The organism is Photobacterium kagoshimensis (genome assembly GCF_050337045.1).
Lineage (GTDB): Bacteria > Pseudomonadota > Gammaproteobacteria > Enterobacterales > Vibrionaceae > Photobacterium > Photobacterium kagoshimensis.
In genome coordinates this window covers 57672-115342 of the sequence record NZ_JAKJSO010000020.1, presented here as the reverse complement: position 1 = coordinate 115342, position 57671 = coordinate 57672, and the positions used below count along the sequence as shown (strand labels likewise).

Here is a 57671-nt window from a genome sequence, read left to right as displayed (position 1 = left end):
CAAGTTGCGCTGCGACTTGGCGTATTTCGTTAAGTAATGATTCAAAATCTGACAAGGTCAGACATGGGTTCAAAATCGTCAATTTTAGTGACACTTTGCCATCGACGATGGTTTCCCCTAATACCGCTTTCCCTTGCACAAGTGCATCAATGCGTAGTTGTTTATTAAGCTGATCCAGCTCGACAGTGTCTTGTCCAACATAGCGGAATAACACAGTTGATAGCGCAGGATCGGCAAATAATTCAAAATCCGCCGACTGGTTGATCATGTCAGCAACTTGTTGCGTCTGCCCAAGCAGATGATCATACATAGCACCCAGAGCTTGCGTACCCACACACTGCATGGTCATTAAGACTTTTAGCGCATCAAATCGCTTGGTTGTCGCAATCGATTTATCTACTAAGTTTGGCAGTAAATCATCTTCACGGTTCAGGTAATCGGCATGGTGAAGTAGGTACTTAAAGTTTTCTTTATCTTTAAGTAATACTGCGCCGCAACTGATTGGTTGATAGAAAAGCTTATGGAAATCGACACTCACCGAGTCCGCTTTTTCTATCCCATGTAGGCGAGATTTGTGACGGCTTAGGATCAGCGCACCACCGTAAGCACCATCAACATGGAACCAAAGGTTATGTTGCTGGGCAATATCTGCCATACCCGCTAAATCATCAATCGCACCGTGATCGGTTGTGCCAGCCGTACCGACTAATGCAAACGGTAGTAAGCCATCATTTCGTAATGCTTCAACGGTTTTCACCAGCGAAGCAATTTTAATGGTACCGTCTGGATTGGTATCTACACACTCAACAGCATGTTCACCCAGCCCCATCAGTGATGCTGATTTTTGTACCGTAAAATGTGATTTCTTCGAGCAAAGAATTCGTAGTTTACTCGCGTAATCAGGTAAGCCTTGCTTCTGGATATTGTGACCAGAAATGGTATCAGCCGCCCAGTCTCGAGCCAGTAATAAGCCCATCAAGTTACTTTGCGTGCCGCCCGATGTGAAAATACCGTCAGCTTGCTCGCCCAACTGGTATACGCCACATAGCCAATCCACCACTTTTTGTTCAACAAATGTGGCTGAGCTTGCTTGATCCCATGAGTCCATAGATTGGTTTAAGGCAGCAATAAAAGCTTCGGCGGCAACAGCAGGCAGTAATGGTGGTGTATGCAAATGCGCAATACAGTGAGGATGCTGAACAATGATCGAATTTTTGGCAATCAGCTCGCCTGTTTGCTCAAGCACGAGATCAAGCGGTAACTGCTGACTATCCAAATCAATATTATTAATCATCGATTTAAGCACTTGAGGTTCAAGCCCTGAATACGGTGACTCACACTCTTCAAAGACTTTTTTCAGTACTTGCGTGGTTTGATTTAGTGCCGCTTCAAACAAGTCTGCGCCACCATTACCCGTGTGAATAAAGTGGTCTCGCCAGTGTGTTTGCTCGTTAGCCACAGCCGATTCATTCACAATTGCAGGTCCAGCTGTGGCAATAATAGCTTTACTTAAAGCATCAAGCGCAAAGTCAATTTGCTCAAAAGTAATGATGATTGGTGGGAGGAATCGTAAAACAGCGCCTTGACGCCCGCCTTTTTCAATGATCAAGCCACGCTCTAATGCTGCACGTTGAATTTGTGCTGCTAGTTCAGGATCCGCTTCTGGCTCACCAAACTTGTTTTTACTGCCATCGACTTTCACGATTTCAGCGCCGAGCATTAAACCTTTACCACGTACTTCAGCAATACAATTCGTATACTGAGCAATGCGCTCTAGTCCTTCACGGAAGTACTGCCCAGCGGTTTTAGCATGCTCTACGAGGTTATCTCGGCGGATAATTTCCAGTGCCTTTGCACCTGTTGCCATTGCGAGCTGATTGCCACGAAAAGTGCCTGTGTGTTCACCTGGGCGCCAAGTATCGATAGATTTATTAAAAATCAGAATCGACATTGGTAGACCACCACCGACGGCTTTCGATAAGCAAAGAATATCAGGGTTAATACCAGACTCTTCAAAGGCAAAATTATGGCCTGTTTTACCAATCCCACATTGAATTTCATCGAAGATCAATAAAATACCGTGCTCTTGGGTAATACGGCGTAACTCGCGTAGCCAGAATGCAGGCGCAGGTATAACCCCACCTTCCCCTTGAACAGGTTCTACGATAATCGCTGCTGGTTTTTGGACACCACTCTCATCATCGCTAAGCATGCGTTCAATGTAACGAATACTTTGTTTCGCGCTTTCGTCGCCTTGTAAGCCGAATGGGCAACGTAAGCTATAAGGGAAAGGTAAAAAGTGCACATCAGACATCAAGCCTTGTCGACGCTCTTTGGTGCCAAGGTTACCCATCATCGCCATAGTACCGTTGGTCATACCATGATAAGCACCATGGAATGCCGCCATGGTATTACGACCTGTAGTTTGTTTTGCTAACTTAATGGCAGCTTCAACAGCATCGGCACCTGAAGGGCCACAAAATTGAATACGTGCATCTTCAGCAAAGGATTCAGGTAGGAAATCCATCACTTCTTTGATGAATTTATCTTTGGCTGGTGTCGTCATATCAAGTGTTTGATAAGGCAACCCCGCATTAAGTTGATCGATAATCGCTTGGTTTATTTCAGGGTGATTATAACCAAGAACCAGTGTGCCAGCACCAGCAAGGCAATCAACAAATAGCTGACCACGAGTATCTTCAACCAATACGCCTGCCGCTTTCGCGATGGCTAAAGGTAAACGACGAGGGTAAGAGCGAACTTCTGATTCGTAATGCTCTTGGCTTAATAACAGTTCATCTGGGGTTAAGTCGTATAAATCGTGCACAACTGGCACATTAGACGCATGTTTAAGATTATCTAAATCAAACACGTTATTCATGATTATTCCATATCAAAAATTTACTGTGTTTGTCCGTAGGCTCATTAAGTGCGTGATAGCTGTGATCTATCGATCTCCCCTGAGTATCATTGCTCAGAGCAGTCATTATTACCCTAGGTAATCACAAAACACTTTGTAGTATTACGGATAAACACATCAGTACGCATCAGCAAATATGCTGATGAAGTATCGAGTACGCCAGTGGCTGGCTATAAATTTTCAGATCGGAAGATCAAGGCTCAGTAATGATACTGCAATTAGGTAAGACAAAGCTGAATTGGGGTTTCTGAAAAATAATATGCACTGTTGGGTTCCTTCAATATGCGCCTGATTTATTAGTACAGACTTGCGCTATTAATGCCCTTCTACTGATGAAAAGTTCACATCAGTACCTACGGCACGTTATGACAATATCAGCAGGATTTGTCATAACGCATGTGCCCCAGTAAACATGGCCTACTGAGATTGGCAGGAAAGTAACACAGACAAGTGTACGTTTCCACCCTATATTTCATTTTGAACATAATCTGAAAATGCTGCACATATTATTATTGATTAAAAACCAATCAGATAGATAACAAGTACCTTCCAGATAGCAAAAAGGCGACTGACGTCGCCTTTTGTTTTAAATCTGTTTACATATGGTCTGCATGCAACAAATCGTCTTTTGCTGCTTTTAAGTACTGGTACATCGACCAATAAGTTAAAATCAACGCAATGTAGAGTGAAACATAACCAACCCAAACAGCCCACTCAGTCGGGTGCCAAAGCAAGATAAACAGTGCAAACATCTGGGTTGCTGTTTTCACTTTACCTACCCAAGACACTGCAACATTCGAACGCTTACCTAACTCAGCCATCCATTCACGCAGTGCTGAGATGATAATTTCACGTCCAATCATGGTAACAGCTGGAATGGTGATCCATAGGCTGTGGTAGTCTTCAACAACAAGCACAAGCGCGGTTGCAACCATTAACTTGTCGGCGACAGGATCAATGAATGCACCAAAACGTGTTGTTTGATTAAGTTTACGTGCCAGATAACCATCAAACCAATCAGTCACACCCGCTACCCAAAACACAAATGCCGTCGCAAAAGGCGACCATTCATAAGGTAGATAGAATGCAATAACGAAGACGGGGATAAGGAGCAAACGGATAAAGCTCAAAATATTCGGAATTGTTAAACGCATAACGATTATTCTTATAAGTGATTTTAATAGAGTGCCGCAAAGCTAACTGTGTTGCAATGCGTCAAATATCTTTTCTGCCAAAGATTTACTGATCCCTGGAACCTTGGCGATGTCTTCTTTACTGGCTCGTTTTAATTCTTGAAGTCCACCCATGAATTTAAGTAATGATTGACGACGTTTCGGGCCAATACCTTCCACATCTTCTAATGCACTGCGTTTACGGACTTTGGCGCGTTGTGCCCTATGCCCACTGATAGCATGGTTATGGCTTTCATCACGTATATGCTGAATAAGGTGCAATGCTGGAGAATCACTCGGCATTGAAAATTCTTCACCCGTTACTAGAAGTAGGGTTTCCAGCCCAGGTTTACGTGTTGTGCCCTTTGCCACACCGACGAGTAATGAACGCTTTGGCCAATCTTGCATGAATGTATTCACTACATCATACGCTCTTGAAAGCTGACCTCTACCCCCATCAATAAAAATAATATCTGGGATCTTATCAGGATCCATTTGTTTACCGTATCGACGCTCTAATGCTTGCGCCATGGCTGCATAATCGTCGCCTCCCGTGATCCCCGTAATATTAAAACGGCGATACTCAGGTTTTAACGGGCCATCTTTATTAAACACAACGCACGATGCGACTGTCTTTTCACCCATGGTATGGCTGATATCAAAACATTCCATTCGATTAATGACGTCTAATTTGAGCGCCTCTGACAGGGCACTAAAGCGCTGTTGAATCGTCATTTTATGATTCAATTTACTAATTAATGCCGTATTGGCATTGGTTTGCGCTAATTTAAGGTACTGACCACGACTACCACGAGGGGTGGTTTTCAGTGAAATTTTCCGCCCTGCAACTTGGCTTAACGCTTCTGAGATTACCGCTTGCTCATCCCCTAACGCCTCCCCAACAACAATCACGGCTGGGATCACACGTCCTTCAGCTTGATTCAAATAGAACTGAGTCAAAAAGCTGGATAATACTTCAGGTAAATCAGCATCTGAGGGCACTTTAGGAAAATAACTGCGGCTACCAAGGATTTTACCTTGGCGAATGTAAAGCGCATGAATACATGCCATACCTCGTTCGTGAGCAATACCAATAACATCGATATCATCTTCGTTGTCATGGCTGACGAACTGCTGTTCTTGCACACGACGTAGTGCCTGAATTTGATCACGGTAGGTCGCCGCTTTTTCAAATTCCAATGCCATGCTAGCGTGTTCCATTTTCTCAACTAGCGAACTTATCACCTGTCTGTCTTTGCCTTGCAAAAACAAACGAACATAACCAAGTTGATCGCTGTATTCATCATCACTGACTAAGCCCTTTACGCAAGGTCCTAAACAACGGCCAATCTGATACATCAAGCATGGTCGGCTACGGTTGGCATAAACCGAATCTTCACACTGACGAATAGGAAAGAGCTTTTGCATCAAATGCAAACTTTCACGGACCGCGCCAGAGTTTGGGTAAGGCCCAAAGTATTCGCCTTTGCGCTTTTTAGTACCACGATGAATGCTTAAGCGAGGATGCTTATGGTGACTGAGAAATATATACGGGTAAGATTTATCATCGCGCAGCAGTACATTGTATTTAGGCAAATACAATTTGATGTAGTTGTGCTCAAGGATAAGGGCTTCTGTTTCGGTATGGGTGACCGTTACATCAACTTTATTGATGTTTTTCACCAACGCTCGCGTTTTTTCACCCGCTACATTGGTGCGAAAATAACTCGAAAGGCGTTTTTTGAGGTCTTTTGCTTTACCGACATAAATCACCTCACCAGTGGCATCGTACATCCGGTACACGCCAGGCTGGTGAGTGACTGTCATTAAGAAGCTTTTTGAATCAAAAGCTGTTCCGTCGTGATGCTCTGACACTACAAGGTCTCTGTGTCTAGCATCCCGTGACGAATTGCAAGGTGGGTTAATTCCACATCACCACTAATATCAAGCTTATTAAACAAACGGTAGCGGTAACTATTCACCGTTTTAGGACTTAAGCTCAGCTGCTCTGAAATGTCGGTAACTTTCTGACCTTTAGTGATCATCATCATGATCTGTAACTCACGTTCAGAAAGATCTTTAAACGGGTTTTCAGCATCTGATGCAAATTGACTTAATGCCATTTGCTGCGCAATTTCAGGTGAAATATAGCGCTGTCCACTATTGACCATACGGATAGCGTTGATCATCTCGTCGGGCCCTGCGCCTTTGGTCAGATAACCTGAACCACCGGCTTGCATAACCTTTGTCGGAAATGGGTTTTCCGTATGAATAGTTAAAACGATAATCTTAACATCAGGGTTGAAGCGAAGAATCTTACGGGTAGCTTCAAGACCACCGATACCTGGCATATTCATATCCATAAGAATGATATCCGCATGTTCACTACGGCACCATTTTACGGCTTCCTCACCACTGTCGGCTTCCCCTACCACTTTAATACCACGGACATCTTCAAGAAGACGTCGGATCCCTGTGCGAACCAGTTCGTGATCATCTACAAGGAATACATTAATCAAGCTGTATCTCCAATGATTTGGCTCTGCACCCAGTCAGAATTGACGGGATTGCTTTAATAGTACCTAATTTTACCCTAACTTGATATCCGAGCACATTCGCATTCTGTGCCTCAGCGCAAAAATTCGAATCAAGTTCAGGCTTGACAAATCGAGCCTGAAGGGCATTTATTACATGCTGCAAATTAAATATCACTAAACAGCAGTATTTACTAACTCTTCCCAAAAATAAAGCAGAAAAGACAGACAATTTAACCGCTTACAAAATATACACTCTATTTTATCTTTAGTTGCTAAGTTTGTTAATACCTCAAACTTACTATAAATATGAGAACTTCTCTGCCTCTAACAAACTAAAGTGCTCTTTTGGCTTCAGATTAAAACAAAGCATAAAAACCCTTCTTTTTCATAATGATAGATTTGTTGAGAATTATTATTCTACTTTTCCTCTACCATGCCTAGCAACCTTTACAAGCTTAGCGCATATTGCCTACTTTTCACCTTAGGAACAGTGAGCCGTAACGCATCAAGACACATATAAAAGTGCACAATGTGATTTCAATTATATTCTTGCTACCTATCAATATCGCCTAATATCTAGACGTCTAGAAGTAGAGCGTTCCTTTCATGCTTTTCTTGCTGTATGATTGCCGCCCTCAGTGCCGTAGGTGCATTGATTTTATTACCGCTCTTGGTTAATTACGGATAATTGAAGACTCAGTAATCTCCCTTGGTTACTTGAGTTAATGCTTGAGATAAAACAGTAGAACACTCTTTGTTTTAGCAACCATGACAGCGGATAGAAGAAATAAAGATAAATAAAGGTTCTATCATGACGCTTTCTGCTAAGACAGTGGTGCTTATCGCCATTGGTGCTGCCCTTTATGGCATTGGCGGACTCCCGATGTTTGGTATCCCAGTTTTTGCAAACACCACCTTAAAACCAGCCATGGCTGTGCTTGCTTTATTCGGTGTTCTTTTTGGACCGCTAGTGGGATTTCTTGTTGGATTTATTGGCCACTGGGTAACCGATCTGTTTGCAGGTTGGGGGGTATGGCTTACTTGGGTTCTAGGCTCTGGCATTGTTGGCTTATTGATTGGTCTGTATCCAAAAATCACCAAAGACCGCTTAGAAAAAGGGAAATTCAACAAACTGGATTTCACACTTTTTGTTTTCCTCGCATTCCTAGGTAACGTGGTTGGCTATGGCTGCTCTGCGTACCTTGATTCTGTTCTTTATGCTGAACCTTTCGTTAAAGTCATGGCGCAGCTTTCAATTATTGCCGCAGGTAACACCTTACTGATTGCCATTGTTGGCCACTTTATTCTTACTGCTGTCGCTAAACGTAAGCAGCAAAGCTACAACCTTAAAGAGGCTGATTAAGCATGACCATCCAGTTTTCTGATTTCTCGTTCAAGTACTGGGCGTTAGAACAGCCAACCTTAAAAAATATTAACCTTACGATTAATAAAGGCGAAAAGGTTGTCATTATTGGTCCAAGTGGTAGCGGTAAATCTACGCTAGGGCATTGCTTAAATGGTTTGATCCCTCACTCTATTAAAGGCGATACCACAGGTGGCCTTGCTCTAAACGGGCAAGATGTTTCTACACTTGATCTACACCACTGCACCAATATGGTAGGCACAGTCTTACAAGATACTGATGGTCAATTTGTAGGGTTAAGCATTGGCGAAGACATCGCATTCGCGCTTGAAAACCAGATGGTTGAGCAAGTTGAAATGCGCAGCATTGTTGAAAGTACAGCGAAGATGCTTGATCTCGATACCATGCTTGAGCTGTCACCGTTCGACCTAAGTGGCGGCCAAAAGCAGCGTGTCTCACTGGCTGGCGTTATGGTTGACGATGTCGACATTCTCTTATTCGATGAGCCCCTTGCGAGCCTCGATCCGCAAACGGGTAAACAAGCTATTGAGATCATCGATCAGCTACACCGTGATACGGGGAAAACGGTTGTGATTATCGAGCACCGTTTAGAAGATGTTCTTCACCGTCATGTGGATCGCATTATTTTAATGAACCGTGGTGAAATCGTCGCTGACATGACGCCAGACGCTTTGATTGCTAGCCCGCTATTACAACAACACGGTATTCGTGAACCGCTTTATATCTCGGCATTAAAAGCTGCTGGTTGCGAGATATCAGAAGCGGATAAACCGGCGTATTTCTCTACGCTCGAACTAGATAAATTCGCGCCACGTGTTAATGAATGGTTCGCAAAACAAACTGAAGCCGTTATCCCTGAAAACACCTCTCCGCTGTTAGAAGTAAACAACCTAAGTTACTCCTACGACGGTGAGCGCCAAACACTAGAAGACGTGAGCTTTACCTTAAATAAAGGTGAGTTTGTTTCGATTCTGGGTAAAAACGGCTCGGGTAAATCAACCATCACACGTTTAATTATGGGCGTATTGGAACCTGATTCAGGCGCGATGTCTTTCAACGGTGAAGACTTATCAACCCTGTCTATTTTCGAACGCGCTCAGAAAATTGGCATTGTATTGCAAAACCCGAATCATATGATTTCCCATCACATGATTTTTGATGAAATCGCATCAGGTTTACGCAATCGCGGTATAGCCGAATCTGAAGTAGAACGTCGTGTGCACGATGTGCTTAAACTATGCGGTTTATACCGATTACGTCACTGGCCGATTGAAGCACTGAGCTATGGTCAGAAAAAGCGCGTAACAATCGCAACTATTCTGGTACTTGAACCTGAGTTATTGATTCTTGATGAACCAACAGCAGGTCAGGATTACCATCACTACACCGCGATGATGACCTTTATCCGTGAGTTAAATGAAAAATTGGGCATCACCATTTTGATCATCTCTCACGACATGCACCTTGTTTTAGAATATACCCAACGTGCCATTGTTATTGCTGATAGTAAGTGTCTTGCTGATCAAGCAGTAAACGAAATATTCAGTAAACCGAGTTTACTCGATCAAGCCAACCTTAACGTGACAAGTTTATACACGTTGGGCAAAGCGCTCGATATTACCCGTTTAGATGACTTTATTCGTTGCTTTATCGAGCACGAGGCACAGACAAAATAATGAAAACCAACAAAATTAAATTTGGCATTAGCTACGTTAATACGGGCTCGATGCTACATAGCTTGAACGGCATCACTAAATTCCTACTCTTTATGGGTTGGGTAACTATGGTGCTGATCACCTTTGATATCCGAGTTATTTTCGGATTAATTGCAGTCGGCTTATGGCTATTAAAGCAATCTAAAGTCCCTTTTAAGGTTTATAAGCCCTTACTGATGGGCACTTCTGTCGTCTTAATGATGAATGCCCTTTTCATGTTCCTGATTGCACCTCAGCAAGGATTGGAATACATGGGAACAGAAACTGTGCTGCTCCCTCTTCCAGGCAGTTACAGTATTACGGCAGAAACCTTGTTTTACTTAGCAACAGTAACACTGAAATATTTCAGCATGTTCCCGATTGCTTTGGTGTTTGTGTTCACCACCCACCCAACGGAATTTTCAGCGAGCCTGAACAAGCTTGGTGTACCCTACCGTATTGCTTATGCTGTGAGCTTAACCCTGCGCTATTTACCTGAAGTCACCAAAGACTTCATTAATATTATGCACGCGCAACAAGCGCGCGGTGTTGATATTTCTAAAAATGTGCCGGTATTTAAGCGTATCCGTAATGTCGCTAAAATCTTAGGTCCATTGATCTTCTCAAGCCTAGATCGCGCAGATGTGATTTCCAATGCGATGACACTACGTGGCTTTGGCCGCAATAAGAAACGTTCTTGGTATAGCCTCAAACCGCTGCAAGCTCGAGACTACGCTGTATTAGCGATGGTTGCTGGGGTACTGGCCATTGGCTTAATGAATCGTTATCAATCAGAAAGCCTATTTTGGTATCCGTTCTCGTAATGCCAGCGCAATAACACCATGATGATAAAAAGCCGCTATGCATCTGCTATGCGGCTTTTTGTTTATCTACGAAGCGCAATTGCTACCACATTAATGATTCATATCTTTAGGCACGCTGTTCAACGACTATTGGCTGTGTTTTAGCTGGCCTTATCATCAAGTACACCGCCAGTGCCGCAAGTGCAAAACCCAGTGCACCAAACATATCAAATTGCTCGCCAAACGCTAACCATGCTTGTAGTGCTGTCATTGGCGGCACTAAATAAAACACCGAGGCCACTTTCGACGATTCACCATGTTTCACCATATAAAGCAGTAGTAATATTGCCACCAACGACAACACCAACACTAACCACACCAAGGTCAGAATAAACTGCGAGTTCCACTCTACCACCATGGTTTCCGTGGATGTTGCCACCACCGCAAGCAACAAACCTGTCGCGATATATTGGTAGAAAGTCCCACCAATTAAATCCACGCCCTGACAAAAACGCTTCTGATATAAGGTTCCTAATGTGATCCCCAACAGTGCTAGCATAGTAAAACCAAACGCCATGGCTTTGGCCCCTTCTTGCTGCCATTCCATATTGCCTTGTAGCACCAAACTGATACCAACAAACCCCACCATTAATCCAAACCACTGTGAAGGTCGCAGTTTTTCATTACTCATGATAACCATAATAACAGCCGTTAAGATTGGCTGAATCCCCACCAGCAGCGCGCATAGCCCTGCAGGCATACCGAGCGAGATAGCCTTATAGGTTCCCCCGAGGTAAAAACCGTGGATCAACACGCCAACAGCAAACGAATGCCAACGCATTTTCCCTTTAGGTAAATGGGCTTTTAACGCTAATACGAGCACGCCAAATACCAGCACATTAGCCATCATACGTAACAGTAAGAAGGTTGCAGGCTCAGCGTACGGCAAACCAAAACGTGCACCAATAAACCCAGAACTCCACAACACTACAAATAGGTATGGGGCGATTTGTGTCATTCTCATGTGACCTACCTTTATTGTTCCTTTTGTTATAGATTATTCAGGTACAGAGAATCATAAAAGTGACAGTTTTAGCTTGTTTTTAGGGTACAGTGATGTACTTACAAGGAAAGGTATTAATAATGACAGGCAAGAAGTACCAACAGGTTGTGCAATTTATCCGTGAACAAATCACGAACCAGTGCTATTTACCCGACGAGAAACTGCCTTCCATTCGAGCATTAAGCCAACACCTTCAAGTCAGTAAAAACACAGTCATTCGTGGGTATGAACAACTCGAGGCCGCTGGCGATATCACGCCCCATCCACGTTCTGGCTTTCGAGTCAGCAAGCTCAATACATCCTCTAAAGAGCCTCAACTCCCACCTTCTGAAGTTGACCTTATTGGCTTAAGTAAAGTCATTCTTAGCCAACCACTTAGCCATGATTTAGTCCATGCCGGATCGGCACACCCTAATACTGACTTTCCTGCAATTCGCTCACTATATGCTGAAATTGGTCGCCACAGCCGTTATCAAACAAATATTCCCAGCCATTACCAAATCCCACCGGGTAATGAAACGCTGATTAAGCAACTGGTTCATATTAATCAAGAACTCGGGATTTCTACTTCGCCGAATAAAATCCTGATTACTCACGGCGCTCAGCAAGCGATTAGCTTGAGTTTGCAGGCCGTAACTCAACCAGGTGATGTCGTACTTGTTGATTCACCTTGTTATTTTGGGACTTTGCTGATCATAGAGTCACTCAAACTCAAAGCGATAGAAGTACCAGCCAACCCCACTACAGGTATCGATCTTGCCGCCACTGAACATGCAATCAATCACTGGCCAATAAAAGCCATTGTGATTAACCCTTCCTATAACAATCCAACGGGGTATGTCATGCCTGATGACGCACGTCGTCAGTTTTTAGCCATCACGAAAAACATTCCTATCATCGAAGATGACGTGTTTGGTGGTTTAGCCTATCAAGAGCATCCTGCAACCTTAAAAAGCTTAGATCAGCAAGATAGGGTGATCTACTGCAGCTCATTATCAAAAACACTCGATTCACGGTTACGTATTGGCTGGGTATTAGCAGGCAAATATCAAGATGCCATTGAGCACCGTTTATTGTGTGACAACATGGGCAGTTTAAATTTGATGCAATCAGCTGTGGGTGAGTTTTTAAGTTCAGGAAAATACCGCCAGCATTTAGGTGTGATCCGACGGACTTACCGCCGTAATCAGCGTAACTTCGCAGCCCTCTTTGTCGATGCGTTAAATCAACACCCATCACTGGTTGGTCAGTACCATCTATCCCAGCCAGAAGGTAGCTTCCTATGCTGGCTCACATTACCGAGCAACACTGATACTTTTGCTATTTATCAGCAAGCTTTAACCCAAGGGATCAGTATCTTACCTGGTAGCATGTTTGGTACCCAAGGGCAGTACAACCACTGTATTCGACTAAGCTTTGCAACATTCGAGCAAAACGACCATTGGCAGCAAGGTATTACTCTGCTTGCTGCCATTATCGCAAACAACACTATAAGCCACTGATAATTAATGGTTTAGTTATAATAACTCCGTTGTTTTTTATCAATCACTCCATGGATATTAGCCCTATCCTGCCTCAATTATTACCAGTCAGTAAAAGTAATTTATTATTTAAGTGGATTATCAGCATCTGAGAAATAAATATAATGGCAACCATCAAAACGGAGCACGCAATTGTGCCGACGTAATAAATATAAAGAGAGATGTCATGACCGATAAATTTATCAAATCAAAAGCTGCAATCGCATGGGGCCCAAACCAACCACTATCTGTTGAAGAAGTGGATGTAATGCTACCGCGTGCAGGGGAAGTACTTGTTCGCATTATCGCAACAGGCGTTTGCCACACAGATGCATTCACTATGTCTGGTGATGATCCTGAAGGTATCTTTCCTGCAATCCTAGGCCATGAAGGTGGCGGTATTGTTGAAATGATTGGTGAAGGCGTTACCAGTGTTGAAGTCGGCGATCATGTTATCCCACTTTACACACCAGAATGTGGTGAATGTAAGTTCTGTCTATCTGGCAAGACTAACTTATGTCAGAAAATTCGTGAAACCCAAGGCCAAGGCTTAATGCCAGACGGTACCACGCGTTTCTATAAAGATGGCCAGCCAATTTTCCATTACATGGGCTGTTCTACTTTCTCTGAATACACAGTATTACCAGAGATTTCATTGGCAAAAGTAAACAAAGAAGCACCATTAGAAGAAGTCTGTCTACTTGGCTGTGGCGTAACAACCGGTATGGGTGCGGTACTTAATACTGCAAAAGTACAAGAAGGCGACACAGTTGCTGTATTCGGCCTAGGTGGTATTGGTCTATCTGCCATCATTGGCGCTCAAATGGCGAAAGCGGGTCGTATTATTGCGATCGATATTAATGAAAGTAAGTTCGAGCTTGCTCGTCAACTGGGTGCTACTGATTGCATTAACCCAACGAACTACGATAAGCCAATTCAAGACGTCATCGTTGAACTTACTGACGGCGGTGTTGATTACTCGTTCGAGTGCATTGGTAACGTGAACGTCATGCGCTCTGCACTTGAGTGTTGCCACAAAGGCTGGGGCGAATCAGTTGTGATTGGTGTTGCAGGTGCTGGCCAAGAAATCTCCACTCGTCCATTCCAACTAGTGACGGGTCGTGTATGGCGTGGCTCTGCTTTTGGTGGCGTTAAAGGTCGCTCAGAGCTACCTGAAATTGTTGAACGCTACATGGCGGGTGAATTCAAATTGAATGACTTCATCACGCACACTATGGGACTAGAAGATATCAACGAATCGTTTGAGCTAATGCACAAAGGCGAAAGCATTCGTACCGTTATTCACTTCGATAAATAACAACTAGCCCTACTCTACTATGCAGCCTTTAGCTTAAAGGCTGCTGTCTTTCATGACCCGCATGCTTGTTCATGCTGCTATGGATAGCACTTTCTACCTTTGATTTTGGCACATGGCCACGCTTTGCATTCATTGCGAAGCGTCTTTTTTTTGAGGATCCATTATGTCTCGAATCGTTGTTGTTGGTGGCGGAGCTGCTGGCCTTGAACTATCGACTCTACTGGCTAAATCTGTTCGTAAAGATGATGAAATTTTATTAATCGAACCTGAAATTGATCACTACTGGAAACCACGTTTGCACGAGATTGCAGCAGGGACTTTCGATAGTGATTTAGATTCCGTTTGTTATTTTACGCATGGCGCAACACACGGTTATCAACACTACCAAGCCGCTATGACCAACATTGATCGCCAACAAAAAGTGGTTAATGTACGCAAAGCCGATGGTAGCGAAGACACCGTCAGTTACGACTATCTCGTTATCGCCATTGGTGCGGTAAGTAATGATTTTAATACCCACGGCGCACAAGCTCATTGCATGTTTTTAGACTCTGCCAGCCAAGCCCGTGAAGCATGGAATCAAATTAGCCACGTACTTCGTGCGGGCAATGACAGCACTATCAACATTGTTGGTGCTGGTGCAACCGGTGTTGAGCTTGCTGCTGAATTAGCACGAGTAAGCAAAAAACTTAAAAGATATAACGCCGCTTGTTTAAACATTAATATGATTGAAGCTGCTGATCGCGTGCTACCCAATAGTCCGCAGAAAATGTCTGAAAAAGTGCTAGAAAAGTTAACACGAAGCGACGTTAATGTATTACTCAATACCCGCATTAAGGAAGTGGCTCGCGACGGCATGCAAACAACCGATGGTCAATTCCTAGCAGCCAACACCCAATTTTGGGCTGCTGGTGTAAAAGCCCCTGACTGGTTAAATGGCATCGGTGGTTTAGCGTACAACCGAATGAATCAGATCATAGTGAATCAAGATCTTAGTTCAACCATAGACCCTGCGATTTTTGCAATTGGTGACTGTGCATCTATTCCACAAGCCGATGGTTCAACCGTGCCTCCGAGAGCACAAGCTGCGAACCAAGCCGCGATTCACTTAGCAAAAAGCTTGAGCCGTCACTTAGACGAACAAACACTCACTCCTTTCACCTTCAAAGATGGTGGGATGGTTGTCGCCGTCGGGCATCACTTTGCTGTCGGCTCGTTTGGTATCGCACCGTTTGCTCAGAACGAGCGTTGTGAGGGCAAACTGGTCTTACAAGGCCGCATGATTCGACGTATATATGATACGATTTTCCGCTTACACCAAAGTACGGTTAGTGGCGTATTCACCGTTTCACGCTTAATGATCACCAAACGATTAAAAGCGGTATTTAAACCGACAGGTATTTAACTGCAACCACAGCCCTCGCAACTTCTAGCGAGGGCTAAATAGCCTAGTTGCTATATATTGAGAGCCTACTATGCGTTTCACCTTTTTCAAATCTCTTCCTGTGCAACTTCTACTAGCCGCTATTTCAGCTTGGCTACTCGCACAGCTGATCCCAGCCGATTACATCAATACCGACTCTGCTAGCTTTTCACTTTTAATGTTGGCAAAAACAACATATATCGGCTTACTTAAAATGGTCGTCGGCATTGTTGTTATGCTGTCGTTATTGCAAGGGATCACAAGTATCGGCTCAACCGTGAAATTTAAGCAACTTGGTTGTAAAACGGTCGCCTTTTATTCGTTCACTTCGATCATTGCGATCAGCTTAGGTTTAGGCGCATCATTAACACTCCCAGCTTGGCCACAACTGGTAGATCCTGCAACTATCACACTGAGTGAGAATACCCAATTAATCGATAATAGCTCAGCATCATCAGATGCCATTATGGGTAAATTGATCAGCATGGCACTGCAAAACCCTATTGCTGCATTATCCAATACGAACTTACTGGCGATTGTTGTATTTTCCATCTTACTGGGTATTGCATTACTGGCGAGCTTACCTGCAAAACATGCCGTTTTTGATGTGATTTCAGGGTTAAACAAAGCTGTTAACAAGCTAGTTTCGAGCATTATTCAATTTGCGCCTTACGCTGTCTTTGCCATCGTGTTTGAGTTCTCTGTCACCAGTAATGGCGAGCTATTTGGTCAGCTGGCGAAATTTGCAGGCTTAGTGTTTCTCCTAACCTTTATACACGGTGCCATTGTTTTACCGACCATTGCCAAAGCAACCACTGGCATAGGTTTTAAGTCGCTGTTTAAAGCGCTGTCTGCACCTATGGTGATGGCATTTACCACCTCGTCTAGCTCTGCGACTTTACCATTATCAATACAAACGGCAGAACAAGAACTTGGGGTATCGCAGTCTACAAGCAGTATGGTACTGCCACTTGGTGCCATCATGAACATGGATGGTACTGCGCTATTCGAAGGGGTTGCTGCTATCTTCCTTGCCCAGTTATATGGCATCGATTTAGGCACGAGCGGCTACATCATGATCTTTATTATGGCGATGGTATCTTCTATTGGTGCTCCGGGAATGCCATCAGGATCCATGTCTGGTATGCAGTTAGTCTTGCTCGCAGCAGGGATCCCACTAGAAGCAATTGCCATTTTGCTGATCATTGAGCGACCACTAGATACTTTCCGCACCGCAGTAAATGTGGAAGGCGATATTATTGCCGCTTTGGTTGTTGATAAGTGGCAAGCGAAAGCTTAATAAATTAAATAACGACCCACATTAAAAGTTAGACAGGAAAAAACCGCTGAATCTTCAGCGGTTTTTTTAATGTAGCGGAGCGCTGTGGGTATGGCAGATTTGGTACAAATCCTTTTCACGTTTGCTCAAACGTAAAAAAGGCGCTAATAAATTAGCGCCTTTCTTGAATGTGGCGGAGAGATAGGGATTTACTGCTCGCAAGCTCGCGCCCTTCGGGCTATTGCCTTTTCGCGCCTTCGGCACGGGCAATGTGCTTTCGCTTCGCTCAGGTGAACCCTACTCTAGGGTTCGGCACCCTATCTATTCTTTGCCATGTAACAGATGTAAAAAAGCCTGCAATTAAGCTGGCTTCTTTGAATGTGGCGGAGAGATAGGGATTTGAACCCTAGATACGCTATAAACGTATGCCGGTTTTCAAGACCGGTGCTTTCAACCACTCAGCCATCTCTCCATGCGGCGTATAATAAGGGGGTCACTAACATCTGTAAAGCAGAAATAAGCCCCAAAAGCTCAACCGCGCAATAAGCAAGCAAAGTACGGATAATACGTCGATATTCACAGCGCTCAGCCAAAGAAAACTGCTAACAATAGAACCATCAAAAAGATGGCGCCTGTCACTTTTAGTAGCAATGCTAACTGACGTATCTCATAACGCACAATGCTGATTATTAGGGGGGATTTTAAGCTCTTACGAGATTCATCGGCTTACCAAGCATTTTAGATTTGATGTCAAATGAACTACTCTGTGGTTAAATAAAACAGCTGTCATTTATTAGCACAATTGAAACAAACCAATAAGACAGCGGGTTATTATCCGTTTAAAAGCATAAATACGATTGAAATAAGGTGACTTTGTGATGGAATATCAATTTGCATAATTCCACTTTGATTTCCCTGCTACATTATGGTTTGATGTCGCAACTATCATGTTTACTGATTAAGGAATGAGATATGAACAAGGGTGTATTAACTCTAGCCGTTGCGGCATTGACGACTTTTAATGCGGGTGCTGTAACATTTCATGATGAAGATAAAGCGCTTCTGGAAGCGTTGGCACCGTATGGCATTTCTCAGAAAAACTGGGATGCTCAAGAGTACGCATCAATGAACTACATCGACACTCAAAAATTCAGTGAGCACGCAAAAATTTACCCTGGTAAAAAGGGCCGTAATTTTGAAAAATCGGCTAAGTCTCTGAATATGGATAGTGTTCAGGTTCAAGATATCAATGGTATGTCGCTGACTCTTACTGAGCTACTACGTGATCGTTTACACAACCGCACTATGGTTGTACTGCAAGATGGGAAGCTGGTGCATGAACACTACTGGTCTGGTACTGATAAAAACACCATAAACATGACTCAGTCAGCTGGTAAATCTTTTACAAGCTCTCTGATCGCCATTGCAGAAGCAGAAGGTTATCTTAAACTGACCGATCCAGTAGAAAAGTATGTTCCTGAAGCTAAAGGTACTGTCCTGGGCAAATATCCAATTCAGTATGTTGCCGATATGCGTTCAGGATTTGCTCTTATTGATGATATACAAAATGAATACGGTAGTGACTGGGATACTTCTATGGAAGACGCTATCAGCTGGCACGGTCACACAGACAGTCCTTGGGTAGGTATCGCAGATTACACTCCGCACCTGACTAAGTTGTCCTATGAACAAGGTAAAAAATATGAGTACCACTCATACAATACTGAGCTGCTGGGTCTGATCACCGCTCGCGCTACTGGCAAGCACTGGACTGAGTACTTTGAAGATAAAATCTGGAAAGCAGGTCAGTTTAATTCACCGACCACCATCTTTGTCGATAAAGAAACCCATCCAATTACATCGGGCGCAATGCAAATGACTACCCGTGATTTTGCAACCATGGGTGATATCTGGGCCCATGGAGGTAAAAACCAAAAAGGTGAGCAAGTTGTTCCTGCTGAGTGGTTGGCCAACACAATGAAAGGTAACGATGAAGTGAAGTTAGCCTGGGCTAAAGGCAAAGAATCAGCACTGGCAGAGGGCTGGTACGAAAACCAATTCCGAGTGCTGAATCTAGGTGGTGAAAACTGGTTATTAGCTGTGGGTGTAAACGGTCAAATCATCGCGATGGAGCCTGAAAGCAAAACCGTAATTGCCATGTTCAGTAGCTACAATGTTCCATCCAGCCCACGAATGGCGGTTGGTTTCTTCCACACTGCAATTCCGGCTATCAAGGCTGCAATTAAGTAATAGCTCACTTTCTAATAATAAAAAGACCAGAGCCTTATGCGCTCTGGTTTTTTGTTTTCCCCTACTCTTTTTCTATAGCAAATCGGTCTTAGTTCTCAACGTTTCACTTTTAAATTTGCATTGCGTCACATGAAAAATAACCGACATTCACAGCGCTCAGCCAAAGAAAACTGCTAACAATAGAACCATCAAAAAGATGGCGCCTGTCACTTTTAGCAGCAATGCTAACTGACGTGTGCCCCCTTTGGGTGCTTGATTACAACATCCCATCATGGTCTCCTTATGCCTTTATCTAGAGTAGATGTAAGGTTGTGCCTTCCAGCTAATGGAAGGTCAATACAAACTTCTTGATTTGCTTTGCTTTGCTTTGCTTTGCTTTGCTATCGATGTCATAAGCTACAGATGCAAAAAAACCAGCAATTAAGCTGGCTTCTTTAAATGTGGCGGAGCGCTATGGGTATGGCGGATTTGGTACAAATCCTTTTCACTTGGCTCAAACGTAAAAAAGGCGCTAATAAATTAGCGGTTTTTTTTAATGTGGCGGAGAGATAGGGATTTACTGCTCGCAAGCTCGCGCCCTTCGGGCTATTGCCTTTTCGCGCCTTCGGCACGGGCAATGTGCTTTCGCTTCGCTCAGGTGAACCCTACTCTAGGGTCGGCACCCTATCTCTAATCACAAAATTTAGGCGAAAAAAAACCGCTGAAGTTTCAGCGGTTTTTTTTAATGTGGCGGAGCGCTATGGGTATGGCGGATTTGGAACAAATCCTTTTCACGTTAGCCCAAACGTAAAAAAGGCGCTAATAAATTAGCGCCTTTCTTAAATGTGGCGGAGAGATAGGGATTTGAACCCTAGATACGCTACAAACGTATGCCGGTTTTCAAGACCGGTGCTTTCAACCACTCAGCCATCTCTCCATGCGGCGAATAATACGAGCATCCGCGAAAAGTGTAAAGCCTTTAAAACATCAAGTGCTTGTATTTCATGCGATAAAAGGCAAGTTTTACTTAGTTATTACAACCAAGCATCAAAACTGTAACTTGATTCAACTTATGATAACAATCAGAGTGGGACTCATCGAGAGCGAATTGAATTCAAATACAAAAAAAAAGCAGCACCACGCAAAGTGATACTGCTTTTCTATTACCGTTAAACAGTAATCAGTGAATTAACGCATGATCATTTGTTCACGACCAGGGCCAACAGATACCATTTTCACAGGCACGCCCATTAGCTCTTCAATACGTAGAACGTAAGCTTGTGCTGCTTTTGGTAGCTCTTCGAACTTACGGCATGCTGTAATGTCTTCATCCCAGCCTTCCATTTGCTCGTATACTGGTGCCAAAGAAGCCGTTTGTGGCCAAATTGGGTTTTCACTGTGGTCGCCATCGTAGCTAACACAAATTTTCAGATCTTTTAGGCCACTCAAGCAGTCTACTTTAGTTAGTGCAACTTCTGTTGCTGCTTGAATTTCAACACCATTACGTGTTGCAACAGCATCGAAGTAACCCATATCACGTGGGCGACCCGTGGTTGCACCGAACTCGTTTGCAGATTCACGGAATGCATCTTGCTCTTCCATTGCCGTTACCAGCGTACCAGTACCAACAGATGAACTGAACGCTTTCGCAACTGCAATCACACACTCTGGACGAAGCGCAGGCAAACCACTGCCAATACCTGCGTACGTTGAGATAACATTCGATGATGTTGTCCATGGGTATTCACCGTACACCAAATCACGGCCTGCACCCAGCTGTGCTTCAAACAACAGGTTTTCACCTTTAGCTTGTAGCGCTTTAAGCGGCTGAGTTACATTACAAATCGCATCACGCCAAGGTGCAGAAATTTCAAGCAACCACTGAGTCATTTCTTCTGCAGTTTGATCAAACTCAAACGATGGGTATAAAGCTTTAAGCTGAGGTAGTTTCCAATCCATCATAAACTGGATACGCTCAAGCAATACTTCTGGTTGTTGTAGCCAACCTACTAAAATACCTTTTTTCATCACGCGGTCGCCGTAAGCTGGCGCAATACCTTGACGAGTAGAACCGTAAGCACCGTCGCCTAAACGCTCTTCTTCTAAGGTATCTTCAAGCGCATGAAGAGGTAAACACAGTGTCGCACGATCTGAAATACACAGATTTACTTTAACGCCAGCAGCTGCTACTTCTTCGATTTCTTTGGTTAGATGCTCTGGGCTAATTACCATGCCTGGGCCCAAAACGGCTAAACAATCAGGGTTAAATACGCCGCTTGGAAGTTGGTGTAATTTAAATGTACCCAAGTCATTCACTACTGTGTGACCTGCGTTATTACCACCTTGGAAGCGGATGCTTGCCGATGCTTTCTCTGCCAAGAAATCAACGATACGGCCTTTGCCTTCATCACCCCAGTTAGCACCAACAACAACGATAGACGACATAATTAACTCTCCTTAAAATCGAAGTGGCTATGCTATGCCTCACCAGGCAATAAGAGAAATTAATAATTATTATAAGCTTGATAAGGATTCCATATGACTGGTGTTCTACCATAGGATAGAATGTGAAGCGTAAATACAATGATAGAAAGGATTTGATATGCTTGATCTCCACTGGTTAAACACCTTTGTCACCTTAGCGCGGCTTGAGCACTTTGGTAAAACAGCCGCCGAACTTCACATGACCCAGCCAAATGTCAGCTTGCATATCAAACAGTTAGAACAAAGCACTCGGGTAAAATTAATTGAGCGGAATCCATTTCGATTAACACAAGCTGGCGAGCGTTTACTCAAGAGTGCCCAGCAAACATTGCAAGAATTACAAGTATGCCAAGCCGATTTAAACGCTATTAATGATCTGTGCCAAGGTACGGTATCTATTGCCGCTAGCGATATTATTTCTCGCCTTCTACTCATCAAGCCCTTTCAATCTTTTAAGCGTGAATTTCCAGGTATTGATCTGTCACTGTTTAATACCACCTCAACCCAAGCGGCCGAGTTAGTTAAAAGTGCGAAAGCTGATTTAGGCTTTGTTATTGCTCAGAAAGAAAGTCAGCCGTTACACTTTACCGAGCTAAGACAAGTAAGATGGTGTGCGTTAGGCGATGGCCTGGCAAGGTGGCAAAAGCAAGCGATGGATAATGCAGCACTCCCTGATGATGAACTGCCTACCCTGATTCTGCTTGGTCATGATACCCGTACCCGAGATCTGATTGATCTCGCCTTGCCTAGCTTAAAACTGCCTAAATATCGCATTATGGAAGTCGGCAGTGTGGATGCGCAGATTGATTGGGCTGAAGCGGGGTTTGGCATCGCCATTGTGCCTGCATTTTCGCTTCACCCTAAGTTGAACCTCACGAGTACGATCACACCTTTACCAGATTTCCCGACGACCAGTTTAGGTTACATCGTTCGCCAGAATCAGGTGCTATCTCGGGCGATTAAGCAGCTATTACTATGGGTTGGTGAAGAAATTACTAATTCTCAGTAGAACAAAAAAGCCCCTGTTAACAGGGGCAAAGGGTACTGATATCATTTTTGACTATTATTGATATACGCTAGAAAGTCACTGTTTGTGGTTGCTTCATTTTTATGATCCACTCTTTAACGGCACTTGGCGACATTATCGATGGATCACCCAGATCGGCATCACTGGCATCGGCGAGCTCTGCGGGTAACACGTTAAGGATGGCTTCAAGATCTTTATGTGATTTCACTTCTAAATCAAAAACACGCGCCATCGTATGGTCATGGTCAGCATGACGTGCTCTTACTGCTTTCACCAAACCATCTAACAAGGTATACCATGTTGTCATTGGCCCCTGAACAATAGACGCCGATTCTGCAGCTGAATCTATAAATGCAAAGGGTACTGTCGCGATAGGTTGATTCATTTCCATTGCCGCTAAAATCCAATCTGTATCAAACGAAAAATCATACACGGTTGGTTTTTTGATAATTTCTCTTAACACGCCTGCGCCATATAACTTAAAAGCAGCTTGTGTATCTTTAATGCCTTTAGAAAAGATTTCTTGTCCTATCATGCGCTGCATATGACGTAAGGTTTTAATACCAACACCCCAGCGCTCTTCTTGCTTAACAAGAATTGAATCTGGGTGTTTACGGTTACCAAGCACAACATGGTGATGATTCATGATGAAAGGTTTAAGCAATAAGCCCAGCTGCCCTAGATGTACGGAATTATCCGCATCTGTGTACATGACACAATCTACGCTATCTTCTAGTGCTTGTTGGCAACCGTAAATAATTGCACCACCTTTTCGAGAATCATCCGCTGACGCTAAATTTTTCAACGGGCCATCTGCCGCAGGCAGCGTATCTGATAATTTGAGTACCTTAATCTGTTGCGCATTCACGCTACCTTTCGCGATACTTTTGGCTATGCTATAGCTATTATGCGGGCAACCATCATCGACAGGGTACAATCGCCAATCAACCACTGTGCCTTGCATCACCCAGTTAAGCTGTTCTATTTTGACGCGAAGCGAGTCTTCTCCATGAGGATTAGTGGCATCTTTCACATTGAGTCTGTTGTGCTCCCCCCACATTGCAAATACAACACCGACAGTCACTGGCTTTGTCACAGTCAGTAAATAACGGCGAGACTCAACAAGCTTTACGGCAAGCTTAAATTCAAGTGGACAATTAGGCTGGGCTGCAATTTCTTGATATCGATCTACCGTAACGTCTTTCAAGCAATACAAGGTATTCGCCAACTTAAGCAATTTATGCTGATGAGTCGCTTCTGTTAGATCAAAATAGTCACTCGCTGAAAGAAGTACCCGCTGAATTACTTGCTCTGATACCGTCATATTGCTCATCCTTTCGTCCTTGTGAGAATAAGTCGCCCACAAGCGAAGCTAAACAAACAACTGATCAGCAAGCTGTTGCTTATAGGGTCTATTTAAAGACTAGTAACCATATGCAACTAAGCCAAATTTAAATGCCTATTTTATCTTACTTCTATGCCGTTAATTTGAAGTGAGAAGTACGGGTTAAGCGGAGTCAATATGACCAATTAGATGGCCGTTGTGAATCACCCTAATGTAACGTTATTAGGTTACAGATCATTAGATTATTCAATATAAAGAAGCCAAGCCGACAAGTACTACTCTTTGCTAGCAATAGGTGCAAAGCTACGACGCTGCAAGGGTGTCACTGTCGCCTCTTCAATCGTTGCAAGGTTTCCTTTCGCCATAGGGTTAGGCACATTGGGAGGGGATGGTTCAGCTTGAGTCTCTTGAGGCGATAATTTTCGTACTGGCGTTTCATTGGCAGCGGTTTGTTGATCAAACGAGATTGCTTCTATAGGAAGAACAACAACATTGTCTTTTTGCTGAAGGTTTTTCGTTTCAGCTTGATCACTGTTAGCTTCATTTATCGACTTATCGCTGCGGCTTGTTACTGTCGGCGCTTCAAGATCTTGCGCAGGTGTCATCGACGCGGCTAATTGTGATCCACTCACTTTATTTTGCTGCGCTGGTGGTGTCACTTTCTGCGAGTTCAAATCTTCAGCAAGTCTTGGTTCACTCGACTCTGTCGATTCAGGTTCCGATAATGGCTCCGGTGTTGGATCTACTGCGGGCACTGGCGTAAATTGCTTACTTTGCGAAAAGCTATTATTTAAACCACTGAGTTTCTTGCCCGAAGAAGAAGGCGGTTGATACATGACTTTAGGTTTAACTTGAGAAGCATGTACCGTAGTTGAGCCTGCTTGTGAGCGATCAACCAAACCTAGTTTAGGGCTAGAGAAAGAGAAAAAATCTAACTTTTCATCCCACGCTTGTAAGGTATCTAATTCATTCTGCCAATGATCATCAAGAGTGGCGGCAAAATCATTTATTTGTAACTGGGTAGATAATTGCGTATTGGCCGCCTCATATCGCATATGCAGCTTTTGCTTCATTTGCTCCCAGTTGGTTCCCCCCGTCATCAAATAACGCATACTATCAGCCCAATACTGATAGGCTTTCGCGCTGTTGCTTTTATCGGCGGCAATGGCCGCTAGCCCCTCTGCAAGCCCCGCATATTGCCACATTTTTTTACGGCTAAGTTTGGCTTCTGAGCTTAAAAACAGGATAGATAATCGATGGTATTGTTCCGCCGCTTGTTTATAACGGCCAGACTTAGCAAGAAACGTCGCTTTACTGTATAAACTGATGTCCACATCCACAGCAGAGGCACTTGCTGTTGATAACAGCGAGGAGAGAATAAGTAAGCATAAAATAAGAAGATGAGATATTAAGCTTTGTTTACATAAAGTTTGTCTATTTAGGCTCATCTGAACGTCTCCACTAAGCATCTGCCAGGATGATCAAAACGAGAGTTAAACTTAACATCACGATATTCCAGTGCTTCATTTGGCTGATACAACTTGCCGTTGGCTTTATATAGTAAAGCCTCTAATACCCCTGCATTGGTATTTAAAGTAATGCTTTTTTCATAACCACTGGTGAGCTCGTAGCGTCCTTCGTACCACCCACGATCGGCATCATACAGCTCACGTACCAACACCATTAATCTGTCTGTATAGTCTGTTTTCCAGAGGGTCCACATCTGAAACGCAACTTGGGTTGATATCAATGCCAGCTCATCATGATCACTGCCATCTTCAGCGACCGTGATCCAAGGGGTACCTAAGGCATAGACACTATCATAAACAAAATACGGCTCCCCACTTACGACATGCGAACCTCGCGCAGTATATATACGCTCTTTATCCCAGCGTGATTCTTGTACTCGGTATAGAGCATCAGCCATAGCCGCCAAAGTATCATTACTGTGTTTGGCATCTGTAGTGCTGGTGTCATTAATATTGTCCCAATTAAACTCGAGGCCAAGCTTTAAATAGGGATTACTGTAAACAGGGCGAAGGACATCATAATCACGCGGATCACGCCCATCAAACATAATATCAATACCATTGATTGTAATGACTTCGTAGGGGTCGAAGCGCATCGCTTTTTGTGGCACAACTTGCCAATCAAGGTAACCGTAAGAGGTGTATTCTTCTATCCCTAACCGCCCCTCTTTATAGCGAAAAATATGACCATCATCTTTTACCACGCCGCCATAGAGTTCGCCTTCATTGGTGACTAACTCACAAAAGTTCCAGCGTAGGACCGCTTTATCGATATACTCTGAAAATTCAGGATTACGCTGCTTAGTCATTGCGAGCACTATCAAAATACGACCAACATCCACCGCTGACCAACCAATGTCTTTAGGCTGATTGCCATAGTCCACCATTTGACCCGTTGTAGTGTTATAGACTTTATTTGGCACTCCCACCGAGCTAAGTGGCATTTTATTCAGAAAATTCAAAACTAGAGAAAGGCGTTCGTCATGCTCTTTGCTGGTAATGAATTCAAATTCTTGTGCCGCCATTAGCGCAACGAGGTAATCGGCTAATGACGACATATTAGTTGAAGGGTAATTGTCGATTGAATTAACCAGCCCTGTTTTCAATTGGGTATTATTTTCAACGTATACCCATGCTGTTTGCGCCCATGCTAATTCTTGCTCGGTTAATTTACCATAACGACCTTGGCGTATAATTTGGGAAGTATTGATTGTTGTTAAACCATCTTGCACACCCTGATACACCACCCCACATGAAGTTAGTGCAAATAACGAGCATACAATAAGTCCCTTTCTCAACATCTACATCCCTTTATTTGAGAAATTATTTCTTATTAAGTGTTTTTCTTGGTAAACACTGCCCTTCATAACCGAATGGGGATTCCAACGCTTTATCCCACAAACTAACAGGTGGGTTGTCTAGGTATGTAAGCAACTTACCCTCTTGTTTATAGAGTAATATTTCTAATGTAATCCCGTTATTATTTGAGGTAAAGGTGTTAATTAAGCCAGTACCATTTTCAAACATACCTTCATAAAACCCTTTCTCTCGATCATAAAGATTGGAAATATGGTCAAACACTAAGTCGGTATATTCTGTATCCCATAACACCCAGAGACCCATGGCACCTTTGACAGCTACTGCAGAATATTGGGGCAAATACTCACCCACTTCAGAAATCGTATTCCAAGCATAACCATCGGTATAAATAGTATCGTAAACGAAGTATGGAGCCCCTGCTAATTGGTGTTCTGTACGCGCAGTAATAATACCGGTATTTTCATACCTCGCTTCTTGAACACGATAGATTTGCAACGCAAATTCAGCCATCCAATCATTTGAATACTTATCATCGTGTGGTGTCTTGTCCGAGGTTAAATCCCACCCCATTTCAACACCATCAAGCACAAAGCTTTCTGTTACTACATAGCTATGCGCCTTTAGTTTACGCGGGTCTCGTGTATCGTAAGGAATGTCATAGCCGTACAAGTTGATGGTACTGTATGGCTCAGGCATCGATGCTTGGGTGGTATCAAACCCCCACAATTGAAAGCCTTTTGCTGCATATTCTTCATAGCCTAGGCGCCCTTCTTGTAAGTATTGAACAGGCTTGTCTTTCTCAAGCAAAGCGCCAAACATGGTGCCGTTTTCATCCACAACATTACAGAAGTTCCAGCGCAATACAGCAGAGTCAACACCCGTCGCATATTCAGGGTAGCGGTTTTTAATGATGTGTAGCCAAATTAGTAATCGACCTAAATCTAGCGCCGAATAACCAATTTCGCCCGGTTGGTTACCGTAATCCACCATCGCAGCAGTTTGCGTATTATAGGCCTTATTAGGCAGCTCTCCTTTGAACAGCTGCATCGTATTGAGTGTTGTCAAAAAACGAATCAGACGACGGTCAAACTCTTCTTTTTCAATGATCCCTAATTCAAGTGCACTTGTCATACCGGCAAGGTACGAGGCTGCATCCCACCATGTGACCGATGGGTAGTTATTTACCGCATTCACCAGACCAGTCGATTCTTGGAAGTTATTTTCAAAATATTTCCAGGCAATCCGAGCCATATCCATTTCTTTTTCGGTCAGCTTGCCATGACGAGGTTTAGGCACATCCCAGTGGTTTGGTCGGTCAATAATTTCATCCGACAAATTACTGTATTTATTCCCACAACCAGCCGCCAACAGCCCCATCAGGCAAACAATGATATAACGCATACAACACTCCCTATCAAAGTTGCGTCTACTTAGCACCTACGCTCAATAATGACCCGTTTTGAACGTAAGCAAGTGACTCTAAAACTATGCCATTAGTATTCGCAGTGATTGCTTTGTTAGTGCGTCCATCACTTTCATAGCGACCTGAATACCACCCTTTTTGTTTCGAATATAGCGCCTTAGCGTCATCAATTAACAAACTTGTATATGGGGTATCGTAAAGCGCGTACCAGCCAAATGCAGCCTTAGTCGACAAGGTTTTTAGATGCGAAGCATCGTCACCCTGATCCGAGATGGCATTCCACTCTTTACCATCAGAGAAAACCGTGTTGTAAACAAAGTAAGGCGATTCATCGACATTATCTTCACTCACCGCCGTTAAGATCCCGGTACGCTCATAACGATTCTCTTGTGCTTTATAGACACGGTACGCAAAGATTTTAGAAATACTATCCGCACCAAATTCCAAACTGTCGAGGATGTAAGATTCACTCACAACGTAGTTATGCGCATGATACTTAGCAGGGTCACGTTTATCGGTTGGGATCTCTACACCATCAATTTCAACCAAATCTAAGTAATCGATGTATTTCATCGCATTGAAGACATCTCGTCCCATCAATGACAACGCTTTAGACGCATACTCTTCATAGCCAATACGCCCTTCTTGTACCAATTCGAACCCATCACCTTTAACAGCAGGACGGGAACCGTACAAATAGCCTTTGTCGATCATTTCAGTGACATTCCAATGGTTAAGAACATTATTCACTGGCTTGTTAAACTCAGGGTACTGCCAAATTAAGATGTTAAACGGCACTAAAATTCGGCCAATATCAATTGCCGACCAGCCAATCCCTTTGGGTACAGGTTGGTTAGCGTAATCCACCATTTCCAGCGTTTTTGTGTTATAGGCTTTGTTCGGTAACTGACCTTCGATTAAAGGAAGACGCGCGAGCGTATTTAGCACTTTTTCCATCCGAAGTGTGAACTCTGCGTGGCTCACAACATTCAGCTTTTCAGCTGAAATCAACCCCATCATGTATGAGGCGGTATCCCACATGGTTGTTGAAGGGTAACCATCAACCGAGTTAACTAAGCCCGTGTTGTCTTGGTAGTTGTTCTCAAAATATTGCCACGCAGTTTTTGCCCACAAGTACTCTTGTTCGGTCAATATACGATTTTCACGGAGTGGAATCGGCTCAGAGACTTCAAACGTGATATTGCCGAGTACTTGGCCGTAGTCACGCGTTTCGATCGTAAACGCCACCACCAATGCTGTCACTAAACCCGCAATAAAGACAAAGTGGTGCCGTGCATTCACAAGTGCTTTTTTAAATTCCATATTCTAATTCCTCCGATCCTTGTTCTTGCTCTTTGTCTGTTGGTGGTGACCAGAAAGCAGCTGCGATCATGCCCCACATCGCCATCATGTTATTAATAATCCAGAAGCTGTTCAGCACTAAGCCACCAAATGAGTAGCTACCATAAGCGCCAGATGCATAACCAACCCAAGCAAAGCACATGCTAAATAAGCTCAATACAAACACGGTAAACTGCGGAATAATCATCTTAAAGAAAGTACCGCTTTGACGTTCTTTCGGGGTGGTAGGGAAGCTGATCTTCCGCCCCCTTAACACGGTCCATAATGCCCGTAAGTTAACAGGGAAGAAGGACAAGAAATTCGTTTTCCCTTTATAACCCGCAACCCCCCATGTCCCTATCATCATGGCGAGCTCTGCCGTCAGTACAAACGGTAAGAAATGCAAATAGAAAGTGGTATCGTACGCACTCACAGGTGCAATGCTGGTTAAGAAGTAAATGATTGGGCACGCAAGGAAAATGATATTCCAGATAGCCGATAAATTAGACCAGAAGCTCGCGCCATACATCAGCTTTTGTTTGAGTGTCATTCCCTTACGGAACAAAGGGTTATCATTCATAAAAATATCGATTGAACCACCCGAGTATTTAAAACGCTGTACCGTCCAGGTTTGTAAATCTTGTGGAGATAGCATTTTACTTTCTACTTGTGGGTGTTGAATTGAACGCCATGTACGCTCTGTATCTGAATGTAGGACGATGGAAGTATAAATATCTTCTGATACATGAAATTTATAAGGCGTGAATTCAGTATCAAATAAGATTTCTTGACGAAGGTTATTCGAAATATCCTTATCAACCGTTTTTTCTTTGGTCAATTTACGAATTTGACGCTCTACTTCATCGTGCTCTTTACTGATTTGCTCACTATAAGCACGTAAAGCGGCTTCCATTACCGCTTCACGTCGGTGAATTGAGCCCGCGCCACAACAGAAAGAAGCATTTACCCAATTACGGCGGCGTTGGATAACGTCGTAGAACATTTGCGGATCATTCACGAATGGGTCTTCTCCCAATGTCACGGGACCATACAAGCGCTCGACACCGCGACCAATTAGGCGGCCAAACCCGCCCATTTTCTTGCCTAACCAATGCGGTAAACGTTCACCTTCTGGTAAATCAAAGAACCATTGCGGGGTTTGTACCCAAGCCACATCAGGGTCACGGAAATAGCCTAGGGTGTGTTCAAGGATTGTCGGAAACGGGCGCGTATCTGCGTCACAGATAACAATAAAATCCCCGTATGTTTGCTCAAGTGCATTACGTAGGTTACCCGCTTTGAAGCCAACATTCCCTTCACGCGTGATATATTCGACACCCATTTCAGCGGCTAACGCTTCCATCGCAGGGCGTTTACCATCATCAAGAATGAAAATTTTCATCTCAATATCGTGCGGGTAACGAATCTTCTGAGCATCTAAAATACTCAAGCGAACTAAATCGGGCTCTTCATCGTAGGTGGGGAAAAACACGTCAACGCTGATCGGTCGGTCTTCATCCGTCTCATGCACACATTCGGCAATTTTATGCGGAGGCTCACGACGTGGCTCATCTTTCGTTTTCCACAAATTGAACGTAAATAACATAGAGCCAATAAAGGCACAGGATTCTGCAAACGCCAAGGGCAGAGAGAACCACATCGCCTCATAGTTCAATGCGTATGTCCACCGCCACCACAAGTACCAAATACCCAGTGTCAGATTACATGTCGCTAAATATTGATAAAGCAATTCGCGTGACATGCTATGCGGCACAGGCTCTGGCGGCTTGCGATACTCGAACTCCTTAAAATAAAAATCCATCTAGAATTACTCCATTAATATTGACGAAAATACGCGTGATGCGTGGCCAATAAACCAATCAAACTTGCGTTATAGTCAATAGCGAATTCGTTCACTGCATAAGACTTTTCACTGTCGATATAACTCAACATGCCCATATTTTTTGGTGCGACCCCAGCCTGCGCTTTTTCATTTGGCCCACCCACTAAATACCCTGGTAGATATACACCTGTCGCGATACGGTACAGATGATGTAAATTACGGACGGCATAGGTACCGCTGCCAGTCACAAAGCTTAAATTGAAGGCGTTTGCCCCTAGCAAATAATCAATCTGTGACTGAACAACAGCGCGATATTGCGCTTTATGCGGTGGCTGATGACGTTGAATCGCATCAGACCAAGCAATTAAGATCCCGGCTTCTGCCGTCATCTTATTCGAGCCCCAAATAAAGCGTTGGTTAGCAATGCCAAACGCTGAATCATTAGCTTGCGTAATATATTTTTCTGCAGCATCGCGTAAATCTGTGGCGAGTTGTTGATAAAGTTCTTGCGCGCGATCTAACGTAAGCAGCAGATGCCATACGCCCATGAGTGCGGGATTTTTCCATTCAAAAATATCAATCCACTGTTTGTCGTATTGCGTTTCAAATGCGGTTAAATACTTATCTTGTTTGGTGGTGACGTACAATTCTGCTAAAGCCCATAATCTGTCATCAATATCCGTATCTAACGATGGTTCTTTGTCTTCTTTGTTTTTCACATAAGGGCCAGAACCGGAATCATCCCCTTTTTGCCAGTCGATATATTGTTCGGGAGTCGTTTCTAAATATCGCCATGCATGAACAGCAGCTTGCAAATAACGCCGCGCCATACTTGGCTGATAATCGGCATAAACGCGTGAAGCAAAAGCCATGGTTGCAGCAAACTTTGCAGTTTCAGGGGTGCTGACACCGTAGATGTAACGAGGTTGTGTATCTTGCCAAGGTGGAATTTTAGCCGGCCATGTTGCACCAGATACTTTGCGATAAACGGCGCCATCAGCACGTTGCATTTTCAGTAGCCACTTCAAGCCAAACTGCGCTTCATCTAAAATAGGAGGCAATGATTGATCATGAGCCAGTTTAAACATGTCTGGTGATTGACGGTATGCTTCTAACAAGCGTGCCACAGTAATTGTGGTAGTAGCCGTGTATTTACCAAAATCACCCGCATCGTACCACCCGCCCATCATATCTAACGACTTACCTTTCTTATGGAAGGCGTCAGTTCGGAAGATCACACCGTCTTTCATATGGCTAATTGGTCGCGCTAGCCCTGTGGTTTTATCATTAACACTTACGCCCGAGCGCTGAAGATACAAGGCATGAACCAAACGTTGGCTCAAGTCGTGATAAGTATTCGATGCGATTTGAAAAGGAGCTGATCGCACATCACCCGCCACCAGTTGAAACCACCCCGTCGCTTTCACGGCACTGAAATTAATCATGGCAACGGGACGTTCATCTTTAAGCTGCTTTTGGCTTTTAGCTTGAAATTGGGCAATGCTTTTATTTTGATCCACAGACCATAAGGTGACAGTTTCCGAGCTTGGTTTTAACCAATAGGCGACTTTATCGCCATTCGATAAATAGCCGAGTTGGTTCACCACAATTGTTTGTGCTTGTAGAACACAACTCGCTGCCAGTGCTAACAGAAGAATGATCGTCCTTGTCATTGTTCCACCTATTTATCTTGAAAGTTATAAAGGTTGCGGCTAATTTCAATGCCATTTTGATCGGTAATACCAACAATAATGGCGCCAGATACCCCAGCAAGGTTTGCCTCTTCAATGATGGCTTTCTTGCTATTGGCTGGTAGGTCAACGTCATCAAATACCCATTGCTTGCTATCAAATCGATTACGAATCCAAACTGTCGCTTTGGGATAAGCATTAAGGGAATCATTAATCACAGTGACAGACATATGCGCTTTCGCGCTATAAAGATCACGTTCAACAACCGCTATCACTGGCTGATAGGCCTGTTTTAGCGCTTTATAACCAGGTTTCGCTTCGCGTGTTACATCCAGCACTGACCAAGTAATTGAAGGCCAACTATCTACAAACATAAACTGATAAATGGCAGCCACACCCTCACCTTTATTTAATCTTAGGTGTTCAGCTGCATATTTGGTGGCTACTCTTTGATATTCTTGGCTATTTTTATGAAATTGTGACAAAGATTCACCTTGAACAACCTTCGCAAGCATTAACGTTTCATGTGGTTGATAATTGTGGTAGCTCAACTTAGCTACATTTTGAACGGTTAACGGCCAGCCCCACTTGGCGCCTAAAATATCCTTCACCATGGCTAAACTTGGCATAGCTTGCGCTCCAAATTCGCTGATAATCGGTGTAAATGTTCCTGTGCTGTAATCTTGATATTTACCTGAATACCAACCTAACCAAGGATGCTCTTTGGTATAAGATGCTTTTCTCACAACGCGCTTGTCTTTAGCATTTAATAGCTGCTGATAAACGGCTTCAGTTAACAATTGATTCTGTTGCGGCTGATAGCTCGGGTATTTATACTTCATCCAATCAGCATCCCAAGGCGGTTCGTTATGACCACTCCAAAATGCAATAGAAGGGTGATTTGCAAGCATGGCAGTCATTTCAACCACTTGTTTTACCGCTTCTTGCCTAAATTGCGGTGCATCTGAATACCCCCATTGCAAGGGAAAATCTTGCCAAACTAATAACCCAGCTTTATCCGCCTCGTCATAAAATGCTTTACCCGCAACATGCGCATGCACACGAACGCTATTGATGTTGGCCGACTTCATAAGAACTATATCGCGTCGGTAGTCATTCGCGGTTAATTCACCCAGCCACTGACTACCGATATAATTGGTGCCTCTGACAAAGTACGCTAAACCATTTATATAAAATTGCCCTTTCTGTTTATTTTCCTTTGCATCAAACGTTTCTTTAAAATCGACATCACGAAAGCCGATTGTCGTAACCTGCTGATCTGTTACTTTTCCATTAATCGAAGCTGTAACCTCTAAACGATATAGACTTGGTTTACCCCAATCCCATGGCCACCAAAGATCACGATCCTTCTTCGGCAACTGCCAATTAATAATCTGCTCACCGGCTTTGACGTTTACTGATTGCTCATAGGATTCAACAGGCGTTGTGTTATCGCCTTTAAATAAACGGTAAGAAAGGGAAACGGGCTGACTGTAGAGATTATTAACAGTCAGACTCACTGATGCTTGAGTCTTTGTTGTGGATAAAACCTTGGCTGCTGGTTTGTCGATTTCAGAATGAGATCGTCGTGATGGTAAATCAATACTAGGCACTACGGTAAGAAAGGCTATGGCTGTTGGCCCCGTGGCTTTAAGAGCAACATCGCCCCATATTCCCCCTGAGTTTCTATCTTGGCCTGAATCAGACCATGCACCACCAGGGCGAGTATCATGATGATTTAAGACCCCTTTGATCTGCGTCTTATATAAAGACCAATCAGGCGTAATCGATTCGTTCGGGCTATTCACCCAAACTTCAATATTATTGTTACGCTCACGGATCAAGTGGCTAATTTCAGCGCCAAAAGGCGAAAAGTAGCCAGTATGCCTTGCTACTTGTTCGCCATTAACAGACACTTTTGCTTCATAATCTACAGCATCAAACACTAACCAATAACGTGACTCTTCAGAAACCCTTGTATCAAAGTTTCGCTGGTATATTGCAGCTCCAGCATGATCAATTCCTTCCAAGTACCAGTTATTCGGTACATTGACATTTTTACTTGTTGATTGACGTTGTTGATCATCAATTATCTCTAATCGCCACAGTCCATTTAACGATTGCGTTGTTATTTGCCAGTCATTATTAGATTGTTGTATAGCGCAAGATGATAATGAGAATAACGCCATCGTGGCGAAAGCTATTCTCATAATTTCCTCAGCAATAAGTGCTATGCTTCTGTTTTTTTATAAAGCTTGAAGGTGTTTTTACCTCCTGCTTTTTCATATTCAAGGTTATCAGTAAGTTGAACGACAATAATGAAACCTCGCCCTGACGTCGTCCAAGTTTCTGGATCTTCAGGATCGGGTTCAATAAAGGTTCCTTCCACTGCCTTTTCAAATTCCTCGTCAGTCATTGATTCACCATAATCAGCAATTTCAATCACGAGTTCATTGTTTTTAATATAGGAATTAAGCTCGATAGGTTCACCTTCGTTTAATTGATAAGCATGCTCATAAGCATTATTCACCAACTCAACCAAGCACAATTCAATCTGATCAATGACATCTTCTTTCAAGCCGACATCTAACCAAAATGCTTTAATATCCTCAGCAACGTCGCGAGAAACATCTAAAGAACTTTTGTACTGTTTATTAAAATGGTATTTGACCGTCTCCATCGAGCCGCTCCTTACTATTTAGTCACTGTGACTTCTTCTGGCTTATGTGAAAAGAAAACACCCTGCCCTTGATGATGAGACAACAATGGCTGACTGGTACGGCGATCTTTCAGCATATGTATCGCATCCATCTCGATAAGAGATTGCGTATAACCATCATGACTAATGAAATAATCACCAAAGACCGTTTTATTTTCGACAAATGCAGAGCCCGAAATATGAATATAATCACTCACTAGGCTTTTATTAATAACGGCATTTGTTTCAACTTTACAGTTCGCACCAATCACCGCAGGCCCAGTGATAACAGCACCGGGTTGGATCTCACAGCCACTACTCACAATAACAGGAGGCGTAATATTGCAACTATCAGGGTCAAAGACCGTATTAATACCCACCCAAATTCCAGGTTTCACTTGAGTTCCAGGAATAGGATAACCAGGGACTTTGCCGTGTAGTATTTCACTAGTTACTCCCCAGATGTCGCTAATATTGCCGACATCCAGCCACTGAAAATCCATGTTAGTGGCGTAAAAGCGGACATCATTGTCAACCAAGGCTGGGAATAGCTCACTACCAATATCAAACTCTTGACCAGAAGGAATAAAGTCAAAAATCGCAGGCTCAAAAATATAGATACCTGTATTAATTTCAGTTGATAAGGCTTCTTCTTCGGACGGCTTTTCTTGGAAACTGGTTACTCGACCGTAGTCATCTGCAACAACGACACCGTATTTACTCACTTCGCTAATATCAACATTGCGAGTAACAATAGTGGCAATGCCGCCTTTTTCTTTATGACGCTTAACCGCTTCCGTTAAATCAAGATCGATCCAAGCATCACCACATACAACGACAAAAGTTTCATCGAAGAAGCCAGAGAAATCTTGGATTTTTCTCATGCCACCCGCAGAACCCAATGCTTTGCTGATGAACTTACCGTCTTTCATTTCACCTTCATATGAATACGACAACTGCACATTAAAGTGATGACCATCGCCGAAATAATTTTCAATCACTTCTGCAAGATGGCTGGTATTAACCACAATTTTGTCGATGCTGTGTGACGCAAACAGTTGAATCATCGACTCCATGACAGGTTTCCCCAGTATGGGGATCATAGGTTTAGGGATTGTTTGAGTAATAGGTTTTACTCGGGTGCCTTTCCCTGCGGCAAGAATCATTCCCTTCATAGCTAGCTCCTAAGCAACAGTGCTAACAGCGTCTTCGATAGAATCGTAGCTCGCAATTAATTTATCCATACGGGTGAGTTTAAGTAGTTCCTTCACTGCACGCTGTGGGTTAACTACACTTATTTTCTTCCCTTTCAATAACTTATAGGCACCCATGACAGCACCTAGACCACTGCTATCCATAAAGCGAACATCAGTAAGATCGAGTACAAGCTGTGCATCAATTTCATTTACTTTTTCTTCAATCACTGCACGAAAACTTGGCGCTAATTTAGCGTCAAAACGTGCCTCTTTTATTTGAAGAATTGTGCATTGACCCTGGTTGAAAGCTTCGTATTGCATGATTGTTCCCCTTCTGAATATCCTGTCCATTCGACTACGAGTACACTCACATCATCGTCAAATTGTTCTGAACGTTGCCAATCCCTGACGCGATTAACTAACATCTCTGTTTGTACCGTGGTTGGATGGTGCTTTATAGCCATGACGGTTTGTCTAAGCCCTTCTTCAGTAAACTGTTCAACGCCTTTTTCAGCTTCTGTGATGCCGTCAGAATAAATCCATATTTTGTCACCAGGCGCTAACTGTATTCTTGCCGTTTGGTACTCAACAAAATCAAAGGCCCCAACAACAAAACTATCTTGACCAATAAATTCGGCTTCGCCAGTTGCTGCATGTAACCACACTAAAGGCGGATGCCCCGCAATTGAAAATTCCAACACACCTGTTTTGACATTGAGTACGGAATAAACCATGGTGAAATACAACAAATTATGATCATCACTCAAATACAGGTCATTGAGCTGCTTGAGAACGTTATCAGGTGAGTTAATTTTATAGTAAGGCGCTTGTTCAATAGGTGATTTAACAATTGAGCCCTTACCATTATTCGCGGCAATACTTTGTTGAACCGAAAATGACATAAGTGCCGATGACACCCCATGCCCTGCAACATCGAGTAAATAGAATCCGACGTTTTCTTCATCTAGCTGCATGTAGCCCAGCATATCACCGCCAATTTGGGCGCTTGGCAAAGACACATAGCTAATTTCGACACCAGACAGTTTTCGCTCTGCGGGTAATAAACGCCTTAATAAATCGCCAGCAGACTCTAAATCTTTCTTCATAATCGCATAAGCAGAATCAAGCTCATTATTTTGCGCTGTTATTTGATTATGAAGATCTAAGGTACGAAAACCCGCTTTTATACGTGCTGATATTTCATCGACATGGGTATCTTTAACAACAAAATCATCAGCACCCGCATTAATGCCATCGATAATAGATTCTTGATCGTCTTTGCCTGACAGTAATACGAAAAAAATATAACGAGAATACGAACCAGACTTCAGACGACTACAAAGTTCAATGCCATCCATTTCAGGCATCATCCAGTCGCTCAATACAAATTGGATATGTGGGCATTCTTCCAAAACCGTTAAGGCCTGTGTGCCATCATTTGCTGTTGTAACATTAAACCCACGCTTGGTCAGCACGCGTTCCATAAACATCAGCATGGTTCTGTTGTCATCTACTACAAGAATGTCATTCATTCAGAAGCCACCGTTTAAGCGATACCACACAAGAATAAACACCTTATTGCATATTATTCTGTGGTGTCAACATATCAAGAACATGTTTATTACAAATCAAGTCTAGTAAGTTTTACCCTCTACACCATAAATTTAGACAAAAACTTTTACCTATGTGACAAGTGTTATATAAAGAAGTAATAAATGTTGTATTTTAGTATCTTAGCGTACTAAATTGATGCTTACTAAGGAGGGATGATGCAAAAAAGCCAGACTATTGCCTTTCTTTCCTTACTCTCTTGCTGTGTTAATAGCCTGCCGATTACTGCAAGTGAGTACCAATCCGAAACCGCTAAGCATGCTCCAGAACCTAGCTCACCTAATTTTGCAAAAGCAGCCGCAGTTCATAAAAAATCCGATGACGAAGAGCCAGAATCGGCCCTTATTTGGAAAGGAGTAACAAGCTCGTTCGATGTTCCCTTTGAAGATTGGACTAAGCCACCAAGAGAAGATGATAGCTGGTTAAAAGGGCTGAGCGGAAACTTGGGATTAGGGCATCCGTTGCTACAGACACAAGCGGCCAATGTGCCAGCCAATGCAACAAGCGGCCCAGCAAACAACAATACAATAGCTACCCTATCTCTCAAATACGTGATTATTGGTAACTGGTTTGTATCAGGCACCCTCTATTACTATCTCGATAAAGATCAGCAGCAGCCGTGGAACCCCGATTTTACTTACGTTTTTGGTTACAGCGATTGGCGCCCTTACACCTTTAGCCTTCTATACTCCAACTATGGTGGTAACAGGTTTAATGGTACAGATGAGCAACCCGTCACTAATTTTAATCAAGGTACATGGGCACTGGGTTGGAAATTCCCCGTCACTAAACCCTTCGTTGATTGGCTAACCTTTACCGATGATGGCGCAATTGGCTGCCAAGTCGATTTTAATTACACCCCTGAATATTTTGATCTCACATCTACCAGCTATAAAAGTGGTCACAAAACACTGAGCCTTGGCTGCAAATATTCAATATATGGTAACTGGTATGTCAATGGTACTGCTTTCTACTATTTCGACAGGTCACAACGACAGCCATGGAACCCTGATTTCACTTATGGCTTTGGCTATTTTGACTGGCATCCCGGTACATTTACACTGCAATACAATAACTACTCAGGTAATCGTTGGAACCCTTCAGATCGTGGTGAAGATACTGGCCGCTTTATTGATGGTTCAGTCACACTAGCTTACTCTTTTTCTTTCTAATTCATCTTTGCATTTTGCAATTCGCTCTCTGAAAAACACACTCCTCTTTGCGTATTGCATTCGCCCCAAAATATCCAGAATTAACTATGGCAATGCCTAAAAAGCCGTCTAACCTTGATATGAAACTGTGTTTTTATGCCGCTAGTCACTTATTGGCAATGGGAATACAAAGGGTTAGCGCACTTTTAGGTGCTTGCACCCTCTCCCATTATCGTGACTTAGCTACTAGTTCCTAAACTTGGCATCCTTTATGCCATCTATAGAGAACAAGTATTTATACATTACCAATTACCGTCAGATTCAAACGAGGTGAGTATGCAAGGGACTAAAGACAACGATAAAGTCGTAGGCACGGAAGGTGATGATGATATTAACGTTCTTTCTGGTAGCGACCATGTAGAAGCCAAAGGCGGTGATGACTTTGTCGCTGGTGGTGAAGGTAGCGATATACTATCTGGCGGTGCTGGTGATGATACGATTTTTGGTGACGTTGAATATGGTCAAGAACCACCAGTAGAACCAGCTGTCGATGACAAATGGGGGGAATCTCAAACTGTATACAGTTACACAGCCCCTACTTCAGAAGAGCCACAAGAGGAGGTCACACACAGTGCTCGGTTAGGTAATTATATTGTTGATGATACGGGATCAATGACAACTAAGTTTACGGTTGATCCTAAGCATACTTCTGTTGTTGTCCAACTAACTGACTCCGCCGGCACTGTCATCGCATCGGTACCAGCAACTGTGAGTGAAACAGGCGAAATCCTCGTTGATATTACATTCACAAAAGAACAAGTGGGTACAGACGAACTGGTTAGCTTTACGCTAATAGACCCTGAAGGCAATCCAATTACGGATATCGAGTCAGTCGAATTTATTGCACATAACATCTATGACGACACCATCACTGGTGGCAACGGCGCAGATAGCCTATTTGGTCAACAAGGGGCAGATACCATCTATGGTGGCACTGGCGATGACTTCATTGATGGTGATATCAATGACGACAAACTGTACGGCGATGATGGCAATGATGTCATCATCGGTGGTAATGGTGATGATGAATTACATGGTGGTACTGGTAACGACACCTTACTAGGTAGTGACGGGGACGATACTCTCTTCGGTGACGAAGGTGATGACCTGTTACTTGGTGAGTTAGGTGATGATGTTATTGATGGTGGTGCTGGCAACGACACCCTTATTGGTGATGACGGCAATGACATTATTACGGGTGGTACAGGTGACGATAAACTCTTTGGCGGCTTAGGAACAGACACCCTTGATGGCGGCGAAGGCAATGATGAGATTCACGGTGATGCAGGTGTAGATACTATTACTGGTGGCACTGGGGATGACTTTATTCTTGGCGGTACAGGCGACGATATTATTGATGGGGGCGCTGATAATGACTTAATCCTAGGTGGTGATGATAACGATACTATCTTAGGCGGCGAAGGGAACGACCAATTATTTGGTGAACAAGGCGATGACCTTGTTGAAGGTGGTGCTGGCGACGACATGGTTTATGGCGGTGTCGGTAACGATAACCTGAGTGGCGGCACAGGCAGCGACCAACTATTTGGTGGTGAAGGCAAGGATGTGCTTGATGGCGGTGAGGGGAACGATATTCTTCACGCTAACGAAGGCGCTGATGTGATTAGCGCGGGAGACGGTGACGATTTCGTCTACGCGGGTAGTGGTAATGATGTGATTTCCGGTGGTGCAGGAAACGATACCCTATTTGGTGAAACGGGCAATAACGTTATTGATGCAGGCACAGGTAACGACACGGTTTATACCGATTCAGGCAACGATACCATTACAACAGGTGATGGCCACGATACTGTTTTTGCAGGGGCTGGAGATAACACTATTACCACAGGGGCAGACAACGACACCGTCTACAGCGCTGAAGGTAATGACACCATAGACAGCGGTGACGGCCACGATATTGTTTATGCGGGTGAAGGCGATAACAATATTGATGCAGGTACAGGCAACGATAACATTTATGCTGGCAGCGGTATGGATACCATCACAGCAGGTGAAGGTGACGATAAGGTTTTTGCGGGCGCAGGTAACGATACCATTTATGCCAACTCAGGCGCTGACACTGTTTATGCAGGCGCTGGCGATGACATTATTGAAGGAGAAAGCGGCAACAACGCCCTTTTTGGGGAAGACGGTGCCGATACCATCAATGCCGGCCTCAATAGCAGTGCCCTTTACGGTGGTGCTGGCAATGACGTGCTAACAGGTTCGGATGAATCAGATCAGCTTTACGGTGGCGGCGATAATGACGTGCTGGTTGGTAATAAAGGCGACGATTTACTTGAAGGAAATAGCGGTAACGATGCACTTAGCGGCGGCGAAGGGATAGATACCCTACTCGGCGGCTCGGGTGACGATAGCTTACTCGGTGGTGACGGTAACGATACGCTAGTAGGTGGTTCAGGCGATGACAAACTGCTCGGTGAGGCTGGCGACGATGTGCTGGCTGGTGGTGCGGGTAATGACTACCTAGATGGCGGTGAAGGGGTTAGCCAACTCTACGGTGATGATGGTGATGATACTCTGATCAGTGCCGACCAAAACGATATTCTTGGCGGTGGTGACGGTAACGATACGATTACAGCAAATGCAGGCGATGACACCATCTTTGCAGGTGGTGGCGCTGATACCATAGATGCTGGTGAAGGTGACGACACTATCTACGGTGAGTCAGGTGATAACCAAATTATCGCAGGGACAGGTAACGATACAATTTATGGTGGTATCGACAGCGACACGATAGATGCTGGTGACGGCAACGATATGATTTATGGCGGTGACGGCACAGATACGATCACCGCTGGCGTTGGTGATGATCACGTCGATGCAGGCAGCGGCGCGGATATACTCGATGGCGGTGCAGGTAACGATGCACTCTTTGGCGGTGATGGCGCCGATACCTTAGTCGGTGGTGAAGGCTTTGACTTCTTAGCTGGTGGCGAAGGTAACGATACCCTAACGGATGATGGTCAAGATACCCTACTCGGTGAAGGCGGCGACGATACCTTAATTGCGGCGGCAGGTGGTAGTCACCAAATTTACGGTGGCGCAGGTGATGATACCCTTATTGGTAGTGATGCCAGTGACACCTTATATGGCGGTGGTGACCAAGATACCATCATAGGGGGTAAAGGTGACGATACCTTATTTGCCGGTGACGGCAACGATACCATCACAGCGGGTGAAGGTAACGATACTGTATACGGCGAAGCAGGCAATAACACTATCGACCTCGGTGAAGGTACCAATACATTATTTGGTGGTAGCGGTAACGATACAGTGACCGCAGGCAGTGGCGACGATCTCCTTTACGGCGCTGAAGGTCACGACAATATCTCAGGGGGCGCCGGTGTCGACCAAATTGAAGGGGGCGCAGGCAAAGATACCCTTAAAGGTGAAGCGGGCGATGATGTCATTCTTGGTGGCGACGGCAATGATACCCTCGAAGGGGGGGATGGTGCAGATAAACTCTTCGCTGGCACTGGTGACGACACCCTAAAAGGTGGTGCAGGCCAAGATGAGCTTCATGCCGAAGCAGGCAATAATACCCTTTCAGGTGGCGATGATAACGATACCCTCTACGGCGGCACGGGCAACGATATCCTTCAAGGTGACGCGGGCGATGATCGCCTCGAAGGCTTCGAAGGTAATGACACATTAGAAGGCGGATTAGGTGACGATACACTTAATGCTGGTTCAGGTAACGATACACTGTCAGGTGGTGATGGCGATGATAGCCTAACGGCCGATTCTGGTAACAACATCCTTGATGGTGGTACAGGCACAGATACATTAAAAGCCGGCGATGGTGATGACCAACTCTCTGGCGGAGACGGCAACGATAATTTAACCGCAGGTGATGGTGATAACACTCTAGATGGCGGTGAGGGTAACGATAAGCTATATGCTGGTAGCGGTAACGATGTCATGACTGGCGGCTTGGGTAATGACTACCTTAGTGCAGGCAACGGTGTTAACAAGCTATCTGGAGAAGAAGGTAACGATAGCCTTTATTCTGGAAGCGGCAGTGACCAACTTGATGGTGGTATCGGTGACGATTACCTCAGTGCAGGATCGGGTGACGATACGCTAAAAGGTGGCGAAGGAAACGATAAATTATACGCGGGTAGCGGCAATGATGTGCTCGAAGGCGGCGAAGGGAACGATAAGCTGTACGGCCAAAATAATGATGACCAACTCAGTGGTGGCTTAGGCAACGACAGCTTATACGGTGGTTCAGGCAACGATACCCTTCACGGTGGTGATGGTACAGACTTTCTAAAAGGTGATAGCGGCAACGATGTGGTCTTTGCGGGTAACGATAATGATATTGTCAAAGGCGGCAGTGGTAATGATGTTATCTACGGTGAGCAAGGCGACGATAAGCTTACAGGTGATAGTGGTAACGATGCCATTTACGGTGACATGGGTAACGATACTATTGATGGTGGTACAGGCAACGATACCCTTTCAGCTGGCGAAGGCGATGATACCGTCAAAGGCGGTGATGGCAACGATAACATCGACGGCGGTATCGGCAACGACACTCTAAGTGGTGACGCAGGTAACGACCTTATCTTTGGTCAAAGTGGTAATGATATCCTTGATGGTGGTGCAGGTTCTGACCAACTGTTCGCAGGGAGCGGCAACGATACCCTTATCTTCGACAAAGAAGACATAGCACAAACAGACGGGGTTACCGTGCACTTTAGCGGCGGCGAAGGCTTTGACGTACTTTCTGTTGGCAGCGATGGTGATAACCAAATTATTGATATGACCCAAACCGCTTACCAAGAAATTGAAGGGGTTGTCGTAAATGCGACCGATACCGAGCTAAAAATCGCGTTAGATAAAGTCTTAGTCAATGACACCGCTGGTAATGCTAATGGGCAGTTTGTTTGCTCTGGTGCTGAGTCGCTAGACTTGCAAGGCTTTGGTTGGACACTCGATAGCAGTAACGCAAGTATGGATAGCAACTTACAAGCGGCCTACGAAGCCCAAGATATTGATGTAAGTGCACTGACTGGTTACACCTTCAGTAATAGTGAAGGCAAAGAGGTTACTATCTGGAGTGATAGCGATAGCCAAAACATCAGTTTCAACGACGCTGATATTTAATTTCACATAACCGTGGCGCTGCTAAAAATAACAAGCGCAGACAAAAATGCCGATACGAAACGTATCGGCATTTTACTGTTTATAGCGTATGACTTTATCTAAAATACGTCATTAACTGAGCAAAATAGCACACTGAAAAAACATTATTGCTTCAGCTCAGTCACAGCGGAGCCAATCGTAAACTTCACTTTAGACAGCTCTTCTTTAAACGCTTGCTTATCATCAATATAGCTCATTGCATCATCCAGCAAATCGTCTGAGACCAGCTCAGTGAAACTCACATCTCGCGCAGTTTTTAAAATCCCCATTGCAGGTGAATACCAAAACTGACTGTCGACCGCCAACTGGTCTGCCTGTCGACCATCGCACGAAAGTGTATATTGATAAGCTGTATTCACTTTTACAGTTTCAAATGTAATATCTTTAACTGCGACCACTTCTTGAGATGTTTGAGGCTGAAACGTTTTCGTGACGGTATACGTACACTGTTGTGATAGTGAATCAACATCAGCTTTATTGTCACTTGCATCCTTTAACGAGTTTTTAAATGAAAAACCAATAGGAAATAAACCCTCATAATCTATGAGCGTAGTAATAGAACGACTAAACGCATCATCGGCAAAATCATCATCACTGATTGCTTCTTGATCTAATGCATTCACTAATCGCGTGACAGGAAACAGTAATGTCTCTTTTTGCTTTTCAGCTAACTGAACAACATCACTCACCTTCAAGTCATAGGTCGCAGTAAAAGACATCCCCTTAGCAAGCGTACTCAGTTTGGTTGGGAACATCATCTCAGCGCCCATACCATCATGGTGAATATTCATCACCCAGCGTGCGCCATCTTCGTGCGTATCAAAAATGTAGAAATAACGTTTTGTCTGACCAACTTCCTGACCAAACGTCACTTGATATTGATATAAATGGCGATTCTGTACATCAAGCGGCTCATCAAATAAATCAGCATATTGCACAGCTAAACTCGCGGAACGTGCTTTATCTAACCGTTTAAACTGGGAAAAAGTCGTTTTTTCGTAAAAACGTTTGTGCTGGCCAAATTGAATATAAGGCTGCATAACCACACGGTCAAAGCGACCTGGCGAGAACGTTTTCGATAAGGAATAATCAATATCGCTTAAAAGTTGATTTTGTATATTAGTTGTTGAACTACAACCTACTAACAATAACGCACATCCAACAACAAATCGCATTTATATATACTCAACAAACGGTTACAGCCACCTAGTATACCGAAATGCACATATTGATAAATGATAATTTTATTTACAACAGATTAATCCATTCAGTGAATACCAACTGATTATAAAAATCACTCATTCATAAGTGATGTAATCTAGTCTTTAAAACAAATTTTCCTGTTTTGGGATGTTATTTGGCTGTCATTTGATATGACAAAAAAGTAATAATCTTGTTTCATTTCATATTTTTGAATAAATGTCCGAATATGATTCAGCACACTTTTTGCTTCATTGTAGCGGTATAGGTAGTCTTTATCGCACTCGTTCACCACACTAAGATCAACACGTAAACTGTTAAACTGCGCCATTAATTTATCAATTCGTTTCTCGTTCTCAACTTCAAGTGCTGAACTCGCATACAATTTTTCAAACTCAGCCTTTTTCTTTTCCCAGTCATCAACATCACCCATCTTAGAGTTCACATTAGCTTCTTGTAAGGCTAAAGCTTCGCGCTCTTGCGCTAGGGCTTGTTCCGATGAGCGAATACGTGCTTTTCCTTTATTCCGCTCTTTCGATAAATTACGTTGATAATCTAACTTCACCAACCTCAAGGCCGCATCTTTATCTGCGTTCTCTTCAAGTAAGTGTTCAATCCTTTCATTCAACAGGCTCACAGTTAAATTATTATCCGCAAGCAATTCACTGGCTAAACTAACATTGCCTTCCAACTCGATCACTTCTTGGCCTTGACTATCTAGCTCAACTAGAAGCTCGTTAATCTGATCGCGCTGATCAACAATGATCGCTTCTTTTACTGCGAGTTGAGTCAAGCGCTCTTGGTGCTGATAATGTTGCCAAATAAGCACAATGGTAAGAATAAAAGCAGCAACAGTAGAAACCGTCAGCCTTGATTTTCCTAGTAATGTCACTATGTAGGAAAACATAGCTGAACTTTTCCACCTCCCCTCTAGCCGACTTGTGTTCTGAGGTAATATAACATTATGATTTACTGTCTTTGCGCGCTGTTTGTGCTTTCTCATTGTTCTTCCCTATACCTTTCACCTAGGCAACAGCCATTACTTTTTCTCGACATTTAGGACAAAAATACGAGCGCTTGTGAATTTGGGCATCACAATATGGACAGGTAATATGCTTACGATCTTTACTCAGGCACAGAAGCAAAACACCTATTGGGCCTAAAACATAGCCTAATAAGATCCCTGCGACTAAATTTCCTTTGTGGTAACCAATAGCAACCGCAAGAATAAAGAAAAACAAATAAAAGCATAACCAAAACACAATCATGACAAACCTCCTATTTAGGACTCTCTAAAAGCACGGTAATAAGAACTAAACAAGGGGGCAGAAAGGTATTCCCACATTGTTTGGCTCTCTAATAAAATAAAGACCTCGGTTGGCATACCTGGGTATAACTCAACGTCCCCCAGCCTTTCTACATCGCTTTTACTTAATTTAACTTTGACGAGGTACCCCGTTTGTTGGGATTCTTTTTTAGGCATTAATCGGTCAGCGGCCACATATATCACCTCACCTTGGACGGGAGGCGTTCGACGCACATTAAACGCACTTAATCGCACTTTTGCAGCTAACCCTTGGTGAACAACATCAATGTCTTCTGGCTTAACCAAAGCTTCCACGATTAACTCGTCACTATTGGGAACTATTTCCATCATCACATCACCCGCATTCACGACACCGCCCACACTGTGCACATTCATGCCCACAACCGTACCGCTGTGTTCACTTCGGATCGTCACGCGGGAGCGAATATCGGTTGCTGCGGTTAACGCTTGTTTCACATCCCTTAGTTCTTTGTCTGTAAGCTCAAGTTGGGCCGTCAATCCCTGCTGAATTTCAATAGTTTCCGTGTCATAGTCTTGCTCTAGCGAAACTAATTTACGTACCAAAACTTCTTTTTCAGAATCAAGCTCAGCAATTTGTGCTTCAATACTGGCTTGGTGGCGTTGTAACTCAAGCATTCTGGTTTTGGCAACAAACCCTTTTTTAAGTAACCCTGCCGTCATTTCAATTTCTTGTTTCACTAGATCTAGCTGTCGACGAATTGCTCGAAGTTGGAATTTGGCCCCTCGTAATTGTTCGTCTAACAACAGTTTACGTTGTTCAAATTGACCTGAGCGTAAATCATCCCGCAAAGAGGCTTGCTGAAACTGCATCTGATGAGTGTTGATAATATTGCTTAATTCAACGTCATCGAGCTCTGACAAAATTGGCAAACGCTTGACACTCCAATCAACCGCTTTACTCTTATTTAGCTCGGCATCTAAACGATCGTGCTGAGACTGCAAGGAAACCGCACGTAATATTAAACGCCTAAAATCCGATTCTGCCTTACTGTTTGCCAACTCCAGCAGTATGTCACCTGCTTCAACATGCTGCCCTTCGGAAACATAAATCGCCTTCACCCAGCCACCCTGTAAGTGCTGAACTTTCTTACGCTGCGATTCAACAACCAAGGTGCCTGACGCGATAGAGGCAGCATTCAGTTTTGCAGTCATAGCCCATGAAATGAATATACCGACAGTGAGTAATACGAAAACACAGCCAAAGATAATTAATCGCTTAGTGTCAAAGGTTGAACTATCCACGTGCTCCCCCTGCTTGTGCTGCTGATGAAGGGCGACTCGCATTCGCCGTTATTGTTTCGGCACCATCAACTTCAGACATAGCTCCCAAGAATTTATCGCAAGTGCCGGCTTTTTCGATCTTTCCATCTTTAAGTACAATCACCCAATCCATCTGCCGTAAGAAACCAGGACGGTGACTTATCATCACCACTGTAATACTGTTTTCTTTACAATATTGCAGCACAATCGCCAGTGCGACTTCACCTTCAGGATCCAAATTTGAATTCGGCTCATCCAGCACCAGCACACTTGGGTTAGAGAAAATGGCACGGGCTAAACCAATCCGTTGTTTTTGCCCTCCTGATAACTGGACTCCTCCTTCGCCTAAATAGGTGTCATACCCTTTAGGCAAAGAAATGATCAGCTCATGCACACACGCTAATCTTGCCGCATGAATAATATCTTCTGCAGGGGCTTCACTAAATCGACAAATATTTTCAGCAACTGTCCCAGCTAATAGTCCAACCTCTTGTGGTAAATAACCAATATGACAACCAAACTGCTCTTCAGGCCAAAGTTCTAATGCCGCCCCATCAATCTTTATCGAGCCCATCGACGGCTTATGGATACCCATAATCAATGCTGCTAACGTTGATTTTCCTGAACCGCTATTCCCCATAATTGCCAGAGCGTTTCCAGCCCCCAACTTGAAGCTAATATTTTGCAAAACAGGTTCTTTCTGGCCATCAAATTTCAACCCAACATGTTTTAAGAGCAGTTCACCTTTAGGTTCTGGTAAGGCTGTTTTTGCCTGTTCTGACTTGCTACATTCTAGATTTTTTAAACGTTGGTAAGATTGATAGGCGCTATACCAACCTTTCCAGCCACTCACCGCTTGTTCAAATGGCGCTAATACCCGAGCCATAAGAATAGAACTCGCAATAATCGCACCAGTGCCAATTTGCTGATCTAAGGCAAGCATCACGCCCACAGTCAGTATCACCACTTGCAGCAATGTTCGAAAATAGCGGCTGATCGCGAGTAACTGCCCTGTTCGAGAGTTCAGTTTCCACTGCAAGTTAAGCTGTTCGCTATTACGTTGGTTCCAAATATTCCCCACGTTATCGGCCATACCCATAGCACGTAATGTTGGAGCATTTCGTAAATAGTCATTCAACTCCATGCTGGTTTTAGCGGCTAACTCTTGTGAATGTCCGCTCGGTTTTCGAGCGGCATACATCATTAAGACAGACAATACGGCAAAAATTACGCTGCCAATAAGAGCAACTGCACCGATATAAGGGTGAAGTAAAAAGAGGATAAGTAAAAAGACTGGCACCCACGGAATATCAAAAATGGCGGAGGTTGAAGGTGTCACAAGGAAATTACGCAGTTCTGCAAGATCTTGTAAACCACGCTTTTGAATGCGATTTTGCTGTGAAGATTGACGGATACTATCGGCAAGCAACGAAGGACTCAAAGATACATCTAACTTCAACCCCGACTTTTGCAGTAGCTGAGTACGGACATGCTCGATAACAGCTTGCGCAGAAAGTAATAAAACAGCAATAACCAATAAAGCATAAAGCGTATCTAAGCTCGCACTACTGAGTACCCGATCAAAGAGTTGTAAGCTGTAAATAGGCAGAGTAAGTACTAAAAAATTAATCGCCAGACTGAATAGCCCGACAAAAGCCAAGTCTTTCTTACAATCTGCAAATGCCTTATTGAGATGAGTGAGCAGCAAGTTCCTTCTCCATACTCCACCAGTATTATATGAAGTATAGACATCAATGCTTATATGTTAGCTTTTTTAGACTCGCAAATATCACTAAATTAATTGAAATCGCTCACTAATTTCATAGCCAGCGGCTTGCTCTCGATGGCTTTCTTTTATTATCCAATTTAGCGGGTGGCGTACCCAAGGCTGTGGATCATCTTCAGGAAAAGCAGAAGAACAGCGCAGCCCAACAACCGCCCACCCCAGCGATTTACAGGTATCGATACACCGTTGCGCGTGCCAAGCTTGCGCCACCACCAAAACTTTACGCTTATCCGTTAACGTTAACGCGGCTTGTGCCACATCAGTAGTCGTTTGATAGTCATTGGCTTGAATACTAAACCTTGATGTAACACGGCTTTCTCGCGCATGAATCGCAATTTCTTGCTGCATTAATAACGGCATGGTGGGATGTGCTATCACACTATCTTGCGCGACTTTGGCTAATTCTTTATTGACCGCAGGCGCATCGCCAAATGAGAAAGCGAGTACAACCTCTGCGTCTGCTACGTCACCATAAGGTTCAAGAAACAGTTGTGTTTGAGAAAGGTAAGACTTGACCATCATTGCCGAAGTACGAGGCAATACGTAACGGCGAGAAGCATAGCTGGTAGGCGTATTAACCGTAGCCAAGCGTAACGCTAAAGCATCACAGCCAATCTGTAATTGGTGTGGAATATCAGAAAGAAACTCAACAATATGCGGTGCAGTCACAGGGTAGCCTTATTTCAATTAAGTCACTTCCCTGAAAAACGCTGAATACGATCCTTTGCGCAGATTGTAACGAATAGCATGATAATTATACAAGCATCTCATGCTGACCTTTTACCCAATGTTGCCTTTTATCGCTCTATTCTCATAAATAAGATAACTAGTAGGAAACACCGTTTATTAAATTCATCATATTTCATATCACAGCGTCTTGTATCAAACTTGATTTAGCTTTTATTTAACATATAGTTAGTTAATTCATGGATGAATAAGTTCGATGTAGGTTTGCCTAACAATGAAATGGTTCCCGTACAGGTTTCAATATATCACTACGGCTTTGGTGCTGAGTTTTGTGCTGGGTACACCATTTAGTTTTGCTAATCATGCAGCTGATACTTCAGTTCAAGTTACAGTGCCAGATTCGGCTGAAAACCATGCGTCTCCTAACGCTGAAGCACCCAGTTTTTTTGGTGGGCGCGCTGTAACACAGGCAGTAGACAACAGTAAAACCAGTGTTATTGAGTTTCAACGCCGAAGTATTTCTCCTGCAATTATCTCGACCGAACAACAAGGGGTATCCCAAACCGATACCGATGTAGCCATAGACATAAACGCAGAGACTGTCGCTCTCGATCATCATAGTATCGGTATTGACCATTCAGAAAAAAAATCAATTCACCGAATGCACTCCCCTTCTGAAGTTACCAAGCTCAGTCGTGAAGATCGGCTACTAATAAAAAAAGGCCGCTATTATGTTGACCGAAACTGGAATAGTACAACAGGCCTAATTGATTCAGTGCAAGGCTACTCTCACGCAACAATGTGGGATGTAGGCAGTAGTATTGGGGCAATTTTGGCTCTGGAGTATCTTGGTGAATACACTACACTTCAAGCAAATGCCATGCTTGAAAAAACACTGACAACATTACTCAATTTACCCTTATATAAAGGCATACTGCCAAATCGCCAATACAATACAAAAACAGGTAAACCTTCAGGTTCATTCAGCCAAACCCAAACAAATGGCGATGGGTGGTCAGCCTTAGATATTGGTCGGTTACTTATTTGGCTGAATATTGCAGCAACTTACAAACCTGAATTAGTCGATCAAATTGATGCAATTACTGCAAAGTGGAGAATTGATCGTTCGGTGAATCAAGGGACTTTATTTGGCGAACATAAATCAAAAAAATCGACATCCTACCGTCAAGAAGGCCGACTGGGCTATTTGCAATATGCTGCACAAGGGTTTGCGATGGAGAAACTGGATGTCTCAGAAGCCCTAGGCCCTAAGTACAGTAAGCATGTCACGGTAGATGAAGAACAAGTGTATATAGATATTCGCAACTTACCCTACTTTACCACCGACCCCTATGTCTTACAGGCTATAGAGTTAGGTTATCACGATTTGTGGTGGAACCAGTTAGATGCCCTTTATAGCCTACATAAAACCCGTTATGACAAATCACAGACACTTACAATCTTTGCGGAGGATGCCCTGAGCCAACGTCCGTGGTTTGCATACAATAATATCTACTTCTATGGTAAGAGCTGGCTTGCAACCTCGCCAGGCGGCAAGCCTATCGAAAATGGGCAAGCGTTCAGTAACAAAGTCGCCTTTGGGTTAAGCGTGTTATACAACGACAGCTACAGTCAATTACTCTACAAGACAGTCGTTAGCAATAGTTTAAATAACCGTTCTATACCAACCGGATTATATAAGGCAAGTTCTCCCAACACAGCCTATAACATCAATACAAATTCGCTCATTCTGATCGCCCTATGGTATAAGCAGCGAAGCTACAAGCCTATTTTTGACTATATACCGCCTAGTATTCCTGACAATTCTAACGGCTAAGTGCTGCTTGATGTGTCTTTTGCTTCAAAAGTGTGTTTTGTCTTAATACTGATACACATAGCAAGCTATTGCTTCATATATCGTAGCTACACTGGTTGTACGCCTTCTACAAATAGATACTGTTATGCTGATAATCAAATCACTAACTCCACTCGCTCTCGTAGCTTGCAGCTGGGTTTCGCCTTTTGTTTTTGCTGCAAATACTAATAACAACTTTGTCGATCCGCTCGATACATTAAACGCCGAGATTTGGTGGAAATCTGACGGTTGGAGTAATGGTTTTCCTTTTGTAAACCGCTGGGAAGGCGAAGCGATCACCTTTTCAGAAGATCAGGGAATGGCAATCACCCTCAGTAAAACACCACTGAGTGACGGCAGTAGTGACTATCAATCTGGCGAACTGCGCAGCCATGATTTTTATCGTTATGGCTGTTTTGAAGCGGAAATAAAGCCTGTTAATGAGCCAGGCATGGTCAGTGCATTCTTCTTATTTGCCGGGCCTTACGATAAAGATGAAAACAGTAATGGCATGCACAATGAAATTGATATCGAGTTTCTTGGTAATAACACCAATGCCATCCAAATCAATTACTGGACGAATGATGATCGGTACGAAAACAGCAACGAAAAGCTGATTTATTTGAACTTTGATGCATCGGAGGATTACCACCGCTATGCCATCAAATGGACCCAAAAACAGATCAAGTGGTACATCGATGGCGAGCTGGTTCACACAGAAAAGAACTCACCCGAAAATCCAACCCCGTCAGCGAAAGATTCAACCCTGCGCATTATGGCGAATGTGTGGTTAACCGATTCAAGGATTTCAAATTGGGCTGGCGAGTATACAGAAGCAGGACAAACACCGACGGCCTATTTCCGCAACATTAGCTACACCCAAGGTGCAAAATGCAAAGTAACACCATAAAAGGAAGTGCTTAAAGCTTGCTAGCGATTAATGCAGTTTAATTCGCACAACGCGCATCACTTCTATCTCAAAACCCGCCACGGTTTCGCTATCGGGGTAATAAGTTAAGTTAACTTGTTGCCCTTTTAGCGTTCGATACTTCTTGGTTCGACGGAACTTAAATGGTGCATCACAATCTTCAATCATGATGGTGTGTAGTATCCACTCCCCATCATCTCTCTGTGTATGTGACAGCACTTTTTTACCGTCTGAATGAATCAAGTTTTCATGTTTAGTAAGAAGCTTATCAACGGGTGATTTCATGTCTGAGCCAACCAGTATTGATTAAAACAAAAGCACAGTAGAAAACAGCTAACTTTCGGCACTGTGCTAGCGTTTTAAAATTGTATCACTTTTAAGAAAGCGGGAGACCATTCTTCACTATACTTTTACCATCAATACAAAACGCTTCTCGGTATTTTTCTATTGATAAGATGTACGCTCTTAGGTCTTATCGTTGCCCGTATATGCGGGCAACGTTTCCTCACTTTCTACGCTTCACAGATGCTTCGCCTTACAGACTTTTCTTCTTATGTTCACGCCTTTAAACATAACAAGCTTTTCCTTGTTCAGACTGTGATTTGTTAGCTGACTATTTAATATTAGCAATATAAATGCCAAGCTTGCCATAAACAAAAACAGAGAGCCGAGGCTCTCTGTTTGTTTTATTCATTTCTTAGCTTGTGATGGCACTTAGAAAGATAAGAACACACCAGCAATAGTTGCACTCATTAAGTTTGCTAAGGTTGCTGCAAAAATCGCTTTAAAACCCAAACGCGCAATATCAGGACGACGGCTTGGTACAACACCACCTAAACCACCCATTAGCATAGCGATAGAGGTTAGGTTCGCAAAACCACATAATGCAAATGTCACTACAGCTTGAGAATGTGCGCTTAGTTGATCTTTAACTGCCATCAAGTCAGCAAAAGCAACAAATTCGTTAACCGCGATTTTCTTACCAATCAGGCTTGCTGCAACCGTTGCTTCAGACCATGGCACACCGATCAACCATGCAACAGGCGCAAACAAGTAACCAAAGATCAATTCAAGGCTTAGGTTATTCACACCTAACCACTCACCAACATGACCTAAACCACCGTTGATTAATGCAATAAGACTGATGATAGCTAAAAGGCTCGCACCTACTGCCATAACAATTTGTAGACCACCCAATGCGCCGCGTGTCGCCGCATCAATGATGTTTACTGGTTCGTCATCTTCACCGTCATCTGATGCTTGGTTCTCGTCATCAACCACTTCGGTTTGAGGAACTAAGATTTTTGCCATCATTAGACCAGCAGGCGCAGACATGAAACTTGCTGCCACTAGGTAACTAATATCGACACCTAAACCAGCGTAGCCCACCAGTGTGCCACCAGCAACAGAGGCTAAACCACCTACCATAACGGCAAACAGCTCTGAACGGCTCATTTTAGCTAGGTATGGACGTACAACTAATGGCGCTTCTACTGAACCAACAAAGATATTTGCTGTAGCAGACATAGATTCAGTACGGCTTGTTCCAAGAATGCGTTGCAACATGCCACCGATTGTACGAATGATGAAGCCCATTACGCCAAGGTAGTACAACACAGAAATAAGTGCAGAGAAGAAAACAATCGTCGGCAGTACGTTAACCGCAAAAATGAAACCAAGTTTAAACTGTGCTAGTTCACCAAAAAGAAACTCGGTACCAACACGACCGTAGTCGATGATGCCAGATACTGCGTTTGACACGCTGTTGAGGATATCGCGCCCAACAGGTACATATAGAATGAATCCCGCAAACACTAGTTGGATAACAAAAGCGCCACCCACAGTGCGCCAATTAATTGCGCGACGGTTTTCTGAACATAAGATAGCAACCGCAAAAAGCGTAAATACGCCTAAAATGCTGACCAAATAATTCAAGGTCATTCTCCACAGTAGTTTTTTTAGTAAACGATTGCGGAGGCATTCTATTCATATTACAAAGTGTGACAAGGATCAGATTGTTACACTCATTTACAGTTTGGATACATAAGCTCGAGTTTTTGATGCTTTTATCAGCAAAGCAAACGAAAACAACCTGATTGGTGCGTATATGGGATACTCTTGTTTCCATAAGTGACAATGATCACGTTATTAAGCCCCTTAAATACATTTCTCATGGTGATATATTGCACAAGATTTGGTGCAAACGTTACCGCAATACGTTGTCCCAATAGACAGGTTCACCGATATGTTGACGCACAAACTCGATAAATGCGTGTACTTTCTTGGGTAGAAACTTGTATCTAGGGTATATCGCATACAAAGGCATGTGCTGAGTGAGCGTCCAGTCAGGCAGTAGACGCACCAACTTCCCTTCGCTAAATTCCTTCTCCAATAAATACGTCGCCAAATAACCAATTCCGTTGCCAGTGAGTGTGGCATCTAAAATGGCATCAGCAGAGTCGACCCTGAAGTTACCTTTCACTTTCAGTTGAAGATTTGTGTTTTCTTGATCATGGGTACTGGCTTTGCTAAAGCTCCAGACGTTGTCTTTACGTTCGCGACTGTAATAGGTAATGCAATTATGAGCAGCAAGATCATCAGGCGTATAAGGCACACCATGGCGGGCTAAATAGTCGGGGCTTGCCGCTAACACAAAATGACAATCTGCTAAATGACGAGCAACAAAACCCTCTGGTGGGGAGTCTGTCATGCCAATCCAAAGATCGAGTTGCTCGGCAATCAGATCAACCCGATGATCAAACAGGCTCAGTTCGAGATCAAGTTGAGGGTATTTCCCATGAAACTCAGATATAAAAGGCGCAATATGATGACGTGCAAATGACTGCGCAATCCCAACCCGCAATAAGCCTTGCATGGTATCACTGACTTCAACTAACTCACTTTCCGCATCATTTATCTCGCTCGCAATATTTTCACAATGAACCGCAAAACGTTGCCCTTCTTCTGTCAAAGCAAAAGAGCGCGTCGTCCGCTGCACTAACTGCACCCCTAGCCGCTCTTCCAGTTGCTGAATTTGCTTACTCACCTGCGTACGTGAGATATCCAGCAATTGTGCGGCTTTAGTGAAGCTCTGCTGCTTGGTCAGCGCGTTAAAGACGATCATCTGTTGGGCTTTTTTAATCATTACGACTTTCACTGTTAATCATTGGCGGCTCTTTGAGCCTAAACGAAAAAAGCCTGTCAAAGACAGGCTTTTATCAACTATTTAGTTAAACTTATAGTTTAAAGAAAGATAGCTGTTGTTTTTGTTGCTCGGCAAGTTGAGACAGCTCAGCACTTGCTTGTGCACTCTGGCTAATACCAGCAACGTTCTGGTTAATGATCTCAGACATATTGGTCACGTTACGGTT

At 43.6% G+C, this 57671-nt stretch carries 41 protein-coding genes and 2 tRNA genes (2 of these 43 cut by a window edge); 13 read left to right on the top strand and 30 right to left on the bottom strand.

All coding sequences use genetic code 11. The features are described 5' to 3' along the window. The 4 genes from L4C35_RS18560 to uvrY form a co-directional block, all read right to left on the bottom strand. Positions 1-2881, bottom strand: partial view of a pyridoxal phosphate-dependent class III aminotransferase gene (locus L4C35_RS18560; RefSeq protein WP_428464290.1) — the 5' portion only. The gene continues 17 nt to the left of window position 1, outside the view; the window shows 2881 of its 2898 coding nt (coding positions 1-2881); the start codon lies at positions 2879-2881; the stop codon falls past the left edge of the window. Positions 2882-3516: 635 nt separating this feature from the next. Continuing rightward, a complete protein-coding gene (gene pgsA, locus L4C35_RS18555) occupies positions 3517-4074 on the bottom strand; it encodes a CDP-diacylglycerol--glycerol-3-phosphate 3-phosphatidyltransferase (RefSeq protein WP_428464289.1) in 558 nt (185 codons plus the stop codon). Between the two features lie 42 nt (positions 4075-4116). Beyond that, the gene (gene uvrC, locus L4C35_RS18550) at positions 4117-5919 is read right to left on the bottom strand and encodes an excinuclease ABC subunit UvrC (protein WP_428464288.1); all 1803 of its coding nucleotides are present in this window, start codon (positions 5917-5919) and stop codon (positions 4117-4119) included. A gap of 47 nt (positions 5920-5966) precedes the next feature. Beyond that, a complete protein-coding gene (gene uvrY, locus L4C35_RS18545) occupies positions 5967-6611 on the bottom strand; it encodes a UvrY/SirA/GacA family response regulator transcription factor (protein ID WP_048900804.1) in 645 nt (214 codons plus the stop codon). An 829-nt stretch (positions 6612-7440) separates the two neighbouring features. Between uvrY and L4C35_RS18540 the strand changes: the two genes are divergently transcribed. From L4C35_RS18540 to L4C35_RS18530, 3 genes are read left to right on the top strand one after another with little or no spacing between them, the layout of a single operon-like run. Then, positions 7441-7992 carry an ECF-type riboflavin transporter substrate-binding protein gene (locus L4C35_RS18540; RefSeq protein ID WP_428464287.1) on the top strand — a complete coding sequence of 184 codons (552 nt, stop codon included), beginning with the start codon at positions 7441-7443 and terminating at the stop codon, positions 7990-7992. Between the two features lie 2 nt (positions 7993-7994). Beyond that, positions 7995-9689: an ABC transporter ATP-binding protein gene (locus L4C35_RS18535; protein ID WP_428464286.1), complete on the top strand. Its 1695-nt coding sequence runs from the start codon at positions 7995-7997 to the stop codon at positions 9687-9689. Beyond that, positions 9689-10531, top strand: a complete 843-nt coding sequence (locus L4C35_RS18530) for an energy-coupling factor transporter transmembrane component T family protein (RefSeq protein WP_428464285.1) — start codon at positions 9689-9691, stop codon at positions 10529-10531. The genes L4C35_RS18535 and L4C35_RS18530 overlap by 1 nt, the downstream gene beginning before the upstream one ends. Positions 10532-10637: 106 nt before the next feature. On the opposite strand, the gene L4C35_RS18525 is transcribed toward L4C35_RS18530, so the two are convergent. Continuing rightward, entirely contained in the window at positions 10638-11528 is an 891-nt protein-coding gene (locus L4C35_RS18525) for a DMT family transporter (protein ID WP_428464300.1), read from the bottom strand. A 125-nt stretch (positions 11529-11653) separates the two neighbouring features. Here L4C35_RS18525 and L4C35_RS18520 point away from each other — a divergent pair, with 125 nt between their 5' ends. The 4 genes from L4C35_RS18520 (at position 11654) to L4C35_RS18505 (ending at position 17134) form a co-directional block, all read left to right on the top strand. Further along, the gene (locus L4C35_RS18520; protein ID WP_428464284.1) at positions 11654-13075 is read left to right on the top strand and encodes an aminotransferase-like domain-containing protein; all 1422 of its coding nucleotides are present in this window, start codon (positions 11654-11656) and stop codon (positions 13073-13075) included. Positions 13076-13280: 205 nt separating this feature from the next. Then, a complete protein-coding gene (locus L4C35_RS18515) occupies positions 13281-14411 on the top strand; it encodes an S-(hydroxymethyl)glutathione dehydrogenase/class III alcohol dehydrogenase (RefSeq protein WP_303500615.1) in 1131 nt (376 codons plus the stop codon). Positions 14412-14574: 163 nt separating this feature from the next. After that, positions 14575-15816 (top strand): NAD(P)/FAD-dependent oxidoreductase, encoded by a 1242-nt coding sequence (locus tag L4C35_RS18510; protein ID WP_428464283.1) that lies wholly within the window; start codon positions 14575-14577, stop codon positions 15814-15816. A gap of 70 nt (positions 15817-15886) precedes the next feature. Next, positions 15887-17134, top strand: coding sequence for a dicarboxylate/amino acid:cation symporter (locus L4C35_RS18505; RefSeq protein WP_428464282.1), 1248 nt, complete (start codon positions 15887-15889; stop codon positions 17132-17134). A 360-nt stretch (positions 17135-17494) separates the two neighbouring features. On the opposite strand, the gene L4C35_RS18500 is transcribed toward L4C35_RS18505, so the two are convergent. After that, positions 17495-17585: transfer RNA gene (locus L4C35_RS18500), tRNA-Ser, on the bottom strand. A gap of 500 nt (positions 17586-18085) precedes the next feature. On the opposite strand from L4C35_RS18500, the gene L4C35_RS18495 reads away from it, so the two are divergent. Beyond that, positions 18086-19363 (top strand): serine hydrolase domain-containing protein, encoded by a 1278-nt coding sequence (locus L4C35_RS18495; protein WP_428464281.1) that lies wholly within the window; start codon positions 18086-18088, stop codon positions 19361-19363. An 825-nt stretch (positions 19364-20188) separates the two neighbouring features. Here the strand turns inward: L4C35_RS18495 and L4C35_RS18490 are convergent. Further along, a tRNA-Ser gene (locus L4C35_RS18490) sits at positions 20189-20279 on the bottom strand. Positions 20280-20530: 251 nt separating this feature from the next. After that, the gene (locus L4C35_RS18485; RefSeq protein ID WP_428464280.1) at positions 20531-21787 is read right to left on the bottom strand and encodes an adenylosuccinate synthase; all 1257 of its coding nucleotides are present in this window, start codon (positions 21785-21787) and stop codon (positions 20531-20533) included. Between the two features lie 157 nt (positions 21788-21944). On the opposite strand from L4C35_RS18485, the gene L4C35_RS18480 reads away from it, so the two are divergent. Then, positions 21945-22835: a LysR family transcriptional regulator gene (locus L4C35_RS18480; RefSeq protein ID WP_428464279.1), complete on the top strand. Its 891-nt coding sequence runs from the start codon at positions 21945-21947 to the stop codon at positions 22833-22835. 67 nt (positions 22836-22902) lie between these two features. On the opposite strand, the gene L4C35_RS18475 is transcribed toward L4C35_RS18480, so the two are convergent. From L4C35_RS18475 to L4C35_RS18420, 12 genes are all read right to left on the bottom strand, one after another. Then, positions 22903-24186 carry a glycosyltransferase gene (locus L4C35_RS18475; protein WP_428464278.1) on the bottom strand — a complete coding sequence of 428 codons (1284 nt, stop codon included), beginning with the start codon at positions 24184-24186 and terminating at the stop codon, positions 22903-22905. 287 nt (positions 24187-24473) lie between these two features. Further along, on the bottom strand, positions 24474-25646 hold the full coding sequence (locus L4C35_RS18470; RefSeq protein ID WP_428464277.1) for a hypothetical protein: 1173 nt from the start codon (positions 25644-25646) through the stop codon (positions 24474-24476). Beyond that, the gene (locus L4C35_RS18465; RefSeq protein WP_428464276.1) at positions 25643-27028 is read right to left on the bottom strand and encodes a DUF3131 domain-containing protein; all 1386 of its coding nucleotides are present in this window, start codon (positions 27026-27028) and stop codon (positions 25643-25645) included. The genes L4C35_RS18470 and L4C35_RS18465 overlap by 4 nt, the downstream gene beginning before the upstream one ends. Positions 27029-27050: 22 nt before the next feature. Then, positions 27051-28448 (bottom strand): DUF3131 domain-containing protein, encoded by a 1398-nt coding sequence (locus tag L4C35_RS18460; RefSeq protein WP_428464275.1) that lies wholly within the window; start codon positions 28446-28448, stop codon positions 27051-27053. A gap of 25 nt (positions 28449-28473) precedes the next feature. Then, on the bottom strand, positions 28474-29793 hold the full coding sequence (locus L4C35_RS18455; protein WP_428464274.1) for a DUF3131 domain-containing protein: 1320 nt from the start codon (positions 29791-29793) through the stop codon (positions 28474-28476). Beyond that, positions 29783-31633, bottom strand: coding sequence for a glycosyltransferase family 2 protein (locus L4C35_RS18450; protein ID WP_428464273.1), 1851 nt, complete (start codon positions 31631-31633; stop codon positions 29783-29785). Before L4C35_RS18450 ends, L4C35_RS18455 begins: the two co-directional genes overlap by 11 nt. A 14-nt stretch (positions 31634-31647) precedes the next feature. After that, positions 31648-33327 (bottom strand): glycoside hydrolase family 9 protein, encoded by a 1680-nt coding sequence (locus tag L4C35_RS18445; RefSeq protein WP_428464272.1) that lies wholly within the window; start codon positions 33325-33327, stop codon positions 31648-31650. An 8-nt stretch (positions 33328-33335) separates the two neighbouring features. After that, positions 33336-35555, bottom strand: a complete 2220-nt coding sequence (locus L4C35_RS18440) for a glycoside hydrolase family 2 protein (protein WP_428464271.1) — start codon at positions 35553-35555, stop codon at positions 33336-33338. 20 nt (positions 35556-35575) lie between these two features. Further along, a complete protein-coding gene (locus L4C35_RS18435; RefSeq protein ID WP_428464270.1) occupies positions 35576-36025 on the bottom strand; it encodes an ATP-binding protein in 450 nt (149 codons plus the stop codon). A 14-nt stretch (positions 36026-36039) separates the two neighbouring features. After that, entirely contained in the window at positions 36040-37218 is a 1179-nt protein-coding gene (locus L4C35_RS18430) for a nucleotidyltransferase family protein (RefSeq protein ID WP_371703707.1), read from the bottom strand. Positions 37219-37227: 9 nt separating this feature from the next. Further along, positions 37228-37560 carry an STAS domain-containing protein gene (locus tag L4C35_RS18425; RefSeq protein ID WP_048899548.1) on the bottom strand — a complete coding sequence of 111 codons (333 nt, stop codon included), beginning with the start codon at positions 37558-37560 and terminating at the stop codon, positions 37228-37230. Further along, positions 37512-38771: a SpoIIE family protein phosphatase gene (locus tag L4C35_RS18420; RefSeq protein ID WP_428464269.1), complete on the bottom strand. Its 1260-nt coding sequence runs from the start codon at positions 38769-38771 to the stop codon at positions 37512-37514. Before L4C35_RS18420 ends, L4C35_RS18425 begins: the two co-directional genes overlap by 49 nt. Positions 38772-39008: 237 nt before the next feature. On the opposite strand from L4C35_RS18420, the gene L4C35_RS18415 reads away from it, so the two are divergent. Together L4C35_RS18415 and L4C35_RS18410 are read left to right on the top strand one after the other, a co-directional pair. Continuing rightward, on the top strand, positions 39009-40022 hold the full coding sequence (locus tag L4C35_RS18415; protein ID WP_428464268.1) for a hypothetical protein: 1014 nt from the start codon (positions 39009-39011) through the stop codon (positions 40020-40022). Between the two features lie 315 nt (positions 40023-40337). Beyond that, positions 40338-45197 carry a beta strand repeat-containing protein gene (locus L4C35_RS18410; RefSeq protein ID WP_428464267.1) on the top strand — a complete coding sequence of 1620 codons (4860 nt, stop codon included), beginning with the start codon at positions 40338-40340 and terminating at the stop codon, positions 45195-45197. A 143-nt stretch (positions 45198-45340) separates the two neighbouring features. Here L4C35_RS18410 and L4C35_RS18405 read toward each other — a convergent pair whose 3' ends face one another. The 6 genes from L4C35_RS18405 to L4C35_RS18380 form a co-directional block, all read right to left on the bottom strand. Then, on the bottom strand, positions 45341-46411 hold the full coding sequence (locus L4C35_RS18405) for a hypothetical protein (RefSeq protein WP_428464266.1): 1071 nt from the start codon (positions 46409-46411) through the stop codon (positions 45341-45343). 143 nt (positions 46412-46554) lie between these two features. Next, a complete protein-coding gene (locus tag L4C35_RS18400) occupies positions 46555-47343 on the bottom strand; it encodes a hypothetical protein (RefSeq protein WP_428464265.1) in 789 nt (262 codons plus the stop codon). A 118-nt stretch (positions 47344-47461) separates the two neighbouring features. Further along, positions 47462-47704, bottom strand: a complete 243-nt coding sequence (locus L4C35_RS18395) for a hypothetical protein (RefSeq protein WP_428464264.1) — start codon at positions 47702-47704, stop codon at positions 47462-47464. Positions 47705-47718: 14 nt separating this feature from the next. After that, on the bottom strand, positions 47719-49026 hold the full coding sequence (locus L4C35_RS18390) for an HlyD family type I secretion periplasmic adaptor subunit (protein ID WP_428464263.1): 1308 nt from the start codon (positions 49024-49026) through the stop codon (positions 47719-47721). Beyond that, positions 49019-50752: a type I secretion system permease/ATPase gene (locus L4C35_RS18385; protein WP_428464262.1), complete on the bottom strand. Its 1734-nt coding sequence runs from the start codon at positions 50750-50752 to the stop codon at positions 49019-49021. Before L4C35_RS18385 ends, L4C35_RS18390 begins: the two co-directional genes overlap by 8 nt. An 84-nt stretch (positions 50753-50836) precedes the next feature. Then, on the bottom strand, positions 50837-51499 hold the full coding sequence (locus tag L4C35_RS18380; RefSeq protein WP_428464261.1) for a hypothetical protein: 663 nt from the start codon (positions 51497-51499) through the stop codon (positions 50837-50839). Between the two features lie 292 nt (positions 51500-51791). Here L4C35_RS18380 and L4C35_RS18375 point away from each other — a divergent pair, with 292 nt between their 5' ends. Both L4C35_RS18375 and L4C35_RS18370 read left to right on the top strand, forming a co-directional pair. Continuing rightward, complete coding sequence (locus L4C35_RS18375) at positions 51792-53354, top strand: DUF3131 domain-containing protein (protein WP_428464260.1); 1563 nt, start codon at positions 51792-51794, stop codon at positions 53352-53354. A 124-nt stretch (positions 53355-53478) separates the two neighbouring features. After that, the gene (locus tag L4C35_RS18370; RefSeq protein ID WP_428464259.1) at positions 53479-54282 is read left to right on the top strand and encodes a family 16 glycosylhydrolase; all 804 of its coding nucleotides are present in this window, start codon (positions 53479-53481) and stop codon (positions 54280-54282) included. A 27-nt stretch (positions 54283-54309) separates the two neighbouring features. Here the strand turns inward: L4C35_RS18370 and L4C35_RS18365 are convergent, their stop codons facing one another. The 4 genes from L4C35_RS18365 to L4C35_RS18350 form a co-directional block, all read right to left on the bottom strand. Continuing rightward, positions 54310-54585 (bottom strand): hypothetical protein, encoded by a 276-nt coding sequence (locus L4C35_RS18365; RefSeq protein ID WP_428464258.1) that lies wholly within the window; start codon positions 54583-54585, stop codon positions 54310-54312. A gap of 429 nt (positions 54586-55014) precedes the next feature. Next, on the bottom strand, positions 55015-56235 hold the full coding sequence (locus L4C35_RS18360) for a NupC/NupG family nucleoside CNT transporter (protein ID WP_428464257.1): 1221 nt from the start codon (positions 56233-56235) through the stop codon (positions 55015-55017). A 271-nt stretch (positions 56236-56506) separates the two neighbouring features. Further along, positions 56507-57445: a LysR family transcriptional regulator gene (locus tag L4C35_RS18355; protein ID WP_428464256.1), complete on the bottom strand. Its 939-nt coding sequence runs from the start codon at positions 57443-57445 to the stop codon at positions 56507-56509. A gap of 91 nt (positions 57446-57536) precedes the next feature. Continuing rightward, positions 57537-57671, bottom strand: partial view of a methyl-accepting chemotaxis protein gene (locus L4C35_RS18350; protein ID WP_428464255.1) — the end only. 1494 nt of this gene lie beyond the right edge of the window; only the last 135 of its 1629 coding nucleotides appear in the window; its start codon lies beyond the right edge, outside the window — the gene reads right to left on this strand; it ends in the stop codon at positions 57537-57539.

What these genes read in the sequence shown, in the direction of transcription:
- pgsA (WP_428464289.1), bottom strand. Translation starts at nt 4,074, where the DNA reads ATGCGTTTAACAATTCCGAATATTTTGAGCTTTATCCGTTTGCTCCTT.
- uvrC (WP_428464288.1), bottom strand. Translation starts at nt 5,919, where the DNA reads ATGACAGTCACTCACCAGCCTGGCGTGTACCGGATGTACGATGCCACT.
- L4C35_RS18540 (WP_428464287.1), top strand. Translation starts at nt 7,441, where the DNA reads ATGACGCTTTCTGCTAAGACAGTGGTGCTTATCGCCATTGGTGCTGCC.
- L4C35_RS18535 (WP_428464286.1), top strand. Translation starts at nt 7,995, where the DNA reads ATGACCATCCAGTTTTCTGATTTCTCGTTCAAGTACTGGGCGTTAGAA.
- L4C35_RS18530 (WP_428464285.1), top strand. Translation starts at nt 9,689, where the DNA reads ATGAAAACCAACAAAATTAAATTTGGCATTAGCTACGTTAATACGGGC.
- L4C35_RS18525 (WP_428464300.1), bottom strand. Translation starts at nt 11,528, where the DNA reads ATGACACAAATCGCCCCATACCTATTTGTAGTGTTGTGGAGTTCTGGG.
- L4C35_RS18520 (WP_428464284.1), top strand. Translation starts at nt 11,654, where the DNA reads ATGACAGGCAAGAAGTACCAACAGGTTGTGCAATTTATCCGTGAACAA.
- L4C35_RS18515 (WP_303500615.1), top strand. Translation starts at nt 13,281, where the DNA reads ATGACCGATAAATTTATCAAATCAAAAGCTGCAATCGCATGGGGCCCA.
- L4C35_RS18510 (WP_428464283.1), top strand. Translation starts at nt 14,575, where the DNA reads ATGTCTCGAATCGTTGTTGTTGGTGGCGGAGCTGCTGGCCTTGAACTA.
- L4C35_RS18505 (WP_428464282.1), top strand. Translation starts at nt 15,887, where the DNA reads ATGCGTTTCACCTTTTTCAAATCTCTTCCTGTGCAACTTCTACTAGCC.
- L4C35_RS18495 (WP_428464281.1), top strand. Translation starts at nt 18,086, where the DNA reads ATGAACAAGGGTGTATTAACTCTAGCCGTTGCGGCATTGACGACTTTT.
- L4C35_RS18485 (WP_428464280.1), bottom strand. Translation starts at nt 21,787, where the DNA reads ATGTCGTCTATCGTTGTTGTTGGTGCTAACTGGGGTGATGAAGGCAAA.
- L4C35_RS18480 (WP_428464279.1), top strand. Translation starts at nt 21,945, where the DNA reads ATGCTTGATCTCCACTGGTTAAACACCTTTGTCACCTTAGCGCGGCTT.
- L4C35_RS18475 (WP_428464278.1), bottom strand. Translation starts at nt 24,186, where the DNA reads ATGAGCAATATGACGGTATCAGAGCAAGTAATTCAGCGGGTACTTCTT.
- L4C35_RS18470 (WP_428464277.1), bottom strand. Translation starts at nt 25,646, where the DNA reads ATGAGCCTAAATAGACAAACTTTATGTAAACAAAGCTTAATATCTCAT.
- L4C35_RS18465 (WP_428464276.1), bottom strand. Translation starts at nt 27,028, where the DNA reads ATGTTGAGAAAGGGACTTATTGTATGCTCGTTATTTGCACTAACTTCA.
- L4C35_RS18460 (WP_428464275.1), bottom strand. Translation starts at nt 28,448, where the DNA reads ATGCGTTATATCATTGTTTGCCTGATGGGGCTGTTGGCGGCTGGTTGT.
- L4C35_RS18455 (WP_428464274.1), bottom strand. Translation starts at nt 29,793, where the DNA reads ATGGAATTTAAAAAAGCACTTGTGAATGCACGGCACCACTTTGTCTTT.
- L4C35_RS18450 (WP_428464273.1), bottom strand. Translation starts at nt 31,633, where the DNA reads ATGGATTTTTATTTTAAGGAGTTCGAGTATCGCAAGCCGCCAGAGCCT.
- L4C35_RS18445 (WP_428464272.1), bottom strand. Translation starts at nt 33,327, where the DNA reads ATGACAAGGACGATCATTCTTCTGTTAGCACTGGCAGCGAGTTGTGTT.
- L4C35_RS18440 (WP_428464271.1), bottom strand. Translation starts at nt 35,555, where the DNA reads ATGAGAATAGCTTTCGCCACGATGGCGTTATTCTCATTATCATCTTGC.
- L4C35_RS18435 (WP_428464270.1), bottom strand. Translation starts at nt 36,025, where the DNA reads ATGGAGACGGTCAAATACCATTTTAATAAACAGTACAAAAGTTCTTTA.
- L4C35_RS18430 (WP_371703707.1), bottom strand. Translation starts at nt 37,218, where the DNA reads ATGAAGGGAATGATTCTTGCCGCAGGGAAAGGCACCCGAGTAAAACCT.
- L4C35_RS18425 (WP_048899548.1), bottom strand. Translation starts at nt 37,560, where the DNA reads ATGCAATACGAAGCTTTCAACCAGGGTCAATGCACAATTCTTCAAATA.
- L4C35_RS18420 (WP_428464269.1), bottom strand. Translation starts at nt 38,771, where the DNA reads ATGAATGACATTCTTGTAGTAGATGACAACAGAACCATGCTGATGTTT.
- L4C35_RS18415 (WP_428464268.1), top strand. Translation starts at nt 39,009, where the DNA reads ATGCAAAAAAGCCAGACTATTGCCTTTCTTTCCTTACTCTCTTGCTGT.
- L4C35_RS18410 (WP_428464267.1), top strand. Translation starts at nt 40,338, where the DNA reads ATGCAAGGGACTAAAGACAACGATAAAGTCGTAGGCACGGAAGGTGAT.
- L4C35_RS18405 (WP_428464266.1), bottom strand. Translation starts at nt 46,411, where the DNA reads ATGCGATTTGTTGTTGGATGTGCGTTATTGTTAGTAGGTTGTAGTTCA.
- L4C35_RS18400 (WP_428464265.1), bottom strand. Translation starts at nt 47,343, where the DNA reads ATGTTTTCCTACATAGTGACATTACTAGGAAAATCAAGGCTGACGGTT.
- L4C35_RS18395 (WP_428464264.1), bottom strand. Translation starts at nt 47,704, where the DNA reads ATGATTGTGTTTTGGTTATGCTTTTATTTGTTTTTCTTTATTCTTGCG.
- L4C35_RS18375 (WP_428464260.1), top strand. Translation starts at nt 51,792, where the DNA reads ATGAAATGGTTCCCGTACAGGTTTCAATATATCACTACGGCTTTGGTG.
- L4C35_RS18370 (WP_428464259.1), top strand. Translation starts at nt 53,479, where the DNA reads ATGCTGATAATCAAATCACTAACTCCACTCGCTCTCGTAGCTTGCAGC.
- L4C35_RS18365 (WP_428464258.1), bottom strand. Translation starts at nt 54,585, where the DNA reads ATGAAATCACCCGTTGATAAGCTTCTTACTAAACATGAAAACTTGATT.
- L4C35_RS18355 (WP_428464256.1), bottom strand. Translation starts at nt 57,445, where the DNA reads ATGATTAAAAAAGCCCAACAGATGATCGTCTTTAACGCGCTGACCAAG.